The 56,214-nt window shown below is 71.5% G+C and carries 51 protein-coding genes (1 of these 51 running past the window's edge); 26 read left to right on the plus strand and 25 right to left on the minus strand.

Features of this window, described 5'->3' with window-relative positions; genetic code table 11:
- From PV734_RS09860 to PV734_RS09885, 6 genes are all read left to right on the plus strand, one after another.
- Positions 1–295: the 3' portion of an ABC transporter permease gene (locus PV734_RS09860; RefSeq protein WP_319090911.1), read on the plus strand. The gene continues 704 nt to the left of window position 1, outside the view; 295 of the gene's 999 nt are visible here — the last part of the coding sequence; its start codon lies beyond the left edge, outside the window; the stop codon is at positions 293–295.
- Between the two features lie 109 nt (positions 296–404).
- A complete protein-coding gene (gene rhaS, locus PV734_RS09865) occupies positions 405–1,487 on the plus strand; it encodes a rhamnose ABC transporter substrate-binding protein (protein WP_319090910.1) in 1,083 nt (360 codons plus the stop codon).
- A 32-nt stretch (positions 1,488–1,519) separates the two neighbouring features.
- Positions 1,520–1,840 (plus strand): L-rhamnose mutarotase, encoded by a 321-nt coding sequence (locus PV734_RS09870; RefSeq protein ID WP_164413693.1) that lies wholly within the window; start codon positions 1,520–1,522, stop codon positions 1,838–1,840.
- Positions 1,841–1,891: 51 nt separating this feature from the next.
- Positions 1,892–3,316, plus strand: coding sequence for a BNR repeat-containing protein (locus PV734_RS09875; RefSeq protein ID WP_319289268.1), 1,425 nt, complete (start codon positions 1,892–1,894; stop codon positions 3,314–3,316).
- 91 nt (positions 3,317–3,407) lie between these two features.
- On the plus strand, positions 3,408–4,439 hold the full coding sequence (locus PV734_RS09880; RefSeq protein WP_319090908.1) for a LacI family DNA-binding transcriptional regulator: 1,032 nt from the start codon (positions 3,408–3,410) through the stop codon (positions 4,437–4,439).
- A 147-nt stretch (positions 4,440–4,586) separates the two neighbouring features.
- Complete coding sequence (locus tag PV734_RS09885) at positions 4,587–5,888, plus strand: alpha/beta fold hydrolase (RefSeq protein ID WP_319289269.1); 1,302 nt, start codon at positions 4,587–4,589, stop codon at positions 5,886–5,888.
- Positions 5,889–5,902: 14 nt separating this feature from the next.
- On the opposite strand, the gene PV734_RS09890 is transcribed toward PV734_RS09885, so the two are convergent.
- Both PV734_RS09890 and PV734_RS09895 read right to left on the minus strand, forming a co-directional pair.
- Positions 5,903–6,103, minus strand: a complete 201-nt coding sequence (locus PV734_RS09890; RefSeq protein ID WP_319090906.1) for a DUF5999 family protein — start codon at positions 6,101–6,103, stop codon at positions 5,903–5,905.
- Positions 6,104–6,209: 106 nt separating this feature from the next.
- A complete protein-coding gene (locus PV734_RS09895) occupies positions 6,210–7,685 on the minus strand; it encodes a cytochrome P450 (protein ID WP_319090905.1) in 1,476 nt (491 codons plus the stop codon).
- Positions 7,686–7,792: 107 nt separating this feature from the next.
- Between PV734_RS09895 and PV734_RS09900 the strand changes: the two genes are divergently transcribed.
- Complete coding sequence (locus PV734_RS09900) at positions 7,793–8,401, plus strand: TetR/AcrR family transcriptional regulator (protein ID WP_319289270.1); 609 nt, start codon at positions 7,793–7,795, stop codon at positions 8,399–8,401.
- Positions 8,402–8,506: 105 nt separating this feature from the next.
- Entirely contained in the window at positions 8,507–9,232 is a 726-nt protein-coding gene (locus tag PV734_RS09905) for a DUF2470 domain-containing protein (protein WP_319289271.1), read from the plus strand.
- On the opposite strand, the gene PV734_RS09910 is transcribed toward PV734_RS09905, so the two are convergent.
- From PV734_RS09910 to PV734_RS09920, 3 genes are all read right to left on the minus strand, one after another.
- Positions 9,200–10,453, minus strand: coding sequence for a lactonase family protein (locus PV734_RS09910; RefSeq protein ID WP_319289272.1), 1,254 nt, complete (start codon positions 10,451–10,453; stop codon positions 9,200–9,202). The two genes, PV734_RS09905 and PV734_RS09910, sit on opposite strands and share 33 nt — an antisense overlap.
- A gap of 113 nt (positions 10,454–10,566) precedes the next feature.
- On the minus strand, positions 10,567–11,610 hold the full coding sequence (locus PV734_RS09915) for a hypothetical protein (RefSeq protein ID WP_319289273.1): 1,044 nt from the start codon (positions 11,608–11,610) through the stop codon (positions 10,567–10,569).
- Between the two features lie 73 nt (positions 11,611–11,683).
- Positions 11,684–12,931 carry an FUSC family protein gene (locus tag PV734_RS09920; RefSeq protein ID WP_319289274.1) on the minus strand — a complete coding sequence of 416 codons (1,248 nt, stop codon included), beginning with the start codon at positions 12,929–12,931 and terminating at the stop codon, positions 11,684–11,686.
- Between the two features lie 210 nt (positions 12,932–13,141).
- On the opposite strand from PV734_RS09920, the gene PV734_RS09925 reads away from it, so the two are divergent.
- A complete protein-coding gene (locus PV734_RS09925; protein WP_319289275.1) occupies positions 13,142–14,092 on the plus strand; it encodes an aminoglycoside phosphotransferase family protein in 951 nt (316 codons plus the stop codon).
- A 26-nt stretch (positions 14,093–14,118) separates the two neighbouring features.
- Positions 14,119–14,781, plus strand: a complete 663-nt coding sequence (locus PV734_RS09930) for a M15 family metallopeptidase (RefSeq protein WP_319090898.1) — start codon at positions 14,119–14,121, stop codon at positions 14,779–14,781.
- 116 nt (positions 14,782–14,897) lie between these two features.
- Here the strand turns inward: PV734_RS09930 and PV734_RS09935 are convergent, their stop codons facing one another.
- On the minus strand, positions 14,898–15,998 hold the full coding sequence (locus PV734_RS09935) for a PHP domain-containing protein (RefSeq protein ID WP_319289360.1): 1,101 nt from the start codon (positions 15,996–15,998) through the stop codon (positions 14,898–14,900).
- Positions 15,999–16,132: 134 nt separating this feature from the next.
- Between PV734_RS09935 and PV734_RS09940 the strand changes: the two genes are divergently transcribed.
- Positions 16,133–16,372, plus strand: coding sequence for a hypothetical protein (locus PV734_RS09940; protein ID WP_319090897.1), 240 nt, complete (start codon positions 16,133–16,135; stop codon positions 16,370–16,372).
- 34 nt (positions 16,373–16,406) lie between these two features.
- Here PV734_RS09940 and PV734_RS45795 read toward each other — a convergent pair whose 3' ends face one another.
- The 5 genes from PV734_RS45795 to PV734_RS09965 all read right to left on the minus strand — a co-directional run bounded on the left by PV734_RS45795 (position 16,407) and on the right by PV734_RS09965 (position 21,157).
- Complete coding sequence (locus tag PV734_RS45795; protein WP_415924185.1) at positions 16,407–16,862, minus strand: VanZ family protein; 456 nt, start codon at positions 16,860–16,862, stop codon at positions 16,407–16,409.
- A gap of 406 nt (positions 16,863–17,268) precedes the next feature.
- The gene (locus PV734_RS09950) at positions 17,269–17,928 is read right to left on the minus strand and encodes a DUF4230 domain-containing protein (RefSeq protein WP_319090896.1); all 660 of its coding nucleotides are present in this window, start codon (positions 17,926–17,928) and stop codon (positions 17,269–17,271) included.
- A gap of 102 nt (positions 17,929–18,030) precedes the next feature.
- Positions 18,031–19,908: a tetracycline resistance ribosomal protection protein Otr(A) gene (otr(A), locus tag PV734_RS09955; RefSeq protein WP_319289276.1), complete on the minus strand. Its 1,878-nt coding sequence runs from the start codon at positions 19,906–19,908 to the stop codon at positions 18,031–18,033.
- Positions 19,909–20,116: 208 nt separating this feature from the next.
- On the minus strand, positions 20,117–20,497 hold the full coding sequence (locus tag PV734_RS09960) for an anti-sigma factor antagonist (protein ID WP_319090894.1): 381 nt from the start codon (positions 20,495–20,497) through the stop codon (positions 20,117–20,119).
- 231 nt (positions 20,498–20,728) lie between these two features.
- The gene (locus PV734_RS09965) at positions 20,729–21,157 is read right to left on the minus strand and encodes a MarR family winged helix-turn-helix transcriptional regulator (protein WP_319090893.1); all 429 of its coding nucleotides are present in this window, start codon (positions 21,155–21,157) and stop codon (positions 20,729–20,731) included.
- A 103-nt stretch (positions 21,158–21,260) separates the two neighbouring features.
- On the opposite strand from PV734_RS09965, the gene PV734_RS09970 reads away from it, so the two are divergent.
- Complete coding sequence (locus PV734_RS09970; protein ID WP_319289277.1) at positions 21,261–22,715, plus strand: aldehyde dehydrogenase family protein; 1,455 nt, start codon at positions 21,261–21,263, stop codon at positions 22,713–22,715.
- 39 nt (positions 22,716–22,754) lie between these two features.
- Positions 22,755–23,867, plus strand: coding sequence for an NAD(P)-dependent alcohol dehydrogenase (locus PV734_RS09975; protein ID WP_319289278.1), 1,113 nt, complete (start codon positions 22,755–22,757; stop codon positions 23,865–23,867).
- A gap of 204 nt (positions 23,868–24,071) precedes the next feature.
- Here PV734_RS09975 and PV734_RS09980 read toward each other — a convergent pair whose 3' ends face one another.
- The 4 genes from PV734_RS09980 to PV734_RS09995 form a co-directional block, all read right to left on the minus strand.
- Positions 24,072–24,635 carry a TetR/AcrR family transcriptional regulator gene (locus PV734_RS09980; RefSeq protein WP_319090890.1) on the minus strand — a complete coding sequence of 188 codons (564 nt, stop codon included), beginning with the start codon at positions 24,633–24,635 and terminating at the stop codon, positions 24,072–24,074.
- Positions 24,632–24,994 (minus strand): DUF1304 domain-containing protein, encoded by a 363-nt coding sequence (locus PV734_RS09985; RefSeq protein WP_319090889.1) that lies wholly within the window; start codon positions 24,992–24,994, stop codon positions 24,632–24,634. Before PV734_RS09985 ends, PV734_RS09980 begins: the two co-directional genes overlap by 4 nt.
- 172 nt (positions 24,995–25,166) lie before the next feature.
- Positions 25,167–26,798, minus strand: coding sequence for an amidohydrolase (locus tag PV734_RS09990; protein WP_319090888.1), 1,632 nt, complete (start codon positions 26,796–26,798; stop codon positions 25,167–25,169).
- Positions 26,799–26,968: 170 nt separating this feature from the next.
- Positions 26,969–28,504, minus strand: a complete 1,536-nt coding sequence (locus PV734_RS09995) for an APC family permease (RefSeq protein WP_319090887.1) — start codon at positions 28,502–28,504, stop codon at positions 26,969–26,971.
- A 129-nt stretch (positions 28,505–28,633) separates the two neighbouring features.
- On the opposite strand from PV734_RS09995, the gene PV734_RS10000 reads away from it, so the two are divergent.
- The 3 genes from PV734_RS10000 (at position 28,634) to PV734_RS10010 (ending at position 30,840) form a co-directional block, all read left to right on the plus strand.
- Entirely contained in the window at positions 28,634–29,362 is a 729-nt protein-coding gene (locus PV734_RS10000; protein ID WP_319090886.1) for a helix-turn-helix domain-containing protein, read from the plus strand.
- 75 nt (positions 29,363–29,437) lie between these two features.
- Complete coding sequence (locus tag PV734_RS10005; protein ID WP_319090885.1) at positions 29,438–29,830, plus strand: VOC family protein; 393 nt, start codon at positions 29,438–29,440, stop codon at positions 29,828–29,830.
- Positions 29,827–30,840, plus strand: coding sequence for a cation diffusion facilitator family transporter (locus PV734_RS10010; RefSeq protein WP_319090884.1), 1,014 nt, complete (start codon positions 29,827–29,829; stop codon positions 30,838–30,840). Before PV734_RS10005 ends, PV734_RS10010 begins: the two co-directional genes overlap by 4 nt.
- Before the next feature lie 68 nt (positions 30,841–30,908).
- Here the strand turns inward: PV734_RS10010 and PV734_RS10015 are convergent, their stop codons facing one another.
- Positions 30,909–31,358, minus strand: a complete 450-nt coding sequence (locus PV734_RS10015) for a nitroreductase family deazaflavin-dependent oxidoreductase (RefSeq protein ID WP_319090883.1) — start codon at positions 31,356–31,358, stop codon at positions 30,909–30,911.
- Positions 31,359–31,469: 111 nt separating this feature from the next.
- Positions 31,470–32,102 carry a LysE/ArgO family amino acid transporter gene (locus PV734_RS10020; protein ID WP_319289279.1) on the minus strand — a complete coding sequence of 211 codons (633 nt, stop codon included), beginning with the start codon at positions 32,100–32,102 and terminating at the stop codon, positions 31,470–31,472.
- Between the two features lie 158 nt (positions 32,103–32,260).
- On the opposite strand from PV734_RS10020, the gene PV734_RS10025 reads away from it, so the two are divergent.
- On the plus strand, positions 32,261–32,800 hold the full coding sequence (locus PV734_RS10025) for a flavoprotein (protein WP_319289280.1): 540 nt from the start codon (positions 32,261–32,263) through the stop codon (positions 32,798–32,800).
- A 17-nt stretch (positions 32,801–32,817) separates the two neighbouring features.
- Here the strand turns inward: PV734_RS10025 and PV734_RS10030 are convergent, their stop codons facing one another.
- The gene (locus PV734_RS10030) at positions 32,818–33,690 is read right to left on the minus strand and encodes an endo alpha-1,4 polygalactosaminidase (protein WP_319289281.1); all 873 of its coding nucleotides are present in this window, start codon (positions 33,688–33,690) and stop codon (positions 32,818–32,820) included.
- 294 nt (positions 33,691–33,984) lie between these two features.
- Here PV734_RS10030 and PV734_RS10035 point away from each other — a divergent pair, with 294 nt between their 5' ends.
- Both PV734_RS10035 and PV734_RS10040 read left to right on the plus strand, forming a co-directional pair.
- Complete coding sequence (locus tag PV734_RS10035; RefSeq protein WP_415924181.1) at positions 33,985–34,590, plus strand: NADPH-dependent F420 reductase; 606 nt, start codon at positions 33,985–33,987, stop codon at positions 34,588–34,590.
- A gap of 194 nt (positions 34,591–34,784) precedes the next feature.
- The gene (locus tag PV734_RS10040) at positions 34,785–37,631 is read left to right on the plus strand and encodes an ATP-binding protein (protein ID WP_319289283.1); all 2,847 of its coding nucleotides are present in this window, start codon (positions 34,785–34,787) and stop codon (positions 37,629–37,631) included.
- 19 nt (positions 37,632–37,650) lie between these two features.
- Here the strand turns inward: PV734_RS10040 and PV734_RS10045 are convergent, their stop codons facing one another.
- Entirely contained in the window at positions 37,651–38,490 is an 840-nt protein-coding gene (locus tag PV734_RS10045; RefSeq protein WP_319090877.1) for a phytanoyl-CoA dioxygenase family protein, read from the minus strand.
- Positions 38,491–38,552: 62 nt separating this feature from the next.
- Between PV734_RS10045 and PV734_RS10050 the strand changes: the two genes are divergently transcribed.
- Both PV734_RS10050 and PV734_RS10055 read left to right on the plus strand, forming a co-directional pair.
- Positions 38,553–39,545 (plus strand): helix-turn-helix domain-containing protein, encoded by a 993-nt coding sequence (locus PV734_RS10050; protein WP_319090876.1) that lies wholly within the window; start codon positions 38,553–38,555, stop codon positions 39,543–39,545.
- Positions 39,546–40,039: 494 nt separating this feature from the next.
- Positions 40,040–41,947, plus strand: a complete 1,908-nt coding sequence (locus tag PV734_RS10055; protein WP_319090875.1) for a ricin-type beta-trefoil lectin domain protein — start codon at positions 40,040–40,042, stop codon at positions 41,945–41,947.
- Between the two features lie 21 nt (positions 41,948–41,968).
- On the opposite strand, the gene PV734_RS10060 is transcribed toward PV734_RS10055, so the two are convergent.
- From PV734_RS10060 to PV734_RS10070, 3 genes are all read right to left on the minus strand, one after another.
- A complete protein-coding gene (locus PV734_RS10060) occupies positions 41,969–43,252 on the minus strand; it encodes an arsenic transporter (protein ID WP_319289361.1) in 1,284 nt (427 codons plus the stop codon).
- Positions 43,253–43,327: 75 nt separating this feature from the next.
- On the minus strand, positions 43,328–43,906 hold the full coding sequence (locus PV734_RS10065; RefSeq protein WP_319289284.1) for a DUF4232 domain-containing protein: 579 nt from the start codon (positions 43,904–43,906) through the stop codon (positions 43,328–43,330).
- A 124-nt stretch (positions 43,907–44,030) separates the two neighbouring features.
- A complete protein-coding gene (locus tag PV734_RS10070) occupies positions 44,031–46,415 on the minus strand; it encodes a SpoIIE family protein phosphatase (protein ID WP_319289285.1) in 2,385 nt (794 codons plus the stop codon).
- Between the two features lie 392 nt (positions 46,416–46,807).
- Here PV734_RS10070 and PV734_RS10075 point away from each other — a divergent pair, with 392 nt between their 5' ends.
- The 4 genes from PV734_RS10075 to PV734_RS10090 all read left to right on the plus strand — a co-directional run bounded on the left by PV734_RS10075 (position 46,808) and on the right by PV734_RS10090 (position 52,021).
- Positions 46,808–49,051, plus strand: coding sequence for a glycoside hydrolase family 9 protein (locus PV734_RS10075; protein WP_319090871.1), 2,244 nt, complete (start codon positions 46,808–46,810; stop codon positions 49,049–49,051).
- An 89-nt stretch (positions 49,052–49,140) separates the two neighbouring features.
- Positions 49,141–49,389, plus strand: coding sequence for a hypothetical protein (locus PV734_RS10080; RefSeq protein ID WP_044472629.1), 249 nt, complete (start codon positions 49,141–49,143; stop codon positions 49,387–49,389).
- A gap of 3 nt (positions 49,390–49,392) precedes the next feature.
- Positions 49,393–49,770, plus strand: coding sequence for a hypothetical protein (locus PV734_RS10085; protein ID WP_006378057.1), 378 nt, complete (start codon positions 49,393–49,395; stop codon positions 49,768–49,770).
- A gap of 580 nt (positions 49,771–50,350) precedes the next feature.
- Entirely contained in the window at positions 50,351–52,021 is a 1,671-nt protein-coding gene (locus PV734_RS10090; protein ID WP_319289286.1) for an RICIN domain-containing protein, read from the plus strand.
- A gap of 182 nt (positions 52,022–52,203) precedes the next feature.
- Here PV734_RS10090 and PV734_RS10095 read toward each other — a convergent pair whose 3' ends face one another.
- A complete protein-coding gene (locus PV734_RS10095; protein WP_319090869.1) occupies positions 52,204–52,899 on the minus strand; it encodes an alpha/beta fold hydrolase in 696 nt (231 codons plus the stop codon).
- Positions 52,900–53,307: 408 nt separating this feature from the next.
- Between PV734_RS10095 and PV734_RS10100 the strand changes: the two genes are divergently transcribed.
- A complete protein-coding gene (locus PV734_RS10100) occupies positions 53,308–53,742 on the plus strand; it encodes a protease inhibitor (protein ID WP_319090868.1) in 435 nt (144 codons plus the stop codon).
- Between the two features lie 171 nt (positions 53,743–53,913).
- Here the strand turns inward: PV734_RS10100 and PV734_RS10105 are convergent, their stop codons facing one another.
- Positions 53,914–54,336: an STAS domain-containing protein gene (locus PV734_RS10105; protein WP_415924182.1), complete on the minus strand. Its 423-nt coding sequence runs from the start codon at positions 54,334–54,336 to the stop codon at positions 53,914–53,916.
- A gap of 231 nt (positions 54,337–54,567) precedes the next feature.
- Positions 54,568–56,079 carry an MFS transporter gene (locus PV734_RS10110; RefSeq protein WP_319090867.1) on the minus strand — a complete coding sequence of 504 codons (1,512 nt, stop codon included), beginning with the start codon at positions 56,077–56,079 and terminating at the stop codon, positions 54,568–54,570.
- Between the last annotated feature and the right edge of the window lie 135 nt (positions 56,080–56,214).

Below are 56,214 nucleotides of genomic sequence, written 5' to 3' on the forward strand. Positions count from 1 at the left end.
CTTCTGGGCGCTGCACTACGCCAGCGCTCGCTACGACAACGCCACCGGTCTCGAACTCTCCGTCATCGCCGCGGTGTTGCTCGGCGGGATCGACTTCGACGGGGGGAAGGGCACGCTCGGTGGCGCCATCGCCGGGGTGTTCCTGCTCGGTGCCCTGCAGAACGTGATGAGCCTTCAGGATGTTTCGGCTCAGTCGCAGATCGTCGTCACCGGCATCCTGCTGGTGCTGTCCGTGCTGGGACCTCGGGTCGCTCGGCAGGTGTCACTGGCCAGGGCGTCCTCACGGCTTACGTAAAAAGGTCGTTCGTCAACTGTCGGCCCGCTGCGGCTGGTCGCGCAGTTCCCCGCGCCCCTGAAAACGGGGCGTCTCTCCTCACCCTCACCCTCTGTTCGAAGGAACCCTCATGCGCAAGTCGTCCGTCCGCCGTGCCTCCGCGGCTCTCGCCGCCGCCACCTCGCTCGCCCTGGCGCTCACCGCCTGTGGCGGTACCACCAAGAACGACGTCAAGGACGAGGGCGCCTCCGCCGCCGCGACCGGCAAGGCCGACCCGAACGCGGCCACCAAGAAGGGTCTGACCGTCGGCTTCCTGCCGAAGGCGGTCAACAACCCGTACTTCACCTCCGCGGACAAGGGCGGCGAGGCCGCGCTGAAGACGCTGGGCTCCAGCTTCAAGGAGGTCGGCCCCAGCAGCGCCACCGACACCTCCGGGCAGGTGTCGTACGTCAACACCCTCACCCAGCAGCAGGTCGACGCGATGGCCGTGTCCGCGCAGGACCCGGGCGCCCTGTGCACCGCGCTCAAGCAGGCCATGAAGAACGGCATCAAGGTCGTCACCTACGACTCGGACACCAAGACCGACTGTCGCAACGCCTTCGTCTCGCAGGCCAGCGCCGAGGACCTGGGCCGTACCGAGGTGCAGCTGCTCGCCGAGCAGATCGGCTACAAGGGCGAGATCGCGATCCTGTCCGCCGCGCAGACCGCGACGAACCAGAACGTGTGGATCGACTTCATGAAGAAGGAGCTGGCGGACCCGAAGTACAAGGACATCAAGCTGGTCAAGACCGCGTACGGCAACGACGACGCCCAGCAGTCCTTCCAGCAGACCCAGGGTCTCCTCCAGGAGTACCCGAACCTGAAGGGGATCATCTCCCCGACCACCGTCGGCATCAAGGCCGCCGCCCAGTACCTGTCCGGCTCGAAGTACAAGGGCAAGGTCAAGCTGACCGGCCTCGGCACCCCCAACGACATGCGCAAGTACGTCAAGAACGGCACGGTCGAGGGCTTCGAGCTGTGGGACCCGGCGAAGCTCGGCTCGCTGGCCGCCTACACCGCCGTCGCGCTGGCCTCGGGTCAGATCACCGGCAAGGAGGGCGAGACCTTCAAGGCCGGCGACATGGGCGAGTACACCATCGGCGCTGACGGTGTGATCAGCCTCGGCAAGCCGACCGTGTTCACCAAGGACAACATCGACCAGTTCAACTTCTGACCGGTCGACCTCTCAATCCCCGGGGGCTGTTGATGCAACGTGTGTGCTTTCTGCTGAAGGTCCGGGCGGACCGCCTCGACGAGTACCGCGAGCGGCACGCCGCCGTGTGGCCCGAGATGCTCGACGCGCTCTCGGCCACCGGCTGGCACAACTACTCGCTCTTCCTGCGCGAAGACGGCCTGCTGGTCGGCTACTTGGAGACCGAGGACTTCGCCGCCGCCCAGGCCGGCATGGAAGCCGCCGAGGTCAACGCCCGTTGGCAGACGGAGATGGCGCCGTTCTTCGAATCGCTGGACGGCGCCCGCCCCGACGAGGCCATGAAGCCCCTCACCGAGGTGTTCCACCTCGCCTGATCACCCCCCTGCAGCACCCCTCTCATTTCGAAAGACAACGGAGTCCCCGAGATGAACAGACGTACGTTGCTCGGCGCCGCACTCGCAGGCGCCGTGGTGACCCCGGCCTTCGCCGTCGGCAGTGCCCGCGCCGCCGACCCCGGCCCCTCGGTCACCCAGACCGGCAACACCACGCTCGACTCCCAGGCCGTCTTCTTCGTTTCCTACGACGGACTGGTCAACAACAACTCGTTCCAGAAGAACGCCCTGCTGACCTACCAGGGTTACCAGTACGCCGTCTGGTACACCGCCGACAAGAACGCAGTCGTCGGCCGCCGTGTCCTCGGCGGCAGCACCTGGTCGACGGTCCAGGTCGGGCACACCCTCAAGTCGAGCGACTCGCACAACGTGATCTCCATGGGCGTCTCCAAGACCGACGGCCGCCTCCACCTCAACATGGACTCGCACAGCGACGGCTTCACCTACGTCAAGTCGGTGGCCGGGCTGATGGACAACCCGGCCGGCCTCAGCTGGACCGCCGCCCGCTTCGGCGCACCCCAGTCGACGCTCGACGGACTCGCGCTCACCTCGCAGTTCACGTATCCGCAGTTCGTGTCGCTGCCCGACGGCAAGCTCCAGCTCAGCTACCGCGTCGGCATCTCCGGCAACGGCCGCAACGCCATCGCCGAGTACGACGGCACCTCCTGGACCAACCTCGGCGAGTGGTCCAGCTCCACCGGCACGTACACCAGCGAGCACGGTTCGTCGACGGTCCGCAACATGTACCTGCACGGCATCGACTACGACAGGAACGGCCGCCTGCACTCGTTCTTCACCTGGCGCGAGCAGAACGGCGCCGTCATGTGCAACAGCGGCGGCATCACCAACCACGACACCGGTTACGTCTACTCCGACGACCGGGGCCGCACCTGGCGCAACAACGCGGGCACGCTCGTCGGCACCACCGGCGGCTCCGACAAGGTCGCCGTGACGGACAGCGGCCTGGTGGTCGACGCGCTCAACCCGGACCACTCCCTGATGAACCAGGAGAGCCAGTTCACCGACTCGTCCGGGCTGCCGCACGCGATCATCAGCTACGTCCCCGGCCGTTTCGGGCAGTGCACCACCGACTACGTCGCCAACCGCACCGCCAACGGCCGCGCCTTCCATCTGCGCAAGAACTCCGCGGGCAGCTGGCAGAAGACCGAGATCCCGGTGCCACTGAACTCCAGCCAGCGCACCAAGCTGGTCCTCGACAGGTACGACAACGCCTACGCGATCTTCCCGTTCGGCCGTATAGCCGGCGCCTCCAAGTCCTCCGGGTACACCGACTGGACGGTGCTGTTCGACGGCAGCGGGCTGAACGCCTTCGGCGAGGTCGTGATCGACGAGACGCGGATCGCCCAGGACAACGTCCTGTCCGTCCTCTACCAGGAGAAGTCGAGCGGTACGACCCCCTCGGCGCTCCATGTCGTTGACTTCCGGCTGCCCTCGTGACCGGAATGATCAGCGGATTAGTCAAAGCCGGGCAGGCCGCTAATGTAAGGGTCTGCCCGGTACCGATCGTTTCCCTGGAGGTCCCCGCCTGATGGCCCAGCCGGTGGGTATCAAGGACGTCGCACGCGCCGCCGGAGTCTCCGTCGGTACGGTCTCGAACGTCATCAACCGCCCGGACTCGGTCGCCACCGAGACCCGCGCGCGAGTGCTGTCGGCGATCGACCGCCTCGGCTATGTCCGCAGCGAGTCGGCCCGTCAGCTGCGCGCCGGGCGCAGCCGCATCATGGGGCTGCTCGTCCTCGACATGGGCAACCCCTTCTTCGTGGACGTGGCACGCGGTGCCGAGCGGGCCGCGCGGGACGCCGGGCTCGGTGTGATGGTCTGCAACAGCGCGCAGAGCGCCGGGGAGGAGGCCGACTACCTGTCGCTCTTCGCCGAGCAGCGGGTGCGCGGAGTGCTGCTCACCCCGGCGGACGCGACCGGCCGCAACATCGACTCGTTCCGCCGGCACGGCATCCCGTTCGTCCTGGTCGACCGGGTCGCCGAGGGCACCACAGAGTGCTCGGTGTCCGTGGACGACGTGGCGGGCGGCGCACTGGCCGTACGCCATCTCGTCGACGCCGGACACCGCTCGATCGCGTACGTCAGCGGACCGCCCGGCTTCAACCAGGTGCGCGACCGCCGTACGGGCGCCATGAACGCGCTCGCCGAGGCGGGCCTCAGCCCCACCGCTCTGCGTGAGCTGCCCACCGAACGCCTCGACGTGGCCGCGGGCCGTGACGCGGGCGCCCGCCTCCTGGGCCTCGCCGACCGTCCGACGGCGGTCTTCTGCGCCAACGACCTGCTCGCCCTCGGCGTCCTGCAGGCCATGTACGCGGCCGGTGTCAGCGTCCCCGAGGACCTCGCGATCGTCGGCTACGACGACATCGAGTTCGCCGCGGCGGCGGCCGTTCCGCTCACCTCCGTCCGCCAGCCCGCCGTGACGATGGGCGCCCTGGCCGCGGAACTCCTCCTGGAGGAGACCGAGACGGAGGCGGAGTCCGGCGCGAGGAAGCACTCGCACCGCAGGGTCGTACTCCAGCCGGAGCTGGTGGTACGGCGCTCCAGCCTCTCGGCTCGCTGAGTCGTCGTTCAGTAGTGGACTGAGTAGCGGATTCGGTGGAGGATTCGGTGGAGGTTCCTGGGAATTCTTGATCCACCGGGTCGGCCGGGCGAAGAATCTGTGCTGGACTGGGCACCGGCCTGGAATTCGTACGTTCAAGGAGCCCTGTTGTCCGCCAGCTACCGACAGCCCGGTGTGGTCCTCACCGACCGCCGTTTCACCGTCCCCCTGGACCACGACGACCCCGGGGGCGAGACCATCGGGCTGTACGCCCGCGAGGCCGTCGCGAGCGACAAGGTGGACGCCGAACTGCCCTGGCTGGTCTATCTGCAGGGCGGCCCCGGCTTCGGGGCGAACCGTTTCGTCGGCCGTGAGGCCTGGCTGGAGCGGGCCCTGCGCGAATACCGGGTGCTGCTCCTGGACCAGCGCGGGACGGGCGCCTCCACGCCCGCCAACCGCCAGACCCTCCCGTTGCGCGGTGGCCCCGTCGAACAGGCCGACTATCTGGCTCACTTCCGTGCCGACTCGATCGTCCGCGACTGCGAGGCCATCCGTCGCAAGGTCACCCGCGGCGCGCCCTGGGCCGTTCTCGGCCAGAGCTTCGGAGGCTTCTGCGCGGTCACCTATCTGTCCAACGCGCCCGAGGGCCTGAGCACCGTGGCCATCACCGGCGGACTGCCCTCCCTCGACGCGAGCGCCGACGACGTCTACCGGGCCGCCTACCCGCGCGTCGAACGCAAGGTCGCCGCGCACTACGCCCGCTACCCGCAGGACGTCGAGCGGGCCCGCCGGATCGCCGAGCACCTTCTCCAGCACGACCTCGTCCTGCCGAACGGCTACCGGTTCACCGTCGAGGCGTTCCAGTCGCTGGGCATCATGCTCGGACGCGGCGACGGCAGCCACCGGCTGCACTTCCTGCTGGAGGACGCGTTCGTCCGCACCCCGCAGGGCTCCACCCTGTCCGACTCCTTCCAGGAGGAGGTCCAGGGGCTGCTGTCGTACGCGGGGCACCCGCTGTACGCGCTCCTCCACGAGGCGACCTACGGTCAGGACCCGGGCCCCACGGACTGGGCCGCGGAGCGGGTGCGTGGTGAGTTCCCGCAGTTCGACGCCGCCAAGACGCTGACCGGCGACGGCCCGGTGCTGTTCACGGGCGAGTCCGTGCACCCCTGGATGTTCGACAACGACCCCGCCCTGCGCCCGCTGCGGGAGACCGCGGAGGACCTGGCCGGGGAGCGGGGCTGGTCACCCCTGTACGACCCGGCCCGGCTCGCCGTCAACGAGGTGCCGGTCGCGGCCGCCGTCTACCACGACGACATGTACGTCGACACCGCCCACTCCCTCCGGACGGCCCGCGCCGTCCGGGGCCTGCGCACCTGGGTCACGGACGAGTTCGAGCACGACGGGGTGCGGGCGGGCGGCCCCCGGGTGCTCGACCGTCTACTGGCCCTGACCCGCGACGAGGTGTGACGACACCGGGTGGCTCAGGCGGCGACGGGCAGTGCGCCGCCGCCGCGCTGCGGACCCACCGCCCGTCCGTCGGGCAGGAGTTCACCCGTGTCGTCGAAGACGATGGTGCCGTTGCAGAGCAGGTTCCAGCCCTGCTCGGGGTGGGCCGTGACGATGACCGCCGCATCGTGGTCCGTACTGTCGACGGGCGGGCACGAAGGCTGATGTGTGCACATGGTCTCTCCCGCGTGTCAGGGGGTCTGCCCCAGTAGTACCGGAGGTTGTTTACCTCTGTATGTGGAGACCCCGACACGCAGGAAAATTCATCTGTGAGGTGCTGGGTCAGACAGCCGCCAACTCCTCGCCCGGCGACCGGCGTTCGAGGTGCAGCCGGAGTCCCTCCGGCATCACCGTCAGGCGTTCCGCCACCCGCAGCCGGTAGTCCGGGTCGGGCTTCAGGTCGTAGCGGCGCAACAGCAGACCGAGAACCAGGGTCGCCTCGTGCAGGGCGAACTGGCGGCCGATGCACGCCCGGGCCCCGGTGCCCCAGGGCTTGAACGCGTGGGCGGGGCGGGCGCGCACGGCCGCCGCGTCGAAACGGTCCGGGTCGAAACGGTTCGCGTCGGTGCCCCAGACCGTCGGGTCGCGGTGCAGCAGTGGTGCCAGGACCAGCGTCCAGGCACCCTCGCGCATCGGATGCTCACCGCCGAGCACCGTGTCGTGGCGGGCCTCGCGGGCGAAACCGGGCGCCGTCGGCCACAGCCGCAGCGACTCGTCGAGCACCCGGCGCACATACCGCAGCTTGGCGATCTGGTCGTAGCCGGGGACCTCCGCCCCGCCCCAGACGCGGTCCACCTCGGCGCGGGCGCGGGCGGCTATCTCCGGGTGCCGGGAGAGGTAGTGCAGGGCGAAGGAGAGCGCGCCGGACGTCGTCTCGTGGCCGGCGATGAGGAAGGTGAGGACCTGTCGGCGCACGTTCTCGGGCGCGAGGCGCTCACCGGTCTCCGGGTGGGTGGTGTCGAGCATGCGGTCGAGCAGGTCGCCGGCGGCGCCACCCCCGCCGTCCGACTCCCGGCGGGCCCGTACGAGCTCGTCGACGGTGCGGTTCAGGTACGCCACGGCCGCCTCGTTGCGCCGTGTGGCCCGGCGCAGCAGCAGCGGGGCGAGGGGCGCGGGGACGATGTTGAGATACTGCGCGTGGTTCAGGGCGCCCACCATCGCCGTCACGAAAGGGTGCGGGCGGGCCCGTTCGAAGGAGCCGAAGTCGTGTCCGAAACCGGTGCGCGCGATGGTCTCCAGGGTCAGCTTCGTCATGTCTCCGGGCACGTCCACCGCACGGCCCGAGGCCAGTTCCCGGTCCCAGTGGTCCGTGAGCTGCCCGGCCACGGCCAGCATCATCGGGTGGTAGCCGGCCATCGCCTCTCGACTGAAACCGGGGGCGAGTACGTCGTGCGCCAGCTGCCAGTTGGGCTCGTCGTTGTACGCCGTGAACAGTCCGTCCCCGGCGACCGGGCGGAGGTTGGCCACCCCGAGGCCCACGTGTTTGGCGAAGCGGGTCTCGTCCGCGAGATCGCCGGTGAGATCCGCGCCCCACACGAACACGATCTCCTTGCCGAACGCCCTGCGCCGGAAGATCGGCCCGAGCTGCCGACCGATGCGCATCGAGTCCTGGACGGGCGTACGGGGACCGACCCCGACCAGGTCGCCGAGCAGCGGAATCCGGTGCGGCGGACGGGGAACGCGGTGCAGCTCCGGCCAGTCCAGCTCGGCACTGCGAAATCCCCTGGACGCGGCTGTCCGGGTCGCCGTCTCGGTCATGACGCCATCTCCCTTGATACAGGGGCGTGTTGATCCTGTTGTACGTCGATTCAATAGCGGAGTCAGTCTGATCCCGCTGTTGAATCCACGTCAAGTAAAGTGCGGCCATGGCTGCGAGGGGCGGGGAGCGCACACGTCGGCGGTTGAGCACCGGCGAACGCCGGGAGCAGCTCCTGTCCGTCGGCGCGAGGCTGTTCTCGGAGAGTCCGTACGACGAGGTGTGGATCGAGCAGGTCGCCGAGATCGCCGGGGTCTCGCGCGGACTGCTCTACCACTACTTCCCGAACAAGCGGGACTTCTTCGCGGCGGTCGTGGAGCGCGAGAGCGAGCGCATGCTGCGGATGACGGCGGCCGTGCCGGGCGTTCCCGCACGTGAGCAGCTGGACGCGAACCTCGACGCCTTCCTCGCCTATGTCGAGGAGCACGCGCACGGCTATCGCGCGTTCCATCGTGCCGACGCGTCCGGCGACCAGGCCGTACGGAAGGTCTATCGGCGGGCGCTGGCCGCACAGGAGCGCCAGATCCTCGCGGCGCTCGCTGCCGACCCGGAGTTCGGGCGGATGGCCGAGGAGCGGCCCGAACTGCGCCTCGCCGTCCGCGGCTGGCTGGCGTTCACCACCGCCGTGTGCCTGGAGTGGCTGCGTGGTTCGGACCTGTCCCGGCAGCAGGTGCGGGACCTGTGCGCGCGGTCGCTGCTCGGCACCCTCGCGCCCTGAGGTGGGGCGGCCTTCGGTACGGAAATCGCACGGGATCGGCGGAGTTGGTTGGCGCGCGGCCGGAATTTCGATAGGTTAGGCAAGGCTTACCTAAGGAGATTCGGGATGGGTGACAGTCAGACCTGGACGGCCGCGCCCGCCGCGGCGCAGCGCGCGCGCTCGGTGCTTGCCGCCGCGTGGTCGTGCGCGGTGACCGCGGACGGCGGGCGCGAGGAGTTCGTCGGCGCGCACACCGTCGGCGAGGACGGCCGGGTGGTCCTCGACGTGCCGGCCGACAGCGCCCTGCTCGCCGCCGCGGTCTGCGCGGCGCGCGGTGAGCCGTCGGCCGTACTGGAGTTCGTCGACGTCTCGCCCGTCCCCGTACGCAACCGGATCCGCGCCCGGCTGTGGATGGCCGGCTGGTTCAGCGCCGAGGACGAGCGGCTCACGTTCCGCCCGACCCGCGTGGTCCTGCGCCAGACGTCCGGTGCCGTCGTCGTCGACCTCGCCGAGTTCGCCGACGCCGCGCCCGACCCGCTGGCCACCGCCGAGGCCGAGCTGCTGACCCATCTCGCCGACTGCCACGGTGACGCCGTCGAGCGCCTCACCCGTCTGGTCGAGCCGGACAGCCTGCACGGCGCCGTCGGCGTCCGGCCGCTCGCCGTCGACCGGCACGGACTCACCCTGCGCATCGAGCGGGTCCGCACCCACGGTGACGTACGGCTGACGTTCCACCAGCCCGCCGACTCGGTCTCCCAGCTCACCGAGCGCATGCACGTCCTGCTCACCCGGGCCAGTGCCGCCATCTGCCCCCGCGCGCTACAGCGGCAGCGCGCAGACGACGACGGGTGACGCGAACGGCTCGCCCGCGAGCCGCAGTTCACCGCTCGCGCGGTCGACGTGGAAGACGCTGACCGTACTCGACCGCTGGTTCGCCGCGAACAGCAGGTTCCCGCCCGGCGCGAGGGCGATGTGGCGCGGGAAGTCGCCCCCGACCGGAACCGTGTCGAGGAGCCGGAGACGGGCACCGCCCGCCTCCACGGCGTACCGCGTCAGGCTGTTGTGCCCACGGTTCGCCAGATACGCGTACCGGCCGTCCGGGGACACCACGAACTGGGCCGGGTAACTCGTGCCCGTTCCCGTCCCCGTGGACTGGGCCTCCCCGATGTCCAGGCGCCCGGTGGCCGGGGAGTACGCACAGACGGCGACCGTGTTGTCCACCTCGTTGGCGAGATACGCGTACCGGCCGCCGGGGTGGAAGGTGAGATGGCGGGGGCCGGCGCCCGGGCGGGTCCGGGCACGCGAGACCTCGGTGAGCGTGCCGCGCCCGAGGTCCAGGCGGTAGGTGTAGACCGTGTCCGTGCCCAGATCGACCGCGAGCACATGGCCGCCGTCCGGGCTGGTGACGAACTGGTGCGCGTGCGGGCCCTGTTGACCCGGGCCCGGTGCCGGACTGGAGTGCGTGACCAGGTCGGTGCGCTCGCCGAGCGCACCCGAGGCGTCGATGGGATGCACCGCCACACTGCCGGAGCCGTAGTTGGCGCTGAGCAGCCAGCGCCCGCTCGGATGAACCGACAGATGGCACGGCGCCGCCCCACCGGTCCCGCGCGTGCCGAGCACCTCGTGGCCGCCGCCCTCGCCGTCGCGCCGGATCGCGGTCACGCCGCCGTCCTGGCGCTCGTTCACCGCGTACACGGTGCGGCCGTCCGGGTGCGTGGCGAGGTAGGACGGGTCGGCCACGCCCGTGCGGGATCCCGCGCCGGTGACACGGCCCGAGACCGGATCGTAGGTCGCGAGACCGATGCCGGTGCCGCCGCCCTCGACGGAGGTGTATGTGCCGAGAAGGAGGGAGCGAGGACCGGCCGACGCGGGCGGCGCGGAGGGCGCGGGCTCGGACGCGGGCGTCGGCGAGGGTGCGGGCGGGTCCGGCGCGGCGGCGGGATCCACCGGGGCGGCCGTCATCGCGCGGGCGGGGACGGACGCCGTCGCGGCCGTCCCCGCCGCCGCACCCACGAACCGGCGCCTGCTCCACCCGCGGCGCTCGCCCCGCGCCGGTTCCGTACCACCGCTCATACCTGCACCCCGGGTCTCGGTCGCCTCAGCCGTCACCCGGCAACTCTGACGCGGATCGCCCGTCGCGCGCAAGAGAAGCAATGCGCGTTGCGCATGCTGCAATGCGGGACGGCTTACCAGTCGCCGTCCTCCACCGGCTTCCCCGTCAGTGGCTTCACCTGCCCGGGCGAGGGCGCCTGCCACGGCTCGTGGTCGTCGCCGAGCCAGTCGCCGACCGGCTGTACGGCGGCCAAGGGGTCCGTGGGGGCGAGGTCCTCGGCGTCCTGGTCGAAGTAGTCGAACCAGGGCAGGCCGGCCCGGGTGTACGCCGCGCGGTCCACCGGCGACGGGGGCGGGGCCTCGCCGGTGATGCGGCGCCACTCGGGCGGGGTCACCAGATGCACGAACACGTGTCCCGCGGGCCGCTCCGACCACGCGGTGAGCGGCCGGTCGTCCCGGTAGACCTCCTGGCGCATCGATCCGCCGACGCCCAGACCCATGGCCGCCCCCGACCGCCGCGGCCCCGCCGCGCCGCCGGGGGCCGCCGGGGCGGACATCGCCGCCGGCGCCATGGGCAGGGCCCCGCCGTACCCCCCGGTCGACGCCATCGTCGCCCGGGCCTGCTCCGCCCGGCGCCGCTCCTCCTCCCGCCACTTCTCCAGTTCCGCGTCGGTCAGCGAGAACGACTGGAGCTGTACGCCGCCCCACACCTCCTCGCCCGTGACCTGCCCCTCGACGGTCGCACCCAGCCCGAGCGGCACCGCCACGAACTGGCGGACCGTGCCCTTGCCGGAGTTGATGCCGTCGAGCCACGGCTGACGCGGCAGCACCACGTAGTTCTGCGGCTTCCGGGACAGCCGGTCGCTCCACGGCTCGCCCGACACCGCGCACACCTTGCCCACGCCCACCTGCAACGCGGCGGGCCGGGTCGTGCCCCCGAAGCTCAGCCACATCGCCTCGCGCAGATACACCGGCAGCAGCACCCCACCGCGCGCCCGCCAGGCCTCCGGCACCGTGTCGGCGTAGTCGGCGACCCGGCGGACCGGGAACTCGCCGAGCCCCGGCGGCAGCGCGTGCGTGCCGGTCTCCGGAAGCCGGAGAGTACGGATGAACCGGACGGTCGCACCACCCGGCAGCCGCAGGGTGTTCCCGTCGATCCGCACCTCTGAGTCACCCATGCGCAGCCCCCTCGATCCCGGTCGGTGCCAGTCGGTGTCAGTTGTCGGTCATGTGACTTCGGCACCTGGTTCGTCACATAGAACGACGTGACACCGCCTCACGGTTCCTGCCCGGCACCCGCACGTACTTCCGCAGCCGCGACACCCACGGCATCCGCTCCCGCTCCTCACGCGTGCAGCGGTCCAGCTCCTCCAGCAGGCGCCGGGAGCGGTGCTCGGTGTCCAGCTCGTCGAGGATGCGGTTGACCTCGGTCAGCACGGCACCGTGCAGCTGCCACTGGCCCGCGTCCCGCTGGACCTCCGCCAGGAGCAGCTGGGCCAGCCTGTCGCGGGTGGCCGTCGCGGCCCGCAGTTCGGTGGCCAGCCGGCTCTCCGCCGACTCGGCGCTGACACTGACGTCGGTCGTGACGAGGACCGCGAAACTGACCACGGCATCGGCGATCTCGGCCAGCAGCCGCTCCAGCGCGGCACCCGTCCCGGGGGCGAACAGGGGGTCGGGTTCCCGTTCCTTGGCCAGGTCGGTGAGGCTGCGGGCGAGAACACGCAGGACGACCGTGCAGATCTCCAGGGTGTCCAGGCCGGTGCGCAGCACCACCCGGTGCAGCAGACCCTCCCGGACACGGGGGTTGAGCCGCAGGCTGTCCTCGGCCTGCTTCAGTGCCGCGTCCACCTCGACGATGTCATGGTCCAGCCGACGGGCCTCGTGCAGCCGGGCGGTCGCGTGGTCCACCGGGGTGCGCCCGGCGGCCTCCTCGCCCATGCGCAGCATCAACTGCCGCACCCGGCGCGCCAGACCCTCGATGGACTCGCCGGCCGCGTCCACCCACACCGGGGGAGCGAACAGCAGGTTGAATGCGAGCCCGACGACAGCGCCGATCACGGTCTCCAGCACCCGCGCCCAGGCGGTGTCCCCGACCCGGGTGACACCGAGCACCAGCATCGCGCTGATCGCCACCTCGGGCACGAACTCACTGACCCGCACCAGATGCCCGACCGCCAGCGAGGCCAGGATGATCAGTCCCAGGCTCCACCAGGTCAGGCCCACCAGCACACTGAAGCCGATCGCGATGACGACCCCGGTGACCACGGAGTTCACCCGGCGGATACCGGTGGTGATCGTGGCGTAGAGGGTTACCTGGACGACCAGGAGCGCGGTCAGCGGGGCGGTGAGCGGCGCGGCCTCGGGACTGAAACGGAGCGCGACGACGTAAGCGATCGTCGCCGCGGCCGTCGACCGCAGGGACTGGACGACCACGGGCTCACGGCGCTTTCGCGCGAACCGGACGACGGACGCCGTCCACTCACCAGGTACCACTCGCATGCGCGCGCACGCCTCCCTTCCCACAAGCGGACCGAGCGTACTCACCGAAGTCGGCGGGCGCGCGAGATACGGAAGGAGGTATTCCTCACGTGATCAGGGGCGTTTCCCCGTCGAGCGAAAAGCCGTGGATCTCCCGGGCCGCTCCGTACCCTGTTCGGGGGGCGTACTCGGGTTGCGGGCGCGCCGGTTGAGGCAGAGGAGGCGCGGACGGTGACCGATTCGTGGGAGCGGGCCAGACAGGTCCTCGGGTCGGCGGGGCTGCCCCCGGACCAGCTCGTGGACTGCCGTCCGCTCACCGGCGGAACGTACAACACCGTCGAGGACCTCCGGCTGGTCGACGGCAGCAGATACGTCCTCAAGATCCCGCCACCCGAAACGGTGCCGGGGCTGCGCCATGAGTCCCGACTGCTGGTCTCCGAGGCGGAGTTCTACCGAGCCGCCGACACGGTCGGCGTTCCGGCGCCGAGCGTCGTGGCCCTCGGCGACGGTCACCTGCTGATGACCGCCTGCCCGGGCGCCCCGTGGGACGACTCCACCACCGGTGCCGAACGGGCGCTCCTGCGAGCCGAGCTCGGCGGCCTGGTGGCCCGGCTGCACCAGGTCACCGGGTCCGCCTTCGGCTACCCCTCCGGCGCGCTCGGCCCCCTCGCCCCCGACTGGCGTACGGCGTTCACGGCGATGCTCGACGCCGTGCTCGACGACGCCGTGCGCTACGACGCGTGGCTGCCGGTCCCGGTGGACGAGGTGGCCCGTTCCCTCCGGGCCGCGTACGACGCCCTGGACGAGGTCACCGTGCCCCGGCTGGTCCACTTCGACCTCTGGGACGGGAACATCCTGGTGGACCGTTCGGCGGGTGCTCCCCGGGTCGGCGGTCTCATCGACGGTGAGCGCATGTTCTGGGGCGACCCGGTGGCCGACTTCGTGTCGCTGGCGCTGCTGGGGGACATCAGGGGCGACGCGCAGTTCCTGACGGGCTATCAGAAATCGGGCGGCCAGGTCGAGTTCGACTACACGACCTGCCGGCGGCTCGCTCTGTACCGCGCCTACCTCTACCTGATCATGCTGACCGAGACAGTGCCGCGGGCCGTGGGGGAGGAGCGCGTGCGGTGGACGCGGGACGTGGTGGGACCCGCGCTGACGGACGCGCTGGCCGATCTCTGACCCGAGCGGCGGGAGATGATCGGGTCATGAGCGAGATCATCCTGATGTCCGACGCGAAGGTCGCCGCCGTACCCGTCGAGGAGTGCGGTGAGCGGCTGGTGGAGGTGCGAGGCGCCCTGCTCACCGACGGCCGACAGCAACACGCGTCCGCCGGCGCCCAGTTCAGGCTGCGGCAGGGCGTCCTCGACCGGCTGCTCGACGCGCAGGCGCTGCTCCCCGACGGCATGCGGCTGCTGTTCGTCGAGGGTTACCGGCCGCCCGCCCTGCAACGCCGGTACTTCGAGGAGTACTCCGCCGAACTGCGGGCCCAGCACCCGGACTGGCCCGACGACCGGCTCCGTTCCGCCGCCAGCCGCTACGTCTCCCCGCCCGAGATCGCCCCGCACAGCGCGGGTGCCGCCGTCGACCTGACCCTGGCCGACGCCGAAGGCCGCGAACTCGACCTGGGTACCGCCATGAACGCCAGCCCCGAGGAGAGCGCGGGCGCCTGCTACACACTCGCCGAGGGCATCGGCGCCGAGGCCCGCGCCCACCGGGAGATCCTGGGCAGGGCACTGAGCGGGGCAGGACTGGTCAACTACCCCACGGAGTGGTGGCACTGGTCGTACGGCGACCGGTACTGGGCCCTGACGACCGGCGCCCCCGCCGCGCTGTACGGCCCCGCGGAACCCGCCGCAGGCTCATCCTGACCACTGGGCGAGTGGAACGGGCGTCCCATGGCCGGCGGACCGAAGCCCGAGCCGGTCCTGTGGTGTGCGGTGCGGTGGTCACGCGCGGCACGCCGAGGATCGCGGCGCACCCGGAGTCAAGCCGCGCCGCCGCCCTCCCCGAGGCCCGGCGGCAGCCGGCGCTCCCGCGTCCAGGCCAGCAGGTCGTCCGCCGGCCAGGTCGTGACCACCCGCTCGGCCGGCACGCCGCACTCCTCCGCCCGGGCGCAGCCGTGGATCTGCCAGTCCAGCTGGCCCGGGGCGTGCGCGTCGGTGTCGACCGCGAACAGCACGCCCGCCGCCACGGCCCGGCGCAGCAGCCGGCGAGGAGGGTCGAGCCGCTCGGGACGGCTGTTGATCTCCACGGCCGTGCCCGTCTCGGCGCAGGCGGCGAACACCGCGTCCGCGTCGAACTCCGACTCGGGCCGCTCCCGGCCCCCGCCCCGCTCACCCCGCCCGCCACCGCCGCCCCGGGGCTCCTGCCCGACGAGCAGCCGCCCGGTGCAGTGCCCGAGCACGTCCGAGTGCGGATCGCGTACGGCGGCCACCATCCGGCGGGTCATCGAGCGCGCGTCCATGCGCAGCTTGGAGTGCACCGACACCACCACGACGTCCAGCAGATCCAGGAGCTCCGGCTCCTGGTCGAGGGAGCCGTCGTCGAGGATGTCGCACTCGATACCGGTGAGCAACCGAAAGGGCGCCCAGGTCGCGTTGAGCTCCTCGACCAGGGCCAACTGCTCGCGCAACCGCTCGGCGGACAGGCCGTGCGCCACCGTGAGCCGCGGTGAGTGATCGGTGAGCACGGCCCACTCGTGCCCGAGCCGGGCCGCCGTGCGGCCCATCTCCTCGACCGGGCTGCCGCCGTCCGACCAGTCGGAGTGCAGATGACAGTCCCCGCGCAGCAGCGCCCGCAGCCGCTCACCGTCCCGGACCGGCGGGGTCACCCCCTGCTCGCGCTCCAGCTTCTCCAGATATGCGGGCACCTGCCCGGCCAGTGCCTCCCGCACCACCTGCGCGGTCTTCGGGCCGATGCCCTTCAGGGACCCCAGCGTGCCGGTTTCGGCCCGCTGCCGGATCTCGTCGGGCGACAGCTCCGCCAGCACGTCGATCGCGGTGCGGAAGGCGCGTACGCGGTACGTGGGGGCCAGGGAGCGCTCCAGCAGGAAGGCGATCCGGTCCAGCGCCTCGACGGGATCCATCGCCATGACCATCGTCACCTCCGTCTCCAGCGTCGCCCGGGCTCGCCCCCTCCGCACCACGGAGGGGGGAGGCGACCGTTCCGGAACCGTCCGTGGCCGGTACATGATGGCCGAAATCGCTCTACGCTCGACGTATGACCGAAATAGCGAGCCCGTACATCTCCCGTCCGCGGATCATGGTGCTCGGGGTGCAGCCAGGTTTTCCGCCGTTCCGGATCGTGGAGATCGACGGTGAGGTGGTCGGAGCGGCGCGGGCGCTCACCGATGTGCTGCGGGTGGCCGCCGCGGCCGGCATCACGGTCCATGACCTCGACGATCCGGACACGGTCCGCTGGGTCGGCGGCGACAAGCTCACCTGGACGAGGTCGCGGTAGCCGACCCCGGCCGACCCGGCGGACAGCGTCCCGGCTACCCCTTCTGCCCCTTCTGCTGCTTCGGCGCGTGCACGGCGCGGCTGACGCGACGGCCGAGGAGCAGGTAGCCGATCAGGGCGCCCGTGGTGTTGAGGATGACGTCGTCGATGTCGAAGGCGCGTCCGGTGATCAGCGCGCCCTGGGCCACCTCGACCATGAGCATGACTGTCGCGGTCAGGAACAGCACCCGCAGAACTCCGCGCGTCCGGGGGGCCACCACGGGCATCAGGACGCCGAAGGGCACGCCGAGAAGGATGTTTCCGCCGATCTGCCGTCCGGCGTCGCGCAGCTCGGGCTGGTCCAGGTAGGCGCGCAGCGAACGGCCCGGATGAAGGTTGCTGTGGGTCAGTGACACGGACGCCGGGGACGGCTCCAGGGTCAGCCGGGCCAGGATCACGGCGAACGCCACCATGAACACGAAGGCGCACAGAATCGTCAGTACCCGGGCCAGGAAGGCGAAGGGCCGACGCTTCGGCCGCTCCTGCTTCGGCGGCGGGGAGGCCTGCGGGGCGGGCTTCGGAGTCTTTCGGACCTTCGACGAGACCTTGGACGAGAACCTCGACGACCACTTGGACTCCGAGGAGGACTTGGTCGCTGACCTGGGCGCGGCCTTCGTCCCTGCCTTGGCCCCGGCCCTTGACGGTGACCTGGGTGCGGACTTCCGTGGGCTGTCGGGCTGCTTGCTCTCGGCCTTCGCCGAGCGCAGTCGCAGCGCGGCGAGCGTGCGCGGAGCTGATCGGGCCATCAACGTCCTCCGGTTTTCAACTGGTCCCCGTGCAACGCCAGCTACCCCCGAAAAGGCCGGGGAATCCGCGTCGGCCCGCCCCGGTCCGGGACCGGGGCGGGCCGACGGTTCCTCAGGCCCCGTACGTCACCTTCACCTCCGTGAAGCCGAGGGAGCCGAGCAGGCCCTTGAGCATGCTGGTCGTGTTCTGCTCGGCGCGCACGGTCAGTTCGCTCTCCTTCGCCGCGTCGCCGATGTGCCGGGCCGCCAGCTTCTGGACCGCCTGTTCGTCGTTCGGGTTGTCGGAGAAGAGGTCGGTGATCCGGTCGAAGATCCCGCGTTGTTTTGAGACGGCGTAGGAGCGGTCCGGGTCCAGGGCGGGCTTCCCGAGCGCCGCGTGCGGCAGTCGGAGCGTCGCGGAGGTGCGGTCCCCGTTGACCGTCACGTCGTTCTTCGCGACCTTGCCGAGATCGACATAGGCGTCGACCGTGCCGGCACCCACGTAGAGCACTCGGGTGCCCTTGATCGCGTCGGGCAGGTACTTGGTGTCCTTCTCCAGGTCCACGACGACCTGGAAGTTGCCGGACGCCGCGTCGTACCGGCTCATGTCCTGGATGGATTCGAGGAGCGCGGGCCCCGAACGGTCGTGCGTCTCCTCGCCGAAGATGTCCCCCAGCACTGGCAGCACCGCCAGCCGGAGCCCGGCCAGCAGCAGCGCGAACACCAACACCACGCCACTCAGCACCTTGGCCCAGAGGGGCATGCGCCGCACGGCCTTGATGGACGTCGTCATGGCGACGGACCTCCTTCTTTCTTCGTACTGAGACGGATGCCCGCCAAATGCCTTGCCAGACCGTCCTGTTGACGTATCGGAACAATTGAGAGGGAGGTGGGTCTACCGCAGTGCGCGGTCGCCCGACACCCGCGACCACCACACCCCCTCGCCGTGGGTCAGTCCGGGCAGTCGCAGCTCGGCCTCGCGTACGCGCCGCGCCGCCAGTTCGCCGGTGAGGTGCCAGCCGCTGCCGACGCCCGTGGTCCGGCCGAACTCCGCGCCGAGGGACGCGAGCAGCCCGGTCACCGGTGCCAGCGCGGTGGACGGGATCTCCAACTCGAAGGCGTGGTACGGCTCGTACACCCGAGTCCCGGCCCGCTCCAGGGCGCGGCGCAGCACCACCGGGGTGAGCGCCCGGAAGTCCGCGGCGGTGCTCAGCGGCCCGACGAACCCGGAGCGGACCAGGACGACGCGGCAGTCGACGACCGGCCACCCGCGCGGGCCGGCGAGCAGGCTCGCGTGGACCGTGTCCTCGATCGCCTGGTGGAACGCGCGGGGGAGAGCACCGAGTTCGGTCTCGTACGTGAACACCGTGCCCGAGCCGAGCGTCCCGGGCTCGACGCGCAGCCCGACCGTCGCGAAGCAGTGACCGCGGTCGAGCCACGGGTTCTCCTCGGACGCCCGGCCGGTGCCCGCGGGCCGCTCCAGGAAGCGGACACGGCTCGGCTCGAACTCGGCCTCGATACCGAAGTCCTGGGCGAGGGTCGCGGCGAGGACCTCCTTCTGCACCTCGCCGTAGAGCAGCAGCGCGGTGCTGCCGTCGGCCGCGGGCCGGGCGTGGGTCAGCGGATCCTGGTCGGCCAGGGCCAGCAGGGCGGAGCGCAGCCGCGCCGACTGCTCCGGGTGCCGGGCCCGGACCAGGGTCTCCAGGGTCGGGGGTGCGAACTGCGGTGCGCGAGCCGTGAGTTCACCGAGCCGGTCGCCGACTCGGAGGGCGCCGAAACCGGTCACGGCGGCGATGTTCCCGGCGGTCAGTGGACCGCTGCCGCCGATCACATCGAGCCCGGTGACCCGGCCGCGGACCTCGGTGGTCCGGCCGTCGGCCTCCCGGCGCAGGAACGTCAGCCGCTGACGTTCCGTCACCTCACCCTCGTAGAGCCGCAGATACGCCGTCCGTGCACCGTCCGGCGCTGGGCGTACGGCGAACACCGTGCCGCGTGGGGGCGCGCCCGCGGCGGCCGGGGCGGGCCGGGGGATCAGCCGGGTCAGGGCCTCGACGAGTTCGGGTACGCCCTGGCCGCCGAGCGCGGAGCCGAAGAGGAGCGGGTGGAGCGAGCCGTCGGCCGTGCGGGCGATCAGGGCCCTGTCCAGTTCGTCCGGGGTCGGCGCGGGGCCGTCCACCAGGGCCGCGAGAATCCCCGGGTCGACCTCGGCGACGGCCTCCGCCGTGGTCGTCGCCGTGAGCGGTCGGGGCCGGACGCGGGCGGCCGGAGTGCCGACGCCGTCGACATCGGTGAGCGGGACGACGCAGGGGGTCAGTCGGCGGCGGATCTCCGCGAGCAGCGCGTCGGACCGGGCGCCCGAACGGTCGATCTTGTTGACGAAGACCAGTGTGGGCAGCCGCAGTCGCCGCAGGGTCCTCATCAGCACACGTGTCTGCGCCTGGACGCCCTCCACGGCGGACAGCAGCAGCACCGCACCGTCCAGGACCTCCAGGGCGCGTTCGACCTCGGCGATGAAGTCGGAGTGCCCGGGGGTGTCGATGAGGTTGATCCGGGTGTCGCCGGCCGTGAACGCGGCGACCGCCGAGCGGATGGTGATCCCGCGCTGCCGTTCGATCGTGCCGTCGTCCGTCCGGGTGTCACCGGCGTCGACGCTGCCGAGCCGGTCGATGGCGCCGGAGTCGAACAGCAGCCGTTCGGTCAGGCTGGTCTTACCGGCGTCGACGTGGGCCAGAATCCCGATGTTCAGGGTGTGCGGGTGGTGCGAAGGGCGCATGGGTGGTCGAGTCCTCGAGAACGGTGATCCGGCATGGGCGGAGGGTTCCGAGGAAACGGCGCATTCCGTGCTCCTGAGGTCGGGAGGATTCGGCAGGGGCCATCATGGCGCGGCCCCCGCTGTCGGCCGCAACCGAATATCCCGAGGTTCCGGCCGGTGAGTCGGTGACCCGGTCACCGTGGGAGGACGGCCGGACGGTGGACGTGGGTCATAAGGTGCCGGACGTGGCCTCGGGCAGCCCCAGAACCGCGTCCAGGGACGAGGCCGGCGGCAGCACTTTCGCCAGGCCGGTCACCTTGAGGACGCGCAGCGTCAGCGGATGCGTGCAGACCAGCTGGAGCCGGCCGTCGTGGGTGAGCACCCGGTGCCGGGCCCGGTACAGCAGCCGCAGCCCCGAGCAGTCGAAGAACTCGACGTCCGTCAGGTCGATCACGATCCGGGCGTCCGGATGCCCGGTGGCCGCGTCCAGGTGCGGGATGATCTCGACGGCCGCGGCGATGTCGATCTCGCCGTGGAACTCCAGCACCGTGTGGCCGCGGTCCTCGTGGACACGCAGATACCGAGTGGGCGGTGCAGGATCCTGCCGCACGACTACATCGCCTCCAACCGGCTGCTGTGGTGGCGGGACCCGCCGGTCACCGGGCCCGGCGTGACGTCGTACGGCGAGCGTGGACGTGCTTCCGGTTCCCGGGTGAGCGCAGATGAGTTCCCCGCCCTGCAAGTTACCCCCGATGGAGTGAATTTGAGCATGTTCGATTGACATATGTCTTCGAAATTGAAACGTGTCTCCCACTGTCTTTGCGTGAGCTGTGGGGTGGGGCTACGACAGTGCGTGCCAGGCCTTGGACAGCGACTGTCGGAACTGGTCCGCCTGGTGCGACGTGAGGTCGCGGATCATCCGCTCCTCCAGCTCTCGCACGGGCTCCGTGAAGCGGTCGAGCAGCTCGCGGCCAGCGTCGGTCAGCAGGATCAGCAGCTCGCGGCGATTGTTGGGATTGCGTTCGCGGCGCACGAGCTCGCGGTTCTCCAGGGACCGGACGAGGTCGGCGATGGACTGCGCGGTCACGAACGAGTCGCGGGCCAGCTGGGCCGCCGACAGGCCGTCGTGTCGCTCCAGGACGGTGAGCGCGGTGTACTGGAGTGCGGTGATCCCGGCCGGCCTCACGAGCTCGTCCAGATGGGAGCGCACGATGAGCTCCACTTGTTTGACCATGTAGAGCAGTGAGGGGGGCGCCTTGGTGCTGACCATGGATTCAGACTAGAGCATTGACAGGAAACCTGTCTGTACCCAAACTGCGGACCAACAGGAATCCTGTTAATTGACATCTTGGCAATGAGGCTGAGGAGTGGTGATGACCACCTTCGAGATCGAACCCGGGCGACTGTTCGTCGGAGGGCAGTGGCGCGAGGCGGCGGACGGAGCACGTACCGAGGTGGTCGACCCGTCCCGGGGCACGGTCGTCACGACCGTCGCGGAGGCCTCGGCGGCCGATGTGGACGCGGCCGTACGCGCCGCGCGGGAGGCCTTCGAGAACGGCCCGTGGGCCACGACGACCGGACGGGAGCGCGGCCGGATCCTCAACCGGATCGCCCAGCTGATCCGTGAGAACGCCGACGAGATCGCACAGCTGGAGAGCCTCGACGTGGGCAAGCCGATCAGCCTGTGCCACGCCGTCGACATCACGAACGCGGCCAATGACTACGAGTACTTCGCCGCCCTCGCCTTCTCTCTCGACGGAGCGACCAGGGAGACGGTCCACAACGCCCTCGCCTACACCAAGCGTGAGGCCGTCGGCGTCGTCGCCGCCATCACACCGTTCAACTTCCCGCTGATCCTGGCCGGTTCGAAGCTGGGCCCGGCGCTCGCCGCCGGCAACACGGTGGTGCACAAGCCCGCCGACGAGACTCCGCTCAGCGCCCTCTACATGGCCAGGCTGTTCCAGGAGGCGGGTGTCCCGGACGGCGTCGTCAACGTCGTCACCGGAACCGGCCCGGTGGCCGGCGAGGCGCTGCTGCGGCACGGCGGCGTCGACAAGATCGCCTTCACCGGCTCCACCGCCGTCGGCCGCCATGTGGCGAGCGCCGCGGGCGAGGCGCTCAAGCCGGTCACCATGGAGCTGGGCGGAAACGCGGCGCACATCGTGTTCGAGGACGCCGACGTCGAGAAGGCGGTCGGCGCGGTCATCAAGGGCTTCGTCTTCAACACCGGACAGTTCTGCATGGGCGGCCCACGGCTGCTGGTCGCGCGCCCGGTGTACGAGACCCTGATCGGCATCCTCGCCGAGGCGGTGCCCGGCGTGCCGGTGGGCGATCCGCGGCAGCCCGAGACCGTGGTCGGTCCGATGGCGGGGGAGAAGCATCTGCGCAAGGTCGAGGAGTACGTTGCGCTGGCCCGCAAGGAGGGCGCACGGATCGTCTGCGGCGGCGAACGGCTCGACCTGGACGGCGGCTACTACTACAGGCCGACCGTGATCGCCGACCTGACGAACGACTCCCGGGTCGTCCAGGAGGAGATCTTCGGCCCGGTCCTCACGGTGCAGCCCTTCGACTCCGAGGACGAGGCGGTCCAGCTCGCCAACTCCACCCCGTACGGCCTGGCTTCGGGCGTCCAGACCACCAACCTGGCCCGCGCCCACCGGGTCGCGAACCGGCTCCAGGCGGGCATCGTCTGGATCAACGACTGGGCGATGCTCGATCCCGCGATCCCCTTCGGCGGTGTCAAGGACTCCGGCTTCGGCCGGGAGTACGGCCCCGAAGCGCTCGCCGCCTACACCAGGGTCAAGTCCGTCGTCGTCTCGCTCGACTGAGCGCCCCGTCAATTCATCTGCCTGTAAAGGGAGTTCAGGATGTCCATCACCACCCGCGCCGCCGTCGTCGAGTCCGGCGGCGCGCCCTTCACCCTCTCCGACGTCCAACTGGCCGACCCCGCGCCCACCGAGGCACTCGTACGGCTGGTCGCCACCGGTCTGTGTCACACGGACCTCGGCGTGGCGAGCGGCGGACTGCCCTTTCCCCTCCCCGGAGTTCTGGGGCACGAGGGCGCGGGCGTCGTCGAGGCCGTCGGCTCCGCCGTCACCGGCATCGAGCCCGGCGACCACGTCGTGCTGTCCTTCACCTCCTGCGGCGCCTGCCGCAACTGCCGGGCCGGGCACCCCGCGTACTGCGTGGAGTGGCTGCCGCTGAACCTCCTCGGCGGCCGGCGCGCCGACGGCACCGCCACGATCAGCCGTGACGGCGCGGAGCTGGGCGGCCACTTCTTCGGCCAGTCCTCGTTCGCCGAGCGGGCGTTGGTGGACCAGCGCAGCCTGGTCAAGGTCGACCCCGACGTACCGCTGGAGTCGATCGCCCCGCTTGGCTGCGGCGTCCAGACGGGCGTCGGTGCCGTCTGGAACGTACTGAAGCCGGGGCTGGGCAGCACGGTCCTCGTCCTCGGCGCCGGCGCGGTGGGTCTCTCCGCGGTCATGGCAGCGGCACTCACCCCCGCGACCAGGATCATCGCCGTGGACAGGGTCGGTGAACGTCTGGCGCTGGCCGAGGAGTTGGGCGCCACCCACACGATCAACGCGAGCGAGTCCGATCTCGCCGAGGCTGTCGCGAGGATCACCGACGGCCGGGGCGCCGACGGTGCCGTCGAGACCACCGGCAACGTCGCCGTCCTGCGCCAGGGTGTCGACGCGCTCGCCCAGCGGGGCACGCTGGTGGTGGTCGGCGCCCCGCCCTTCGGCACCGAAGTCGCCCTGGACGTCAACGGGATGCTGTCCGGCAAGCGCGTGGTCGGCCTCACCCTGGGCGACGCCGAGACGCAGTCGTTCATCCCGGACCTGGTCGACCTGGTGAAGGCGGGCCGGCTTCCGCTGGACCGCCTGATCAGCACCTACCCGTTCGCGGACATCGACCAGGCGGTACGGGACATGGGCGCGGGCAAGACGATCAAGCCGGTACTGACCTTCGGTTCCTAGCCCGCCCGGCCTGCCTTCTCAGCCCGTCCGGCGTTTGAGGACGAGGCCCGCCCAGGGCCGGCTCCCCTCTCACCCCGGCCCGCATTCCCAGCCCGTCCGGCGCTTGAGGACAAGGCCCCTTCAGGGCCGGCGGCGGGGGTCTGGGGGCGCAGCCCCCAGGTACGGGACGGGACGGGTAGGGGCGGCGGGGGCGAAAGAAAACCCCTACCGACTCCGATGCAGCGCCACCAGCAACTGCCACACCTGATGGGCGATCTCGTCCGAGGCCGCTTCGATCCGCCCGTGCAGCCAGTCCGCCAGCACCCCGGCGAACGTGGCGGCCACCGCCGAGGCGACCAGCGGAGCATCCGCCGCACCCGCGAGTTCACGCTCCGCGAGGCTTCGCGCGCGCAGGTCCCGGTGCAGTACCTGGCCCAGTGGGCCGCCGCCGCCCGGGCTCAGCAGGGCCCGGTACAGCGCGGTGTGCGGGGTGAGGTCCGCGAAGAACTCCACCAGCGCGGCCGGGGCGACCATTGGGTCGGGTCGGCCGCGCCAGGCGTGCAGGGCGTCCACTGCCTCCCGTACGACGTCCGCGCAGGCGTCGACGGCCAGCGCCTCCAGGTCGGGGTAGTGCACGTAGAACGTGGCCCGGCCGACCCCCGCCCGGCGGACCAACGCGGCGACGCCGATCTCCGCCAGCGGGTGTTCGGCGCACTCCGCAAGGAGAGCCGCACGGAGTTTCGCCCGGGTGCGAGCGGCCCGCGGGTCCTCGGGCGCGCCGCGCGTCACCGCGCGACGAGGACGGCGGCCAGGGCGATGGCGCCGGGCAACGCCTGGGCGAACAGGATGCGCCGGTTCGCCGTCGCGGCGCCGTAGACGCCCGCGACGATCACGCAGGCGAGGAAGAAGACCTGCGCGCGGAACCCGGTCGGATCGGCGGCGATCAGCCCCCAGACCAGGCCCGCCGCGAGAAACCCGTTGTAGAGCCCCTGGTTGGCGGCCATCTTGGCCGTCGCACTGGCCATCTCCGCGTCGAACCCGTGGAACTTGCGCCCGGGCGGGCGCTGCCACAGGAACATCTCCATCACCAGGATGTACAGGTGCAGCGCGGCCACCAGACCGACCAGCACGTTCGCGACCGTCTCCATGCTCGGCAATCTCCTACGTCAGGCCCCTGAGAGCCACTTCTTGGACAGGTGTCCATGATGGACAGGTGGCCAGCATACATGGACAGCTGTCCATAAAGTCGACGGGACTGTCGCGATTCTGCGAGCGGGGCGGCTTCACACCCAGGCGGTGACCCTGCGCCTGGGTCTGTAGTCAGGCGGCCCCATCCGCCGTGTACACCCGCTCGCCTTCCACGTAGGTGAGCGCCACCTTCGCCTCCGCGATGGCCTCCGGCGGTCCGGCGTACGGATCGCGGTCGAGGATCGTCAGGTCGGCCAGCGCCCCGGCGCGCACGCTGCCCGTGTCGTCCAGATGGTTGGCGTAGGCCGAACCCGCGGTGTAGGCAGTGAGCGCGTCCGTCAGGCCGATGCGTTCGGCGGGAAGGAACACGGGGGAGGAGGGGGAGCCGGGGGCCGCGCGGTTGACGGCGACGTGGATCGCCTGGAGCGGGTCGGGGCTGCTGACCGGCCAGTCGCTGCCCGCGGCCAGGGTGGCCCCGGAGCGCAGCAGCGCGCCGAACGGGTACTGCCACGCGGCCCGTTCGGGCCCGAGGAAGGGGATCGTCAGGTCGTCCATCTGGGGTTCGTGCATCGCCCACAGCGCCTGGATGTTCGCGACCGCGCCGAGCCGGGCGAAACGCGGCACGTCGTCCGGGTGCACCACCTGGAGATGGGCCAGATGCGGCCGGGTGTCGCTCGGCCCGTTGGCGGCGCGCGCCGTCTCGACCGCGTCCAGGGCGTCGCGTACCGCCCGGTCGCCCAGCGCGTGGAAGTGGCACTGGAAGCCGAGGGCGTCCAACTGCGTGACGTACTTGGGCAGTTCGGCCGCGTCCACGAAGCTCGTGCCCCGGTTGGCCGTGGCACAGCCGCACTTGTCGAGGTACGGGTCGAGCAGCGCGGCCGTGCCCGTCTCGGCGACCCCGTCCAGCATCAGCTTCACACTGCCCGCCCGGAACCTGCCCCGGCTCAACTCGGCCCGCCGCTCTACGAGTTCGGGGATCTGCTCGGCCCCGCGCTCCCGGTCCCACCACAGCGCGCCGACCACCCGTGCGGTCAGCGAACCGTCCCGGACGGCGGCGAGGTAGGTATCGGACGGGTCCTGCATGCCGAGGAACGAGCCGACCAGCGCGTCCTGCCAGGCCGTGACGCCGAGCGAGTGCAGCCGGCGCTGCGCGGACAGCAGGGCCGCCAGTCGCTCCGCCGCCGTGACCGGCGGGGTCAGCCGGCCCACGTACTCCATGGCCCCTTCCTGGAGCATGCCGGTCGGCTCGCCGGAGGCGTCCCGCTCGAAGCGGCCGTCCGCCGGGTCCGGGGTGTCCCGGGTGATCCCCGCGACTTCGAGGGCACGGCTGTTGACCCAGGCCCCGTGATGGTCACGATTGGGCAGATACACCGGCCGGTCCGGGACCACCGCGTCCAGCAACCGGCGGGTGGGCGTACCCCCTTCGAAGGCCTCCATGGACCAGCCGCCGCCCGTGATCCACTCCCGCTCGGGGTGCGCCAGGGAGTACGCGCGGACGGCGGCCACCGTGTCCTCGGCGGTCTTCGTGCCGGTCAGATCGCACTGGGTGAGTTCGAGACCGGCCGGCAGCGGATGGACGTGGGCGTCCTGGAAACCGGGCACGAGGAGCCGCCCGGCGAGATCGACCACCTCGGTCCCCGGCCCGAGCAGATCACGCACCTCGTCCCGGCCCACGGCGATGATCCGCCCGCCGGTGACCGCGACGGCCGTGGGGCTCCCGGGAGCGAAGACGGGGCCACCGGTGAAGAGGAGGTCAGCGCGCATGTTCCGTTTCCTTGAGGTGTGGGGAATGGAGAGAAAGGGGCGGGGGCCGGATGCGGTGCCCGGGCGGTGCTGGTGAAGAACGGTGGGCAATCGCGCCCTTCAGGGGCGCGGGGCACTGCGCGATCAGCCCCCACCGGCCCGCAGGCAAAGGAACCGCCGCCCCACAGAGCTCACCGTGCCGACGGCTCCCGTACGGCGAGCAGCTGCGGCGCGTCCGCGTCGGTGCCCCGGCCGGTGTCGAAGTACGGGCTTCTGCGCCCCCACTTCGCCCATCCGGCGGCCAGGAAACCGGACGCGACCATCAGTGACGGTACGAGGAGCAGGAACCAGCCGTTGTCCGGGCTGAGTTCGAGATGGTCGGCGGAGGTGTAGAAGGACCAGCCGAGATAGCCGCCGAGCCCCAGCAGCGTGGCCGCGCTCAACGCGGGCAGCACCACCGCCCGAACACCGTCCCGCCAGTTCTCGCGCAGCAGGCCCCGGAAGCGAACGGCGGCGGCGAGTGCGGTGAGCGCGTACGACAGGGCGACGACCATGCCGATCGCGTTGACCGCCGCCAGAATCATGTCGGCGAGGCGCGGGATGACCAGAGCGAGCCCGGCGACCGCCGCCGCCAGCGCTCCGATCATCAGTGTTCCGGCCGCCGGAGTGCCGTACCGGGGGCTGACCCTGGCCCAGGCCGGGCCGAGCGTACGGTCGCGGCTCATCGCGAACATCGCGCGGGCCGTCGGGATCACCCCGGCCTGCAGCGAGGCAACCGCCGAGAACATCAGCGCGACGAGGGGCAGCGCGGCCAGCGGCTGGTCGGCGAGCCGGTTGCCGAAGAAGGCCAGCCCCTCGGCGCCATGGCCCGCCAACTCGCCCTCCGACAGAACCCGTTGGAAGGCGATCGAGCCGAGCAGGAACAGCCCGAGCATGGTCACCAGGGTGGTGATCCCGGCCCGTGACGCCTGCCCCGGGTCCCGCACCTCCTCGTTCACGCTGAACGCCGCCTCGAAGCCCCAGTAGCAGAACACCGACAGCAGCATGCCCTGCGCGAGCGCCGACGCCGAGGGGATCTGGAAGGGGTCGAACCAGCTCAGGCTGAAGGGGTGGGGGCCGGCGAAGATGCCGTAGCCGCAGAAGCCCAGCAGCACGACGTACTCGAAGACCAGCAGTCCGCCCTGCAGCCGTGCGGCCGTTCTGATGCCGGAGACCGCGGTGAGGGTGACGGCGACCAGGACCACGATGCCCACACCGGTCGTCTGCGCGGTCGACCCCGGGTCCAGGGTCAGCCCGGCCACCTTGTGCACACCCGCGTCGCCCGCCAGCTGGAGCACCGCCGAGCCGGTGACCGCCGTGGTGTACGCGAGGAACACCACCGCCGCCACGATGTTCACCCAGCCGACCATGAAGCCGAGCCAGGGGCTGAGCGAACGCCCCACCCACACATAGCCGTTGCCCGCGTTGGGCTCCACCTTGTTCAGCCGCGAGTAGGCCCCCGCGATGCCCAGGATCGGCAGGAAGGCCAGCAGCATGATGGCGGGCAGATGCAGTCCGACCACCCCGGCCGTGACCCCGAGGCCGATGCCGATGCTGGTGGTCGCCGCCGTGCTGGACGCGGCGATGGCCACGCCGTCCAGCACGCCGAGGGTCTTGCGCAGCGCGGGCGGCCCGGGCGACTCGGCGGACGCGGGTGGCGCAGCTCCATAGCGCTGGGGATCGGTCATGGCGGTCTCCGCTCACACCTGGGGGCCTGGGACGACCCCGGTGAACGCACATGAAACTGCCCGGGGCCTTAACAGGTCAACGGTGTTGTCATAAGGTGCCCGCACCGGCCACCGCGCAGGAGGAATTCCGTGAGCGAACGTGTCGTCCCGCCCGACGCCCGACGTCGCAGGCGTCCCACCAAGCACGGCGTGGTCCTCTCCGAGGAGCTGATCGTGGAGACGGCGATGCGGCTGCTCGGGGAGCACGGCGCCGAAGCCCTCTCCGTGCGCCGCCTCGGCCGCGCCCTCGGTGCCGACCCGAGCGCCCTGTACCGCTATTTCCGGGACACCGACGAGCTGATGCTCGCCATCGCCGACGAACTGATCGGCCGTACGCTGCGCACCTGGCGGCCCAGCGGCGACTGGCTCGCCGACCTGCGTGACCTCGGCCTGCGGATGCACGCCGGAGCACTCGCGCAGCCGCAGGCGGCCGTACTCAGCTCCTACCGGGTGACCGGACGGGCGTACGAGATCCAGGCCGTGGAGACCGCACTCGGCGTGCTGCGCGGCGCCGGGTTCCCGGACGCCGAGGCGGTACGGATCTACCACGCCTTCGTCGACCAGGCGCTCGCCTTCGGGGCCCTCGACTCGGCGAACCAGGCGCTGCCCAGGGCCGCCCGTGAGGCGGAGACGGCCGTGTGGCGGGCGACCTACGCCCGGCTGCCCGCCGACACCCACCCGCACATCAACGCGACCGCCCGCCACCTTGTGATGGACATGCGCCACAGTTCCTACCCGGCGGCACTCGACCTCTTCCTGACGGCCGCGGCGGCGCGCCTCACACAACTCACCGCACCCGACGGCGCACGGCCCGTGTGATTCCGGTGTGCGGGGTACCCGAAGGGAGAGGGCCGCGGCGCACAGGGCCGCCCCCGACCCCCGTACGGAGGAAGCATGACCTTGGTGACAGCAGGCGTCGTGGTGCTGGACTGCGCCGAGCCGGAGAAGCTCGCTGCCTTCTACATGGATTTGCTGGAGGCCGAGGAGACGGAGACGACCGTCAACCGGATCGAGATCAGGGGCGCCGGAGGAACCCGGATGGAGTTCCGCCTCGACGCGAACATGACTGTGCCGAGCTGGCCGCGCGCCGAGAACTCCTTCCAGGTTCACCTCGACTTCCGGGTGAGCGATCTCGACGAGGCGGAACGCAGGGTGGTCGGGCTCGGCGGACGCGCGCTGGAGACGAAGGACGCCGGTACGCCGTACGAGGAGCGCGGGTACGCCGACCCGGCCGGCCACTCCTTCACCCTCCGCCGGGTCACGTCGACGGCCCCCGAACAGCGGTGACGGCGGCACGGGACGGGAGGGAACCGGGCGGCACGCAGTCCGCGGACCGCAGGACACGCGTGACCGTGCTGGTGGCGCTGGGCGCCAACCTGCTGATCGCCGTCGCCAAGGCCGTGGGCGGACTCCTCACCGGGTCGCCCGCCCTCCTCTCCGAGGCCGCGCACTCGGTCGCGGACAGCCTCAACGAGGTCTTCCTGCTCGCCGCCCTGCGCCGCAGCCGACGCCCCGCCGACCGGCGGCACCCCTTCGGCTACGGCAAGGAACGGTTCTTCTGGTCGCTGCTGGCGGCCGTCGGCATCTTCGTCATGGGCGGCTGCTTCTCCTTCTTCCAGGGCGTCGAGGCGCTCAGGAGCGACGCGGAGGAGTCTTTCGGCGGCTATGTGGCGGGCCTGGCGGTGCTGGGGGTCGCGCTGCTCGCGGAGGGGGCCTCACTGCTTCGTGCCGTGCACCAGGCACGCGGGGAGAAGGGGAAGACAGGGAAGGGCGCAGCGGGTGGTAAGGGCGCTCTGCGGGATCCCGCCCTGCGTACGGTGATCGCCGAGGACGGCACGGCGGTGCTCGGCGTGACGCTCGCCATCGTGGGCATGGCGCTGCACATGGTCACCGGGCAGGTCGTGTGGGAGGCGTCGGCCTCCCTCGCCATCGGGGTGCTGCTCGTCTGCGTCGCCTTCTGGCTGGGGCGGGACGCGCGGGCCCAGCTCATCGGGGAGGCCGCCGACCCGGAGGTGAGCCGGGAGGTCCGCGACCTGCTGGCGGCCCAGCCCGAGATCGACAGCGTGGAGGCGCTGTTCACGATGAAGATGGGGCTCGACACCACCCTGGTGGCCGCCCGGATCGACCTGGTCCCCGGGCTCGACAGCGAGCGGGTCGAGGAGGTCGCCGTACGTATCAAGCGCTCGGTCGTCCAGGCGGTCCCCGAGGTCGGCGAGATCTTTCTCGACGTGACCGACGCGGCGGCGCAGGAGGCAGCACGAAGCCCCGCCGCGACGGGGGAGCGCGGCGGGGCCTGAGGCTCGGGTGCCCGGAGGAAAGGAGTTCAATCCTCCGGGCACCGGATTGTCTCTCCGTCCGGTGCGGATCAGTTCCCGGCGGGCGGTTCGAGGACGAACACAGGAATCTCGCGGTCGGTCTTCTTCTGGTACTCGGCGTACTCGGGATACGCGGCGACCGCCCGCTCCCACCACAGGGACTTCTCCTCGCCCGTCACCTCACGGGCGACCCTGTCCTGACGCACCGGCCCGTCCTGTATGTCGACGCGCGGATCGGCGAGGACGTTGAAGTACCAGACCGGATGCTTGGGCGCGCCGCCCAGGGAGGCGACCACCGCGTACAGGCCGTCGTGCTCCACCCGCATGAGGGGAGTCCTGCGGATCTTGCCGCTCCGGGCGCCCCGGGTGGTGAGCAGGACGACCGGCATGCCGGTGTCGAGGAGAGTCGTTCCCTCGGTACCGCCGGACTTCTCGTACAACTCCACCTGCTCACGCACCCATTGGGTCGGACTGGCTTCGTACTCGCCCTCAAGAGGCATGGAGTTCGTCCCATCGTCTCGTCGCGTATGACTGCTGCGTACAAAGGTCCAACACGGCGGCGGCCCGGTTTCATCCGGCCGCGGCGGACGGACCGGTTCCCCGTGTCCTCGTCAGGTCGGCGACACCACCATCCGTACCGCCAGCGCCATGATCACCGTGCTGGACACGAGGGCAGTCACCAGCCGTCCGCGCCGGCCCGTCAGCGCGCGGCCGAGCAACGCGCCGCCGGAGGCGATCAGTACCTGCCAGCTCGCCGAGGCGAGGAAGGCCGCGAGCACGAACACCCCCTGTTCCCAGGGGGACACGGCGTCCGAGGCCCGGCTGCCGAGCACCAGCGCGGCGAAGTAGATCACCGTGGTGGGGTTGAGCAGCGTGATGCCGACCAGCATGAGAAACGCCCGCGCCGGACTCGGCGGCGTGCTGTCGGCCCGGGCGGAGAGGGCACCGGCGCGGTACTGGCGCAGGGCGCCGAGCCCGCCCCTGACCGCGAGCGCGGCCAGCACCACGGCCGAGGCCCAGCGCAGCGGCACCAGCCACGGCTGCAGGGCACCGGCCAGCGCGGTACCCCCGAGCGCGGCGAGCAGGGCGTAGAAGCCGTCGGCGGTGGCGATACCGAGCGCCGCGCAGACGCCGGTCCTGAGGGACGTACGTGCGGTGAGGGAGACGAGATAGGTCGCGACGGCTCCGACCGGGACGGCGATGCCGTACCCCGCGAGAAGCCCCGCGACGAGCGCGGCCGTCATGACCGCGGAAGCACGGGCCTCCAGGGGCGGCCGGGCTGCTGCTGGACCCGCACCGGACGAGCGGTGGCGGGGGACAGCGGCCGGGGGGCTTCGATCGTGGACATGGCCCGATCCTGGAGGCCGGACCCTCGTGTCGGCAACCGATTTAGGGTTTCCGGATGACCGAGACGCCCGAACGGGCCCAGAGACCCTTCCTCTACGTCGTCGTCTGTGCCGCCGGAATCGCCTCCGACGTCGGCACGTTGATCACCGCCGCGGAGGAGCGGAACTGGCAGGTCGGGGTCATCGCCACGCCTCTGGCCATGGGGTTCTTCGACACGGACGCCGTCGAGACGCGGACCGGACGCCCGATCCGGTCCGCCTGGCGCAAGCCTGGGGATCCGCGTCCCTTTCCGGCGCCGGACGCCGTGCTCGTCGCACCCGCCACCTTCAACACCGTCAACAAGTGGGCGGCCGGCATCGCCGACACCCTCGCCCTGGGCACCCTGTGCGAGGCGTACGGGCTGGGAGTGCCGATCGCCGTACTGCCGTGCGTGGGCGACGCGCTGGCCGCCCATCCCGCGTACCGGGCGAGTGTGGAACGGCTGCGCGGGATGGGGGTGCGGTTCGCGGACCCGTACGCCGGTGAGGGGCAACAGGGTGATGGGCGGCCGGAGTTCGGGTGGGAGCGAGGGCTGGAGCTGCTCGCCACTCCGTGACGCGTCCAGGATGAGGATCAGCGGGTCCTGCGGACGTACCCCGCGCTGCCCGGCGTCGACACATCGACATCCCTGCGCACGATGCTCAGCCGGTCGCCGAAGGCGGCCCGGGCCTTGCGCAGTCCGGTGTCGGTGTACTCGATCACGAGCACCCGGTCGTCGAACGCCTCCGCGTACTCCCCGCACTCGTCGTACTCGCCGCACTCCTCCGCGACCGCGAAGTCCAGCCCGGTCCGCTTCCTGAGCCCGGCCAGGTCCACGGTGTTCTTCTGGCCGATCGCCAGCCCACGGGCGTGCGCGTGCCGGGAGAGGAGGGTGATGAAGGCGGTGGCGTCACCGGCGGTGAGGAGGTCGTCCGAGCGGGTGTAGCTGTCGTAGTTGTCGGGCTCGACCGCGTCGAAGCCCTTGTCCGCGCAGCCGTCGGTCCACTTGTTCACCCGCGCCGCGATCCGTTTCCGCTTCGCCGCCGTGCCGATGTCGAGCAGCGCCTCGTCCCACTCCTCGTCGACGACGACCTCGCCGTTCGCGTCCCGCAGCAGCAGATCGGCGGGCCACGCCTTCTCGTCGCCGGGCTGCGCCTGGAAAGCGTTGACGTAGCAGACGTTGTACAGACCGGCCGCGGGAGCCGCCGTACGGTCGCGGCTGACGATGCGCACGCCCGCGGGGGGCGGGTAGGCGCCGCCGATCTGGTAGTCGAAGCCGGCGTGCCGGGGCGGCAGCCGGACCTCGGCCGAAGGGGTGGGCGAGGCCGTCGGGGCCGGCCCTGCCCCCTGATCCGTCTCCTGCGAGGTACCGCAGGCCGTCAGTCCCCACAGGGCCGCGCAGGCGGTCGCCAGCACGACCGCGGCCGTCCCGGGACCCCCGACGCGGGGTACACCCTCGACGGGCATGTCCGCTCCATCGGTCGCGGGTGCGGCCCCGCCTCGGACGCCGTGGCGTTCCTGGCGACTCGGGCCGGACTCGGAGCAGGTCCACTACCGGCTGGGCGCACCTCTGGGTGCAGGGCACACGGCCCGGCACGGTCAGGATCAAAGCGTCCGGCCCGTCCGCAGTCAAACCGGCGTTCGTGCCGGGACGTCGGGCGCCGTCCCAGTCACTTGACAGAAGCCCACGGTCCGACCACCCGGCCATGCTCAGGACACGCCCTCGCCCGCACCTTCTCGCCGAGTCAAGGAAGGCACGTCATGCGCATCGGCATCATCGGCGCCGGAGCCCTCGGACAGGCCCTCGCGGTCCGCTTCGTGGCCGCCGGGGAAGAGGTCCTCCTCAGCGACAGCCGAGGCCCCCGGTCGCTGCGGGAGGCCGCCGACTCGATCGGGCCCGGGCTCACCCCGACTACCGTGCCGGCGGCGGCCGACGCGGAGATCGTCGTACTCGCGGTGCCCTGGCGGGAGTTGACCGAGGCAGTGGTGGCCGCCGAGGTGTCCGACTGGCAGGAACGGATCGTCATCGACGCCACCAATCCGCTGGGCCCGCCCGATTTCCGGGTCGTCGACCTCCAGGGACGTCCGTCCAGCGAGGTCGTCGCAGGACTGGTGCCCGGCGCCCGGCTGGTGAAGGCGTTCAACACCCTGGCGCCCGCGGTCCTGGGCGCCGATCCGCGTACGCCCGTCGGACGCCGGGTGATATTTCTCTCCGGCGACCACCCGGGCGCCAACAGCCGGGTCGCCCGGCTTGTCGAACACACCGGCTGGGCGGCCGTCGACCTCGGCCGACTGGCTGATGGGGGCCGCCTCCAGCAGTTCCCCGGCGGACCACTGCCGACGCTCAGCCTGCTCCTTCAGTCCTGAACCGAGGGCCGTCCCCCGAACTCTCCGAGGACGGAGGACGGTCAACCCACCGTTTATTGTCATGACATGATCGGAGAGCGCAAACCGTCGGACTTAAACCACACTTCGGCCGCCGCCGCCGCTGACCGGCCGCTCGCAGCTGATGCGGCACGAGGACCAGTCGCTCCGGCCGTCCGGGCCGCCGGGTCCGCCGAATGAGCACCTCCCGCTTCGGTGCGGAGTGGATCGTCGGCCGTGACCGCGAACTCGCCCTGCTGGCCGACCTGGTGAACGAGGCCGTGGCCGAACCCGGCGACCTCCCGGGGGCCCTGCCGGGCGTCCTGGTCGTGACCGGCCAACCGGGTGCGGGCAAGAGCGTGCTGCTCGACGCCGTCGGCCGTATCGCCCTGCGAGCCGGCCTGCGTGTCCTGCGCTGCCGGGGCTGCGAAGGCGAGTCCGGGCTGCCGTTCGCCGGACTGCACCAACTGCTGCGGCCCGTACTGGACCTCGCCGGCGATCTGCCCGTCCGCCAACGGGCCGCGCTGCTCGGGGTGTTCGGGCTCGACCCCGAGCAGTCCGAGGACGCCGCTCCCGACCCGCTGCTCACCTCGCTCGGCGCCCTCACACTGCTCTCCGACGCGGCGAGCCGGGGGCCGCTGCTGCTCGTCGTCGACGACGCCCACTGGCTCGACGTGGGCACCCTCGACATCCTCGCCTTCGTCGCCAGGCGCCTCGAAGGGGAGGCGGTCGCGATGGTGCTCGCCACCCGGGACAACGCCGTACCCCCACAGTTCGCCCGCGAAAGGCGGCGGTTGACCGTCGAGCCGCTGTCCCAGGCCGCCGCCGGACGCCTCCTCGACCTCCAGCCCGAACCGCCCGTCGGACGAGCCCGCTCCCGCGTCCTGGACCAGGCGGCAGGCGTCCCCCTCGCCCTCGTCGAACTCGCCCGGGCGGTCAGCCGCGACCCCGCCGCAGGACAGGACGGAGCCGCCGACGCGCTGCCCCTCACCGACCGCCTGGAGGCGATCTTCGCCGCCGACCTGCCCGAACTGCCCGCACCCACCCGGTGGTTGCTGCTCCTCGCGGCAGCCGCCGAGACGGCCGAACTGCCCGTCATCCTCTCCGCCGCCGGGGACACCGCGACCCCTGCCGACTGGCGGCCCGCCGAAAGCGCGGGTCTCGTCCGCATCGACGACGGCCGGCTCCACTTCCGGCACCCGCTGATCCGCTCCGCCGTCTACCAGTCCGCGAGCTACGCGGAGCGCCACGCCGCCCACACCGCCCTGGCCGATGTCCTCGCCGGTGACCCGGACCGGCGCGCCTGGCACCGGGCCGCCGCCGTCTTCGGCGTCGACGAGCAGGCCGCTCAGGGCCTGGAGGACAGCGCGGGCCGCGCCCAACGCCGAGGCGGTTACGCGGCCGCGGCCGCCGCCCTCGAACGGGCGGCCCGGCTCAGCCCCGACCCCGACACCCGCTCCAGACGCCTGGTCCGGGCCGCGACCATGGCCATGCACGCCGGACACCCGCGCTGGGTCAGCGAACTGGCCGCCCATGTCCTCACCCTCACCGACGACCCGGCCGTGCTCGCCGAGGCCTCGCTCCGGGCCGGCTGGGCGCTCGCCGTGACCACCCGCTTCGAGGACTCCCTCGGCTTCCTGCTGCCCGTCGCCGAGGCCGCCGTCGAAACCGATCCGGGCCTCGCCCTCGACGCCCTCGGCACGGCCACCACCCCCGCCTACCACTCGGGGGACCCCTCGTTCCGCGAGCGCATCCAGCGGATCACCGAACGCGTTCCGCCCCAGGACGACGAGAGCGAACGGGTGTGGGCGCTGGCCGGCTGCGACCCCGCACGCCACCGCGAGCAGGCCCTCGCCCTGCTCAGGAGCACCGACTGGACCGAGCACCCGCCGGGGCACCCCCAGGACACCGCCCCGGACCGCAGACTGTCCCGCCTGATCGTCGTGGGCGCCGCCGCCTGGGTCCTCGACGAGACCGCCGAGGCCGTCCGCCTGCTCGGCGCCGCCCTCGACCATCTGCGCCGCTCACCGACGGCGGGCGCCAACGCGACCGTCGCCAACGCCCTCGCCCTCGCCCTGTACGAGAGCGGCGCCTGGACCCGGGCCCGCGCGACCTTCGACCAGTCGTACCGGACGGCCGCCGAGGCGGGCCTGGAGATCGTCGCGGCCGGCTCGCCCGTCGTCGGCGCCACCATCCTCGCCCTGCGCGGCGACACCGAGGAGGCCCGCGCCGCCGTGCAGCGCGCCGTCCACGGTGTCGATCTGCCCAACTCCCGCAGCCTGCAGGTACGAAGGCACTACGCCCTCGGCGCCGCCGCCCTCGCCGAGGGCGACCACGCCGGCGCCTACACCCGGTTGCGGGCCGTCTACACCCAGGACTCCGAGCCCGAGCCGGTGCACTTCCACGCCTCCCACTACTACCTGGCCGACCTCACGGCGGCGGCCGTGCGCACCGGGCGCGCCGACGAGGCACGCCGACTCGTCGACGCGACCCGGCGTCGTCTCGCGGCCGGCACGGTCTCCGCCCGGCTGGCCGCCGTACTGCACCGGGCGGACGCCCTGCTGAGCGCGGGGGACGACGCGGAGGAGCACTTCCTGGCCGCGCTCGCCGACCCGGCCGGCGAACAGTGGCTGTTCGAGCGGGCGCTGGTCCGGCTCGACTACGCGGAGTGGCTGCGCCGCAGACGCCGTTCGGTGGAGGCGCGCCCACAGCTCACGGCCGCACTTGTCGCCTTCGAGCGGGTCGGCGCCCGCCCCTGGACCGAGCGGGCCCGCGCCGAACTGCGGGCCGCCGGCGTCACCCCCACCAGTACCGCGCCGCGTGACGTCCTCGCCGAACTCACCCCGCAGCAGCTCCAGATCGCCCGGCTGGCCGCGGCCGGCCTCACCAACCGGGAGATCGGCGAACGCATCTTCCTCTCGCCGCGCACGGTCGGCTTCCACCTCTACCGCGTCTTCCCCAAGCTCGGCATCACGGGCCGCGCCCAACTCCGCGACGCGCTGCCCGAGTCGCCGGAGCAGCCGGACGGGACACCGGGCCCGTGACCGGGCGACGGCGCCGCCGTCAGTGCGGTGCGGAGGCCTGCCCGAACTCCGTGCCGCACGGCCCGGCGTCGTCGCTCTCACGCAGCCGGACCCGGTCGCCGTTCATGGAGATCGTGCGGTAGAAGTGCCCGATGCGCTCCGCAGAGCGGCCCACGTAGTGCCCGATGAAGGAGCGCCGGAACCGGTCGGTGCTGTGGTTGGGCTGCGAGCCGTGCACCAGGCTGCCGTTGAAGAACAGGACGTCACCCGGGGCCATGTCGACCGGCACCGGGGTGAGCCCGGGCGGCGGGGGCACGTACTCCCGGGCGAAGGACACTCCCGCGTCCGCCTCCTGCGGACAGAACAGGTCCATGCGGTGTGTGCCCGGCACGACCTCCAGGCCGCCGTTCTCCCGGTCGATCGTCTCGCAGGCGATCCACGCGGCGACACACGTGCCCGGCTCGACCCGCAGAAAGAAGTTGTCCTGGTGCAGAGCCTGGCCCCGCGCACCCGGCGGCTTGAAGTAGAACATGCTCTGCGCGGCCAGCACCTCCTCGCCGAGCAGCACTTCGAGGACGGCCCTCAGCCGGGGATCCAGCAGCCAGCCGAGCGACGGCTCGTGGAACTCGTGCGGCTGCATCACCCGCGGATACGCGTCCAGCGGGTCGGCCGGGCGCCCGTCCTGCCCGGTCGGGCGCGGCTCGAAGTGCCCCGGCACCGGGCCGGCCGCGTGCAGCGCCGCGAACTCGGCGCGCAGAGCGGCGATCTCGCCGTCCCCGAACAGGCCCCGCACGACGGTGAATCCGTCCTCCTCGAACCGTCGGCGCTCCTCCTCCGGGAGGATGGAAGCGTCGGCGGCATCGATATCCGTGACTGTCATCGTGCACTCCTTCGGTTCGCTGTCACCAGCCGTCAGACTAGGGTTCGCCGCCCCTGGGAAGGATGCCCGTGAACGCTGACGGATTGCCCGAGACCGCTGTCTGCGCACCACCGCCCGGTCTGGTGACCGTCGGGCGCTACGACGAGGGACCCGGCTACGCCGTCAACAGGCCGCAGGGCGCCGACAGCTGGCTGTTCACCTGGACGACGGACGGTCACGGCCTGCTGACCCAGGGCACGGCCGGGGCGCGGGCCGACGCCGGGGACCTGGTCGTCCTCGGACCCGGAGTGCCGCACCGCTACCAGGTCCGGCCGGGTGCCCGGCACTGGCGGTTCTGGTGGGCGCACTGCCAGGCCCGTCCCTCCTGGAAGGTCTGGCTGAGCCCGTACGCGGTCGGCGACGGCATGTACGTCGTCGCCCCGGTGCCGGGCGCCCTGCACGACCGGATGGCGACGGCGTTCGCCCGCATGCTGTCGGACGCCCGCTGGCCGGGCAGTGGGGAACGGCCACCCGGTTCCGCGTCCCCCGCCACGCCCGACGGCCCGACAGCCGTCGCCCACGGCACCGCCGCCCGGGAGCTCGCCCTGTGTTCCCTGGAGGAAATCGTCCTGCTGGCCTCGGCGGCCGCCCGCCCCCTTCCGAACCGGCCGGGAGTCGACGCGCGAGTGAGCCGGGCGGAGGCGCTCATCGCCGCCGACCCCGCCGCCCCGCACACCGTCCGGTCGCTCGCCGACGGGGTCATGCTCTCCCCCTCGCGGTTCGCGCACCTGTTCACCGAGCAACTCGGCCGGTCCCCGATGAGGGCCCTGCGGGAGGCCCGGCTGAGCCATGCCGCCCGGTTGCTGGAGGCCACCGACCTGCCGGTGGAACGCGTCGCCGCCGCTTCCGGTTTCGCCAGCCCCTTCCACTTCAACCGGGTGTTCCGGGAGCGTCACGGAACGCCGCCGGGCGTGTACCGGGCCCTGTGCAGGCGAGGTTCGGCCGAGACCGCGCCCGCTATTGGTTCCGAGGCGGCTGTGGGCGGGAGATGTGAAGGAACCGGTCAACCGGCGTGACGACGCCACCCGTTGCGACAGCGGTCGCATGCCCGCAACCATGAGCTGCGAAAACACGCAAGAGGCACGGACAGGACACCGCGGGCGGGCGGTTTTACGCCACCGGCAGGGGGGTCGGCTCAATGGTTGCGAAACAGCCCTGAGTGAAGTGAATACCGTTTGCAATGAGGATGTTGATACAGTGGCAATCCCTAAAGGTGCATCCCATTGACACGCCGTCAACCGCTTTAGGTCACAGAGCAATGCGGAAAACGGCGTGATCTCTTGTTACGGCTCGATGAGCTGTGCAAAGGTGTGCACGTCGGCGTGCGGGCGATCTTTTCTCCCACTGCACGTACGCGACACCCCCGCTGACTCCCCGCTCCAAAAGAGCTGTGTGCTGCGGGTGTTCGCGACACCGATTCCCCGTTTGGTCGGATCCTGTCGTTTCGTCGGCAGGGTCGCATACCCCTAGGTATGGACTAAAACCCGCATTGCCGTGGAGGAATACAGACGTGAGAGACGCAGGCCTGTCGAATTCCCCAACCCCGGCTCCCGCGTACGACGCCTCGGATGTCGAACTGAGCGCGGAGCTGAAGAAGTGGACGGGGACGACGCCCGCGCTCCATCCCGTGGGTGAACTGCTCGACCGGCACTGGGAAGCGGCCTTCGCCTATGCCCGTCTGTGCACCAGCGGCCCGCGTCCGGCCGGAATGCTCACCACGGCCGCGTTCACCCGCCTCTTCGGGGAGTCCCTGCGTCAGAGCGGCCCCACCTCCGCGTGGCGGCCCCAGCTCCTGGTCACCGTGCGCCGACTGGCGGCGGAGTGGGAGGGCGACCACCGGCACGAAATGCTCCACCCCGAACTGCGCTCCACGACCGGCGGCGGAAACCGTGTCGCCGCCCGGCTGCTGCCCGCCCCCGACCGGCGACTGCTCTCCAGGGCGTTCCAGAACCTCCCGCAGTCCGCGCGCTGCCTGCTGTGGCACGCGGAGGTCGAGGCCGAACCGCTGGAGATACCCGCCGGACTGCTGGGTCTGAGCGTGACGGACGCCGCCGTGGAACTCGGCCGGGCCCGCGGACGCCTGCGCGAGGAGTGCCTGCACGTCCACCGCGAGGTCGTGCAGCAGGAGGAGTGCCGCCGCTACATCCGGCTGATCGACGTCACCTGCCGGCGCCGCAGCTTCGACATCGACCCCGACCTCGCCAAGCACCTCGCCGACTGCAAGCCCTGCCGGTACGCGGCCGACCAGCTGAACCAGTTCAACGGCGACCTCGCCCTCGCGCTGGCCGAGGGAGTGCTCGGCTGGGGTGCGCGCGCCTATCTGGAGTCCCGCCCGGGCCGCGCCGCGGAGAGCGCCATCGTGGAGGTCGACCAGGTCCCGGTCGTCGAGATCGCCACGGTCGAGAGCGTGCTCCCGGTCCCGCGTGTCCTGGCCCAGGCTCCGCCGATGCCCGTGAACCCGCCCACCACCACCGCGCTGGCCGTCCACCCCGGATCGCACCGGTCCGCGCACAAGGCGGCCCGGCGTGCGGTCCGGCGCCGCAACCGTGTCCTGGCCGCGGCGACCGTGAGCGCGCTGGTCCTCGTCCCACTGGTCCTGTGGACCGCCCTGGGTTCGGACGACGACGAGGGCCAGACCGCCGGGACCAGCCCCTCGGACACCGCCACCGACGCCTCCGGCACGTCCGACGGCGACCCCTCGTGGGTCGGCTCGGGAGAGACCACGAAGGGCGCCCTGCGCGGCCGACTGCACAACGTCGACTCCAAGCTGTGCATAGGCATCGTCGGCGGCAAGGCCGTCGAGGGTGCGGAGACCGAGCTGACCACCTGCTCGGCGGCGACCGGCCAGGAGTGGACCTACGAGACCGACGGCCTGCTGCGCAACGCCGCCGCCCCGGACCTCTGCCTCGACTCCCACCTCGGCTACTCGGTCCAGCTCGCCCCGTGCACGGGCGTCTCCCAGCCCGGCACCAAGAACGTGCGCTACGACTTCACCCTCCAGGGCACCCTCGTCCCGCGCTGGGACCAGGAGCTGGCGCTGACGCCCGCCACCGCCAGGGGCGAGGCGCCGCTGGTCCTGAAGCCGCGCGCGGAGGCCCCCGACCAGCACTGGGTCTTCGACTCCTCGGCGCCCTCGCTCCAGATGGAGGCCGTCAACTGGGACGCGGCCACCGAGTCGGATCCGCCGGTCGTCAAGAAGAGCCCCGCGCCGTCGACCACCCCGACGCCGACCCCCACACCGGCTGAGCCGACCCCGACCCCGACGGCGGCCACCCCGACCCCCACGGCGTCGAACCCGCAGAACATGCCCTGCAATCCCTACGGGCCCTACCCATGCGGACCCGGCCCGTACGGAAACCCCTACGGCGGCGGTTACGGGTACGGCTACGGCGGATACGGCGGTTGGGGAACCCGCTGACGACCGGGATCCGGCCGCCACTCAGCCCCCGAGGACGACCAGCGAGCCCCACAACGCCACCACGGCCGGGATCAGCGCGGCCGGCACGGAGATCAGTCCGAGCCGGGTGAACTCCCCGATCCCGACATCGTGTTCGTGCTGATGCACGATGCGCCGCCACAACAGGGTCGCCAGCGATCCGGCGTACGTCAGGTTCGGGCCGATGTTCACTCCGAGCAGCACCGCGAGCACCGCACCGGGACCGGCCGTGGCGGTCAGCGGCAGCAGTACGAGCACCGCGGGCAGGTTGTTGATCAGATTGGCGAGTACGGCGGCCAGCGCGGCGATCCCGAGCAGCGCGACCAGGCCCGTTCCGTCGGGCAGTACGCGTCCGAGCGCGTCCGCGAGCCCGTTGTCGACGACCGCCCGGACGACGACGCCCAGCGCCAGCACGAACGCGAGGAACCCGGGCGCCGTGGCCCGCAGCACCGTCACCGGGGTGGCCTGCCGCCGTACCAGCGCACGTCCGGCGAGCACGAGCGCCCCCGCGAGCGCCGCCCACGCGGGATCGACGCTCAGCGCGGAGGCCACGACGAACCCGGCCAGCATGCAGGCCACGGTGACGAGGGCGAACAGCGGAAGCGCGGGCACGTCCCCCGCGTCCGTGTCCGACTCCGTGTCCACGGCAGACGGTTCCGGCGTCGTCCCGGCCAGGTCGGCGGCGAAGAAGCGCCGGAACACCAGGTACTCGGCGCCGATCGCGACCAGCCAGGGCAGCGTCATCAGCGCGGCGAACCGGGTGAAGCTCAGGCCGCTCGCGCTGAACGCCAGCAGGTTGGTGAGGTTGGAGACCGGCAGCAGCAGCGACGCCGTGTTCGACAGATGGGCGCAGGCGTAGGTGTGCGGCTTGGGCCTGACCCCTGTACGGGCGGCCGTGGCGAACACCACCGGAGTGAGCAGCACGATGGTCGCGTCCAGACTCAGTACGGCCGTGATCGCCGAGGCGAGCACGAACACCGAGGTCAGCAGCCGCCCGGGCCGGTTCCTCGCCCAGCGGGCCATCCACGCGCCGCAGGCCCGGAAGAGCCCCTCGACATCACAGAAGTGGGCCAGCACCAGCACCGCCGCGAGGAAGCCGACCACCGGCCCGAGCCGCTCCGCCTCCTCCCACGCGTGCTCCGGCGAGATCGCGCCGGTGAGGACGACGAGCCCGGCGGCGGGGACCGCCACGACCGCCTCCGGCAACCCGAACGGGCGGACGACGGCGCAGGCGAGGACGGCGATGAGCAGGACGACGGACAGTGCCTCGGCGGACGGGGCGTTCAGGGTTCGGTCCTCCGGGACAGGGGTGTCGGTACCCCTCCATGAAAGCAGGTTCCGCTCGCGGGCCCGATGACCGGGTCAGGGTCCGGTGCCGGAACCGAAGACCGTCAGGAACACCGAGGCCTCACCGCCGCCGACCGGTACCACGCCCTTCTCCCAGGTCACCTTCAGCTGGTCCCGCTCGTCCGGCGGGGTCACCAGCAGCTCCGCCGGAGTCGCCGTGTCGGCCCCGCTGAGCTCCGGGTCGGCGAAGCTCAGACCTGCCCAGGCGCTCTCGCCGGGCGCCAGACGGACCGTCGTCAGCCGGGCGGCGGAGCGCTTCGGGTCGGGGCCCAGCTGTTCACCGGCCGCGTCCACGAAGGCTGCGCCCGGGTAGCCGCGCAGGGTGCAGACGCGGGCGGAGTCGTTGGTGAGGACGACGGGGAAGTTCCGCTGCCCGGCGCCCGGATCGGCGCGCCCGACGGCGGCGCTGAGTTCGGAGGCACGGCAGCGGGTGTCGCCCGTGGTCGGGACGGTGGTCGGCGACGGGACGACGGATGTCGAGCGGACGGTCGGGCCGCCGCCGCTGCCGCAGGCCCCGAGCAGGACCGGTAACGCGACGGCGCTCGCGAGCAGCGCGGCCCGGTGGGCCGGCCGAGTGGTGGGAAAGGTCGCCATTGTCCACACTCCTGGGGTCACTGCGCGTACGGCCTCTCGTGCACCGTCACGAGTGTCCGATGCGACCGGAACCCAAAAGTCCCGCGTGGCACCGAATCGAGCCTTCCTCAGCGACCCCCGGGGCTCACATCTCGCCCGTCAGGGACAACTCGGCCCAGATGGTCTTCCCGTCGGGCGTGTGGCGGCTGCCCCACCGCTCGGTGAGCTGGGCGACCAGCAGCAGACCGCGGCCACCCTCGTCGAAGGTCCTGGCGCGCCGCAGATGTGGGGCGGTGTGGCTGCTGTCGGAGACCTCGCAGATCAGGGTGGCCGCGTCATGGATGAGACGCAGCCGGATGGGGTGCGAGCCGTACCGGATGGCGTTGGTGACCAGCTCGCTCACCACCAGCTCGGTGGTGAACGAGGCCTCGCTCAGGTCCCATACGTCGAGCTGCTCGCCGACCTGCTTGCGGATCGGCCCGACGAGCGCCGGGTCCGCCGGAATGTCCCAGTTCGTGACACGGGACGCGGGCAGGCCCTGGGTGCGGGCCAGCAGCAGTGCCACGTCGTCCGCCGCGCCGCCCGGAGGGAGCAGGGTGTGCAGGATGCGGTCGCACGTCTCGTCGAGCGAGTCCGCGTACGCCGCCAGCGCGTCGCACAGCATCCGGTGGCCGGCGTCGATGTCCCGCTCGCGGCTCTCGATCAGCCCGTCGGTGTAGAAGGCGAGGACCGTGCCCTCAGGCAGGTCCAGTTCCGTGGACTCGAACGGCAGGCCGCCCAGACCCAGCGGCGGTCCCGCGGGCAGCCGCACCTGTCGGGGAGTGCCGCCCGGGGTGAGGAGGACCGGCGGAGGATGCCCGGCGCGGGCCAGGGTGCAGCGACGCGACACCGGGTCGTACACCGCGTACAGACAGGTCGCCCCGACCTCGCCCGGGTTGCCGTCGCCGCCGGCCTCGGCCGACAGCCGTACGACGAGATCGTCGAGGTGGGTGAGCAGCTCGTCGGGGGCGAGGTCGATGTCGGCGAGTGTGCGCACGGCGGTGCGCAGCCGGCCCATCGTGGCCGAGGCCTGGATGCCGTGGCCGACCACGTCCCCGACGACCATCGCGACCCGCATCCCCGACAGCGGGATCACGTCGAACCAGTCGCCGCCCACCCCGGCCCGCGCGGCCGGAAGGTAGCGCGAGGCGGCTTCGAGGGCGGCGGTGCGCGGCAGCGTCCGGGGGAGCAGGCTGCGCTGCAGGGCGAGAGCGGTCTCACGTTCGCGGGAGAACCGGCGGGCGTTGTCGATACAGACGGCGGCCCGGGCGGTCACCTCCTCGGCGAGCAGCGCGTCGTCGGCCGTGAACGGGTCGGGCCGGCGGTACCGGGTCAGTACGGCGACACCGAGGGTCGTACCGCGCGCCGTGATCGGCACGGACATGGTGGAGTGGATGCCGAGCTCCCTGACCCGGTCGAAGCGGGCCTTGTCCCAGGCCAGCCACTGTTCGACGTCGGCGGAGGGCAGGGTCGCCACGATGGTGCGGGCCGCGAGGAGGGAGTCGGCCTGGGGCGAGGAGACGGGGTACCGGTCCAACTGGCCCACCTTGGTCACCGCTTCGGGGCTGCCCGGCATGATCGAGCGGTGGGCGGCGCGGCGCAGGCTGAGGGGCGCCGTCAGTTCGGCCGGGCGGTGGTCGCCGCCGTGCTGCGGCGGGTCCAGCAGATCGACGCTGACGAAGTCGGCGAGCGCCGGGACACAGACGTCCGCCAACTCCTGCGCCGTCCGGGTGACATCGAGGGTGGTGCCGATGCGTACGCTCGCCTCGTTGACCAGCTGGAGCCGCTCCCGGGCGAGGTACTGCTCGGTGAAGTCGTGGGCCGCGAGACAGACCCCCCGCACCCGGCCCTCGGCGTCCCTGAGGGGCGCGATCCTGGCCAGCCACGCGTGGGCGTGGTCCTCGCCCCCGGTGCGCAGATAGGTCTGGACGTCCTTCGCCCGCCCGCTGGTCAGCACGTCGAGCATGTGCAGCTCCAGCTCCGAGCTGCGTTCCCGGCCCCCTATCTCGGCGATTCTGAGCCCTCTGACGCGCGCGGGCGGCAGCCCGATGACAGCGGCCATCGCGTCGTTGACGCCGTGCAGCCGGAGCTGGTCGTCGTAGACGGCCGTCGCACAGGGCGCCTGGGTGAGCGCGGCCCGCATCAGTGGGTCGTCGGCCGTCCGGGCCCCGTTCTGCAGGGGGGTGACGACGAGCCAGTCGCCCGCGCCGCCGTCCGGGGCCGGCCGGTGGTGGGCGAGGAGCCAGGCGGACACCGTCCGGCCGTCGCGGTGACGCAGCGCGAGACTGCCGTGCCAGAGATCATCCGTCGGCGGGCCGGGCCCGTCCGAGCCGTCGGTGACCAGGAGGGAGGCGGCGGGACGGCCCAACATCTCGGCCGCCGACCAGCCCAGCAGTTGTCGGGCGCCTTCGTTCCAGCCGGTCAGCACGCCCCGCGCGTCGACGACGGCCCGCGCCGTGGCGGCATCGTCGAACGGGTACACCGGACTCATCGCCGCCACTCCATCGTGAACACACACAGTGAGCAAGGGACGTCACTGGTGTTCCACCCTAATGCGTCCTGCTTCCGCACGGGCTGGAACACCTTCGTGGCAGTCCGAGGCACCGGACTCCGCCCGGACCTGAAGAGCCGTCACCCGGGGGAGGGGCGGGGCGCGGTGCGGATCGGCCGGCAGGGGGCTGGGGAAGAGCGGCCCGCAGGAACGGGACGGACCGGTAAGGGCGGCAGGGGTGAATTCCTTGTACGTGAGCCCAGTCCCGTCCGGACCGTTGACGACGCGGGGCGCCTCGCAGAGCATGGGCCACGTCCGCATCTGGGAGCGCTCCCACGGCAAGCGCCGCTTCACCGGCACCGCGCCCCCACCTCACCCGAGGAGCTCCAGACGTGAAACGACGCAGAACCACCCTGCTCTCGGTGACCGCCCTGCTCGCGGCGGCACTGACCGCGCTGCCCGCCGGTCCGGCCGGCGCCGACGAGATCGAGCAGGTCAAGAACGGCACCTTCGACACCACCACGGCTCCTTGGTGGACGACCAGCAACGTCACCGCCGGCCTGGCCGGCGGAGGCCTCTGCGCGGACGTCCCCGGCGGCACCACCAACCGCTGGGACGCCGCCGTCGGCCAGAACGACATCACCCTCGTCAAAGGCCAGTCGTACCGGTTCGCCTTCAAGGCGACCGGCACACCCGCCGGACACGTCGTCCGGGCGATCGTCGGCCTGTCGGTGTCCCCGTACGACACCTACTTCGAGGTGAGCCCCCAGCTGAGCGTGTCCGGCGACGCCTACACGTACACCTTCACCGCCTCCGCCGACACCACCCAGGGCCAGGTCGGGTTCCAGCTCGGCGGCAGCGCCGATCCCTTCCGGTTCTGCATGGACGACGTGTCGCTGGTGGGCGGGGTGCCGCCCGAGGTGTACGAACCCGACACCGGCCCCCGGGTACGGGTCAACCAGGTCGCCTATCTGCCCGCGGGCCCGAAGAACGCCACGCTGGTCACCGACTCCACGCAGCCACTGCCCTGGCAGCTGAGGAAGGCCGACGGAAAGACGGTGGCCCACGGCAGTACCGTGCCGCGCGGCACCGACTCCTCCTCCGGGCAGAACGTCCACTCGATCGACTTCGGCTCCTACCGCCAGGGCGGCACCGGCCTCACGCTGGTCGCCGACGGCGAGACGAGCCGCCCGTTCGACATCGGCGCGAGCGCCTACGACCGGCTGCGGCGGGACTCGCTGAAGTACTACTACACACAGCGCAGCGGCATCGCGATCCGCGACGATCTGCGCCCGGGCTACGCCCGCCCCGCAGGCCATGTCGACGTGGTGCCCAACCAGGGTGACTCCAAGGTGCCGTGCCGGCCGGGCGAGTGCGACTACACCCTCGACGTCACCGGCGGCTGGTACGACGCGGGCGACCACGGCAAGTACGTCGTCAACGGCGGCATCTCCACCTGGGAACTGCTGAGCACGTACGAGCGAGCCCTGCACGCCCGCACCGGGCAGCGGGACAAGCTCGGTGACGGCACGCTCGCCATCCCGGAGAGCGGCAACAAGGTGCCGGACGTCCTGGACGAGGCCCGCTGGGAGCTGGAGTTCCTGCTGAAGATGCAGGTGCCCGCCGGGCAGCCGCTGGCAGGCATGGCCCACCACAAGATCCACGACGAACAGTGGACCGGGCTGCCGCTGCTGCCGAGCGACGACCCGCAGAAGCGCCAACTGCACCCGCCGACCACCGAGGCGACCCTGAACCTGGCCGCCACGGCGGCGCAGGCGGCCCGGCTGTACCGGCCCTACGACCGCGCGTTCGCCGTACGGGCCCTCGCGGTGGCGCGCAAGGCATGGACGGCGGCCCTGGCCCACCCCGACCTCCACGCCGACCCGAACGACGCGACCGGTGGCGGTGCCTACAACGACACCGACGCACGGGACGAGTTCTACTGGGCCGCCGCCGAGCTGTATCTCACCACCGGCGAGAAGGCGTTCGAGCGGTACATCCTGACCTCGCCGATCCACACGGCCGACATCTTCGTCCCTCTCGGCTTCGACTGGGCCAGGACCGCCGCGGCCGGCCGGCTCGACCTGGCGACCGTCCCGAACAAACTCCCCGGCCGTGACAAGGTCCGCCAGTCCGTCGTCAAGGGCGCCGACCGCTATCTGACGACGCTGGCGGCACAGCCGTACGGCATGCCCTACGCTCCCGAGGCCAACGTCTACGACTGGGGCTCCAACGCCCAGGTCCTCAACAACGCCGTCGTCGTCGCCACCGCGTACGACATCAGCGGCGCCTCGAAGTACCGGGACGGCGCGCTCCAGAGCATGGACTACCTCCTGGGCCGAAACGCGTTGAACATGTCGTACGTGACGGGTTACGGCGAGGTCAACTCCCACCAGCAGCACAGCCGTTGGTACGCGCACCAGCTCGACCCGAAGCTGCCGAGCCCGCCGGACGGGACGCTCTCGGGAGGCCCCAACTCAAGCATTCAGGACCCCTACGCACAGAGCAAACTGCAGGGCTGCGTCGGCCAGTTCTGCTACATCGACGACATCCAGTCCTGGTCGACGAACGAGCACACGATCAACTGGAACGCGGCCCTGGCCAGGATGGCGTCCTTCGTGGCCGACCAGGGATAGCCGCCGGTTCACGCCCCCTCGGTACCACCGTCCCACTGGTCTGACCTGGCTGTATTTACGGGTAAGTACCGGCGCGGTACCGTGGGGGCATGCCAGCTCTCAACGTGGAGTTCAGTGACCGCGAGCTAGAGGACCTGCGGCAGATAGCCAAGGAGCGCGGTACGTCCATGAAGGCCCTTGTGCGGGAGGCGGCGGCGGCCGACATCGCCCGGCACCGCGCCCTGCAGGAGGGTGCGGAGGAATTCCGGCGGTTCTTCGCGGCCCACGCCGACGAGTTCGCCGCCGCGTTCCCCGAGGACGAACCGGTCGCGTCGGGTCGTCAGGGACGGGTCGCCTGACCGATGGCTCCCGTCATCCACATCGATGTGCCGTGGCTGCTCCAGCGCCATGAAGAGGTCCTGCCGGACCAGCCCACGGTGAACGACTTCTCCGCACTGGTGGCCGCCGTGGCCCGCCACCGGGTCGATCCGCCGCGTCTCGGCGTGGACTCCGACCCGGCCTGGCGGGCCGCCGCGCTGCTGCACACCCTCGCGCTGCTCAAGCCGCTGCCGTCGGCCAACGCCCGCTTCGCCTGTGCCACCGCCGTGGCGTACATGTTCGTCAGCGACGTCGGTATCGACCCGCCCTACGGCGCTCTCGTCGACCTGGCCCGTGACCTGATCTCGGGCAAGGCAGACGTCTACGGCGCGGCCGACCGGCTCCGCTCCTGGCAGATCTGAGCGCTTCGTAGCTTCGCTGCTTGGTAGCCGCGTGACTTTGTCGATTCCTCGGTTTTTCGGATGTCCGGGGTTTCGGGTTTTCGGTTCCTCCGAATCGTGGAGTCGGGCCGCCCTCGGGGCCGCCGACCGAGGGCGGGAGGAACGGGGTCGGCGGCCGTCGCGCGGGAGAGCCGCCATTTCGCGCGAGGCCTCCGAGAAGGGCCGGTTCCAGTGGACTGCACCGCCCCGCGCGCCGGGAGCGTGCGCGGCGCACCGGCGGGTGCGCGCGGTTCACACGGGGCGCGGAGAATGCGTCGAAAGCCGGTACGAGTGTCGAAAGTTGCTGCTGTTGCTGACTTTGCTTCAATGAATGGATGTTACCCAAGCGCCTTGTTGGCCAGGAGTAACTTGTGCAAGGGTGAACCACTTGTGCAGGGGGGATGGCCGGCCACGCATCGCCGGTGGTGGTTCGGTGGCGGTCCAGCGTCACAGGCGGGGCCGGAGGCGGGGGACACAATGCCTTCGGTGTCGACGTGGACTCGCCCGGGCGGCTTTCCCGGAACCTCTGCGAGTCACTCGCGCGTGGGAAGGAAACCGCTCAGTGCCCCACCCCCACCCCGCTCGTCCGCCTTACCCCCCGTACCTCGGTGGGGTTCAGGGGGAGTCGGACGAGAGCCTTGCCGCCCAGCTCAGAGGCAGACCGGAGGGCGAGACCGGCCCGGCCGTAGCCCTGCTGACGGCGCGGCACTGGCAGGCGACCCACGAGTACGCGGTCATCTGCCTGGCCACTTCGGCCCCGACCGCGTCCATGGTCACCGCCGCCGCCTTCCACCAGGTCCTGGAGCGGGTGACGCGGGCCGAGTCGGCCGTCGCGCTGCGTCCCCGGTTCCTCGTGGCCGTGCGCGACATCGTCAGGGACTGGTCGGCGGACGACCGCATAGCCGACGTGCTGCCCGATCTGACGAAACCGGCGGGCGGTCGCGGTATGCGCGCCGCGAAGTCCATGACGCCGGAAAACCGAAAGCTCGCGGAGCGAGCGTTCCAGGCCCTTCCCGGACTCGGTCAGTGTCTGCTGTGGCACACCGAGGTGGAGGCCGAGTCGATGAATGTCCCCGCCGAGCTTCTTGGCATGGACACGAATATGGCGGCGGCGTCGCTGGAACAGGCCCGGGAACAATTCCGCGAGGGTTGTGTACGCGCCCATCGGGAATTCGCGCCGTCAAAGGAATGCCGGTTCTACAACCGTCTCCTCGACGTCCCCATCCGGCGTGGCGGGGCGCTGCTGCCCGATGTCCAGCAGCACCTGGCGGAGTGCCACTACTGCCGTTACGCCGCCGAGCAGTTGAGCCAGGCCGAGAGCGGCCTCGGCACGTTGCTCGCCGAGGCGGTGCTCGGCTGGGGTGCCCGACGCTATCTCGACTCGCGGCCCGGGCGCGGCCAGAGCGGGACGCGGGCGCGGGGCCATGGGCGGCACGGCGGCAGGGACAGGGGCAGGGGCAGGGGCGGCGAGGGTGCGGGCGGCCGGGGGCGTCCGCGTCTGCTGTCCCGGTTGTCCTCCCCGAGTCGTCCGGTGCTCGGCGGGACCCGGAACAGGAGAACACTCTTCACCAGCGTGGGCCTGGCCTCGGCCGTCGTCCTCGCGGTCGTGCTGGGCAGCGGGCTGTGGCCGAAGGACGGCAGTGGCGCCGACCCGGCCGCGTCCTCCAGCGCGAACGGCGGACGCGCCTCGGTGTCCGGCTCGCCGACCCCGCCCGCGGTGTCCTCCTCGCCGCCCGCGAAGGACGGCAACCCGACCGCCACCCGGCACACCCGGCTGCGCAATGTCACCGCCGACATGTGCCTGGACATCCGGGGCGGCAGGGCCACGGTCGGCGCCGTCGCCAGGCTCGCGTCCTGCTCGACCGCGTGGACCCAGATGTGGGCCTACGAGGACGACGGCCTGTTGCGCAGTGTCGCCAACCCCGAACTGTGCCTGGACTCGCACGCCGACGCCGGTGTCGTCATCCTCGGACGCTGCGCCGCCGCGTCCGCCGAGCGGGGTGACGACGTCCGCTACGACCTCACCGTGCGGGGTGAGCTGCTGCCCCGCTGGCAGGAGGGCCTCGCCGTCGCCCCCGCCTCCCAGGACCCCGACACGGACGTGGTCGTCAAGGTTCGCGACGGTTCCGCGGAACAACGCTGGCTGACGGACACGGTCACCGCCAGCCCCGAATCCCTGTCGAAAGGGGTTCCACGGCCGAAGGCGGCACAGGTCGGCGCGGATTCGCCGTAACGGCTCCCACGGCGGGGCCTGCCTCGCCCCTCCCGGGCATGGCGGCGGGGCCCCGGGCGGCCCGGGCGGTGCTTCCCGCCGCCCCGTCCGTTCGCTGAATCCGTCCGGGACCGAAAGGGCCGGCTCGCATTCCCGCGGACGGGGTGGGGGCGGAGGGCGGGGCGGCGGAGGCAGCTGTCCGATCAGCCTCCGGTCGCCGTCCGGTGCAGGACGGCGGCCAGTTCGCGCGGGCGGGAGAACATCGGCCAGTGCCCGGTGTCCAGTTCGACCAGCTCCCACCGGTCGCTCTTGAGCAGCTCGACCACGTCCTCGGACGGCTCCGGATGGTCGAGCAGGCATTTGACGTACGTCGCGGGGAGGTCGGCCATCGAGCCCGCGAGGACGGCCGGCTCGGTGAGGGTGGCCCCGGGGTGGGGCGTCGAACCGTCCACCATGCGCGCGATCTGCTCGTCGGTGAGCTCCTGGCCCGCGAAGTGGTCCGCCGCCGGGGTCGGCCAGAAACCGTCGTTCTCGGTGATCGAAGCCGCTGCCTCGGAACTGTCCCAGCCGTCCAGGAACGACTCGCCGTCGGCCGGGACACTCGCGTCCACGAACACCACCCGCCGCAGCCGCTCACCGATCCGCTCGGCGGCCTGCCCGACGGGTATCCCCGCGTAACTGTGGCCCACGAGCACGACGTCCCGCAGATCGAGCCGCTCCACCTCCTCGACGATGTCCCGCACATGCGTCTGCTGTCCGGCCGGCTCGCCCCGCCGCTCGGCCACCCCCGACAACGTCAGCGGGTGCACCCCGTGCCCGGCGGCACGCAGCTCGACCACCACTTCGGCCCAGGCCCACGCCCCGAGCCGTGCTCCCGCGACCAACACGAATTCGCTCATGCCGCACAACGTAGCGCGAGCCACGACAGTCCACCGACCGTCGGTGGAGTGACGTGGCACATGGCTCGGGGATCAAGGCTCCATGAACGGACGAGGTCGCCCGGGAGACCGTGCGGAGCGGAATCGGAATGTTTCAGGCCGATTAAAAAAGCAGGTGGATCCAGCCACTCGACCACCCCGAACGATCAACAGCCGCTCAGTTGCGGGCTCCGCGTGTTCGAACAACGTGACTTCGCGCCACTGATTCAATACGCAAGGTTACTGAAACGCATGGGGTCGAGATGAGTTTCGGCGCCGGACTCGGCAGACTCACGCTCGCCGAACCGGCCCGACCGGCTGGGATCGAGCACCCGTGCGGACCGATGACCTTCGATTCGCATCTTCGAACTGAGCGGAAGGATGCACACAATGCCGAACACCGCGCGCTGGGCAGCGACTCTGACCCTGACGGCCACCGCCGTCTGCGCCCCCCTCACCGGGGCCGCCGTCGCAGCCCCGGGCCCCGCCGCCTCCGGGCTCTACGCACCCTCGGCCCTGGTGTTCACCATGGGGCACGGTGAGTCCGCGGCCACCGTCACGCCCGAGCGTGCCGTCACCCTGACCTGTGCCCCGACAGCCTCGGGCACGCACCCGGCGGCGTCCAAGGCCTGCGCCGAACTCCGGGCCGTGGGCGGGGACTTCGACATGCTGGCGGCGGCGAGCGACGTGAAGTGCACCAAGCGGTACGAGCCCGTGGTCGTCACCGTCGAGGGCGTGTGGCGGGGCCAGCGGGTCGCCTATGAGCGGACTTTCGCGAACGAGTGCGTGAAGGGCACCTACGGGGAGGCCGTCTTCACGTTCTAGGGACCGGGGTCGCGCGCCTCCGCGAGCCACACGGGGCGTACGCGGATGGGGAGTGCGAAACCCTGTGACGCGGGGTGCCGCGCGATCTCGCAGCAGGGCCGGTCGGTGGTGTGGGGCCACCGGCCGGCCCATTACGTGTGTAGGGGAAGGTGACATCGTCGGCCCTCTATGTCATTCCGACTCCGGTTCCGGCTCCGGGAGGTGGGCGAGGGGCGGGAAGCGGTGAGACAGCCCAGCGGCGCGCATCAGACGGTGGAGGCGGGGCGCGTCCGAGACCAGTCGCAGTCGCCCGCCGCGCTCGCGGGCCCGATTGTCGGCGCGGCACAGTTCGCGCAGGCCCGAGCAGTCGAAGAAGCCGACGTGCCGGAGGTCGACCAGCACGTCGGGGCCGGGGTGCGAGGTGGCGGCGTCCAGGTGGTGGGTGAGGAAGCCCGCCGTCGCCAGATCGATCTCGCCCAGGACCTCCACCACGGTGAACGGCCCGAGAGTGTACGTACGGGCATACGGGTTGGCCGTCGGCGGCAGGGCTGCGGACTCGCCCGAGGGCGTGCGCTCGGGCGGCCCGGGCATGCGGTCGTCGGCTTCCGGCGTCATGGCTGCTCCACCTCGGCGGGGCGCATTCGATCTCGGTAACTACCCTGGCTGGGTCCGCGCCATCCCTGACACGCCGCCCGCAAGATCTAGTTCACTCGACAAGGTGAATTGCTGCTTCATTCATTGACATTTCGTGCACTGTGCACTCACTCGAGGAGATGCCGGGGTACACGGAGGGGCCGCCGTCTCCCTGTGGACGGCGGCCCCTGGGGCCCGTGTGACCCGGGCGGGTCACATGTGGACGACCGGTGCGGCGCTCTCGTCCTGGACCGGAACACCCGGGCGGTACAGCAGGAAGGTGATCAGGGCGCCCGCGGCGAAGAAGCCGGCCGACCACCAGAAGGCGGTGGTGTAGCTCTCGATCGTCGACTGGGCCTGGACCAGCTTGTCGGCCGCGTTCCGGCCGGACAGGTAGTTGGTCGCGGCGCTCGCGGCAAGCGTGCTCAGCAGCGCGGTGCCGATCGAACCGCCCACCTGCTGCATGGTGTTGACCGTCGCGGAGGCCACTCCCGCGTCCTCGGCGCCGATTCCGCTGGTGGCCAGCTGCATCGCGGGCGGCATGATGGTGCCCATACCCAGGCCGATCACCAGCAGTTGCGGGAGCACGGCGGTGCTGAAGGACGAGCCGACGCCGATGTCCGTCAGCCAGACCATGCCGACCGCGCCGAGGACGAAGCCCAGCGGGATGACGAGCTTGGGGCCGAAACGGGGCACGAGCATCGTGGTGGACACCTGGGCCGCGACCATCAGCGCCGCCATCATCGGCATGAAGGCCAGGCCGGTCTTCGTGGGGCTGAAGCCGAGGTTCAGCTGCAGGTAGTAGGTGAGGAAGAGGAAGACCCCGAACATCGCCGCGCCGGAGATGAGCACCGTGAGGAACGAGGCGCCACGGTCACGGTCCAGCAGGACGCGCATCGGCAGCAGCGGGTGCTTGGCGCGGGTCTGCCACCGGGTGAACGCGGCGAGGAGCAGTACGCCGGCGGCCAGGAAGCCCCAGGTCTGCGGCGAACTCCAGTCGTGGGACTCGGCGTTGGAGAAGCCGTAGACGACGGAGAAGAGACCGGCGGAGACCAGGAGCGTGCCCGGGACGTCGATCTTGGAGTCGGCGGCGTCACGGTGGTTGCTCAGCAGTATCCAGCCGCCCACCAGCGCGACGACGGCGAAGACCAGGTTCACGTACAGCGTCCAGCGCCAGTCGAGCGCGTCGGTCAGCAGGCCGCCGAGCAGCAGGCCCACCGCGCCGCCGGCCCCGGCGATCGCGCCGTACACGCTGAACGCGCGGGCACGCTCACGCGCGTCGGTGAAGGTCGTGTTGAGGAGTGACAGGGCGGCGGGCGCGAGCAGCGCGCCGAAGACACCCTGGAGGGCTCGGGCGATGACGAGCATCTCGAAGCCGTTCGCGGCGCCGCCGAGCACGGAGGCGCCGGCGAATCCGGCGACGCCGATGAGGAAGGCGGGCTTACGGCCGAAGAGGTCGGCGATCCGGCCGCCGAGCAGCAGCAGGGAGGCGAAGGCCAGCGCGTACGCGGTGACGATCCACTGCCGGTTGCCGTCGGAGAAGCCGAGGTCCGCCTGCGCGGAAGGGAGCGCGATGTTCACGATGGTGGCGTCCAGGACGACCATCAGCTGGGCGAGGCCGATGATCGCGAGGATCCACCACCGCTTCGGATTCGGCGCGGCGGACCCCTTGTCCGGGTCGTTCGTGACGCCCTTCGGGGCGCCTTCGGTAAGGGACTGGGGCATCTGAGCACACTCCAGGGAAGGCCGCTCGTGGAGTGGAGCGACGAGTGGTGACGGAAGGCGAAGAGGACCGGAGGTTACAAGTACGTAAACGAAACTGTTTCGTACTCTCGACTCTCCGAGACTAGACCACATTCA

Origin of the sequence: Streptomyces sp. AK08-02, assembly GCF_033795085.1 — a bacterium.
Classification (GTDB): domain Bacteria; phylum Actinomycetota; class Actinomycetes; order Streptomycetales; family Streptomycetaceae; genus Streptomyces; species Streptomyces echiniscabiei.

Excerpts from the sequence above, each read along its gene's own strand:
- PV734_RS09905 (WP_319289271.1), top strand. The coding sequence starts at position 8,507 with ATGGGTGACAGTCAGACCTGGACGGCCGCGCCCGCCGCGGCGCAGCGC.
- PV734_RS10050 (WP_319090876.1), top strand. The coding sequence starts at position 38,553 with ATGCCCGTGAACGCTGACGGATTGCCCGAGACCGCTGTCTGCGCACCA.
- PV734_RS09915 (WP_319289273.1), bottom strand. The coding sequence starts at position 11,610 with ATGGGTGACTCAGAGGTGCGGATCGACGGGAACACCCTGCGGCTGCCG.
- PV734_RS10095 (WP_319090869.1), bottom strand. The coding sequence starts at position 52,899 with ATGAGCGAATTCGTGTTGGTCGCGGGAGCACGGCTCGGGGCGTGGGCC.
- PV734_RS09965 (WP_319090893.1), bottom strand. The coding sequence starts at position 21,157 with ATGGTCAGCACCAAGGCGCCCCCCTCACTGCTCTACATGGTCAAACAA.
- PV734_RS09870 (WP_164413693.1), top strand. The coding sequence starts at position 1,520 with ATGCAACGTGTGTGCTTTCTGCTGAAGGTCCGGGCGGACCGCCTCGAC.
- PV734_RS10065 (WP_319289284.1), bottom strand. The coding sequence starts at position 43,906 with ATGGCGACCTTTCCCACCACTCGGCCGGCCCACCGGGCCGCGCTGCTC.
- PV734_RS10045 (WP_319090877.1), bottom strand. The coding sequence starts at position 38,490 with ATGACAGTCACGGATATCGATGCCGCCGACGCTTCCATCCTCCCGGAG.
- PV734_RS10025 (WP_319289280.1), top strand. The coding sequence starts at position 32,261 with ATGACCGAGACGCCCGAACGGGCCCAGAGACCCTTCCTCTACGTCGTC.
- PV734_RS10020 (WP_319289279.1), bottom strand. The coding sequence starts at position 32,102 with ATGACGGCCGCGCTCGTCGCGGGGCTTCTCGCGGGGTACGGCATCGCC.
- PV734_RS10005 (WP_319090885.1), top strand. The coding sequence starts at position 29,438 with ATGACCTTGGTGACAGCAGGCGTCGTGGTGCTGGACTGCGCCGAGCCG.
- PV734_RS10100 (WP_319090868.1), top strand. The coding sequence starts at position 53,308 with ATGCCGAACACCGCGCGCTGGGCAGCGACTCTGACCCTGACGGCCACC.
- PV734_RS09895 (WP_319090905.1), bottom strand. The coding sequence starts at position 7,685 with ATGACCGAGACGGCGACCCGGACAGCCGCGTCCAGGGGATTTCGCAGT.
- PV734_RS10015 (WP_319090883.1), bottom strand. The coding sequence starts at position 31,358 with ATGCCTCTTGAGGGCGAGTACGAAGCCAGTCCGACCCAATGGGTGCGT.
- PV734_RS09975 (WP_319289278.1), top strand. The coding sequence starts at position 22,755 with ATGTCCATCACCACCCGCGCCGCCGTCGTCGAGTCCGGCGGCGCGCCC.
- PV734_RS09970 (WP_319289277.1), top strand. The coding sequence starts at position 21,261 with ATGACCACCTTCGAGATCGAACCCGGGCGACTGTTCGTCGGAGGGCAG.
- PV734_RS10110 (WP_319090867.1), bottom strand. The coding sequence starts at position 56,079 with ATGCCCCAGTCCCTTACCGAAGGCGCCCCGAAGGGCGTCACGAACGAC.
- PV734_RS10035 (WP_415924181.1), top strand. The coding sequence starts at position 33,985 with ATGCGCATCGGCATCATCGGCGCCGGAGCCCTCGGACAGGCCCTCGCG.
- PV734_RS09950 (WP_319090896.1), bottom strand. The coding sequence starts at position 17,928 with ATGACGACGTCCATCAAGGCCGTGCGGCGCATGCCCCTCTGGGCCAAG.
- PV734_RS10105 (WP_415924182.1), bottom strand. The coding sequence starts at position 54,336 with ATGACGCCGGAAGCCGACGACCGCATGCCCGGGCCGCCCGAGCGCACG.
- PV734_RS09875 (WP_319289268.1), top strand. The coding sequence starts at position 1,892 with ATGAACAGACGTACGTTGCTCGGCGCCGCACTCGCAGGCGCCGTGGTG.
- PV734_RS09990 (WP_319090888.1), bottom strand. The coding sequence starts at position 26,798 with ATGCGCGCTGACCTCCTCTTCACCGGTGGCCCCGTCTTCGCTCCCGGG.
- PV734_RS09935 (WP_319289360.1), bottom strand. The coding sequence starts at position 15,998 with ATGGATCCCGTCGAGGCGCTGGACCGGATCGCCTTCCTGCTGGAGCGC.
- PV734_RS09995 (WP_319090887.1), bottom strand. The coding sequence starts at position 28,504 with ATGACCGATCCCCAGCGCTATGGAGCTGCGCCACCCGCGTCCGCCGAG.
- PV734_RS09920 (WP_319289274.1), bottom strand. The coding sequence starts at position 12,931 with ATGCGAGTGGTACCTGGTGAGTGGACGGCGTCCGTCGTCCGGTTCGCG.
- PV734_RS09930 (WP_319090898.1), top strand. The coding sequence starts at position 14,119 with ATGAGCGAGATCATCCTGATGTCCGACGCGAAGGTCGCCGCCGTACCC.
- PV734_RS10080 (WP_044472629.1), top strand. The coding sequence starts at position 49,141 with ATGCCAGCTCTCAACGTGGAGTTCAGTGACCGCGAGCTAGAGGACCTG.
- PV734_RS10040 (WP_319289283.1), top strand. The coding sequence starts at position 34,785 with ATGAGCACCTCCCGCTTCGGTGCGGAGTGGATCGTCGGCCGTGACCGC.
- PV734_RS10030 (WP_319289281.1), bottom strand. The coding sequence starts at position 33,690 with ATGCCCGTCGAGGGTGTACCCCGCGTCGGGGGTCCCGGGACGGCCGCG.
- PV734_RS09890 (WP_319090906.1), bottom strand. The coding sequence starts at position 6,103 with ATGTGCACACATCAGCCTTCGTGCCCGCCCGTCGACAGTACGGACCAC.
- rhaS (WP_319090910.1), top strand. The coding sequence starts at position 405 with ATGCGCAAGTCGTCCGTCCGCCGTGCCTCCGCGGCTCTCGCCGCCGCC.
- PV734_RS10070 (WP_319289285.1), bottom strand. The coding sequence starts at position 46,415 with ATGAGTCCGGTGTACCCGTTCGACGATGCCGCCACGGCGCGGGCCGTC.
- PV734_RS09985 (WP_319090889.1), bottom strand. The coding sequence starts at position 24,994 with ATGGAGACGGTCGCGAACGTGCTGGTCGGTCTGGTGGCCGCGCTGCAC.
- PV734_RS10085 (WP_006378057.1), top strand. The coding sequence starts at position 49,393 with ATGGCTCCCGTCATCCACATCGATGTGCCGTGGCTGCTCCAGCGCCAT.
- PV734_RS09940 (WP_319090897.1), top strand. The coding sequence starts at position 16,133 with ATGACCGAAATAGCGAGCCCGTACATCTCCCGTCCGCGGATCATGGTG.
- PV734_RS09910 (WP_319289272.1), bottom strand. The coding sequence starts at position 10,453 with ATGAGCGGTGGTACGGAACCGGCGCGGGGCGAGCGCCGCGGGTGGAGC.
- PV734_RS09900 (WP_319289270.1), top strand. The coding sequence starts at position 7,793 with ATGGCTGCGAGGGGCGGGGAGCGCACACGTCGGCGGTTGAGCACCGGC.
- PV734_RS09880 (WP_319090908.1), top strand. The coding sequence starts at position 3,408 with ATGGCCCAGCCGGTGGGTATCAAGGACGTCGCACGCGCCGCCGGAGTC.